The organism is Paraburkholderia sp. BR10936 (assembly GCF_040965735.1).
Classification (GTDB): domain Bacteria; phylum Pseudomonadota; class Gammaproteobacteria; order Burkholderiales; family Burkholderiaceae; genus Paraburkholderia; species Paraburkholderia nodosa_A.
In genome coordinates this window covers 57202-114872 of sequence record NZ_JBFRCM010000019.1, presented here as the reverse complement: position 1 = coordinate 114872, position 57671 = coordinate 57202, and the positions used below count along the sequence as shown (strand labels likewise).

Sequence of the window (57671 nt, the reverse complement as noted above, 5' to 3'; positions counted from 1 at the left end):
TGCGCGCCATCGTAAGACTTCGTGACGCCCCGTATGCTCAATGCCGCCATGCCGTCCCCCGAATTGCCTTCATGCTTATTTCTCCACGTCCACGAGGCCGCGCACGAACCAGCGCTGCATGGCCAGCACCACCACGAGCGGCGGCAGCATGGCGATCATCGTCGCGCACATCACGAGATGCCATTGCGTCGCTGCGTCGCCGCTCGAAATCATGCTCTTGATGCCCACCACGGCGGTCGTCATCGAAGCCGTGCTCGACATGAGAATCGGCCACAAATACTGGTTCCAGCCGTAAATGAACGTAATGACGAACAGCGACGCGATGTTCGTTTTCGAAAGCGGCAGCACGACGTCCCAGAAGAAACGCAGCGGCCCCGCGCCGTCGATACGCGCCGCCTCGATCAGCTCGTTGGGCAGCGTGAGGAAGAACTGGCGGAACAGAAACGTGGCCGTGGCCGAAGCGATGAGCGGCAGCGTGAGGCCCGCGTAAGTGTTCGTGAGACGCAGTGTGGCCGCGACCTGCACCGTGGGGAAAATGCGCACTTCCACGGGCAGCATGAGCGTCACGAAGATCAGCCAGAACGCGAGACGCCGGAACGGAAAGCGGAAAAACACGATCGCATAGGCCGAGATGATCGAAATGGCGATCTTGCCCACCGAAATCACGAGCGCCGTGATGACGCTGTTCATGAGCATCACGCCGAACGGGCTCGCCGCGCTGCCCGTGCCCACGTTCCACACGGTGGCCATGTTCGCGAACAGATGGGTGCCCGGCACGAGCGAGAGCGGCACCGAGAAGACTTCTTTCTCGTTCATCGTGGCGGCGCAAAAAGCCACGTACACGGGAAAGGCCACCACCGCCACACCGAGCAGCAGCATGACGTGGCAGAACAGGTTGAAGTATTTGCGGTTCTCGACCATCAGTACTGCACCCGTCGTTCGATAAAGCGAAACTGGAAGATCGTGAGCGCGGTCACGATCACCATCAGCACGACTGACTGCGCGCCCGAACTGCCGATGTCGAGACCCCGGAAACCTTCGTCGAAGATCTTGTAGACGAGCGTGCGCGTGGCCTGGCCAGGCCCGCCGCCCGTTGCCGCGTCGATCACGGGGAAGGTGTCGAAGAGCGCGTAGACCACGTTCACCACGAGCAGAAAGAAGCTCGTGGGCGAAAGCAGCGGAAACGCAATGCCGAAGAAGCGCCGCACGGGACCCGCGCCGTCGATGGCCGCCGCCTCGAAGAGGGACTGCGGAATCGACTGCAGGCCCGCGTAGAAGAACAGAAAGTTATAGCTGATCTGCTGCCAGACCGATGCGATCACAACGAGCGTCATGGCCTGGCCGGGGTTGAGCGCGTGATTCCACGTCACGCCGAAGTGTGCGAGCGCGAAGGTCACGAGACCGATGCTCGGGTTGAACAGAAAGCCCCACAACACGGCGGCAATGACGGGCGCGACCGCATACGGCCAGATCAGAAACGTTTGATAAAAGCGCTTGCCGCGCGTCACGTGGTGCGCCATGGCTGCCAGCAGCAGCGAAATGGCGAGGCCGCCGAACGTGACGAGCGCCGTGAACACGAGCGTCGTCTGGACCGAGGCCAGATAGAGCGGATCGTGCAGGAGCCGCGTGAAGTTGGCGAAGCCGACGAAGACCGACGACGTGCCGAAGGCGTCCTGGGCCTGGGTGGACTGCAGGAGCGCCACCCCGGCCGGCCACAGGAAAAAGATCACGGTCACCGCCAGTTGCGGCCCGACGAGCAGGTACGGCAGCAGGCTCGCCCCAAAACGGGAGCGTTGTTCCATTGCGTCACTCTCCTCGAGTGGCGGCGTTCAGACGGGCGCGAACACCGGTTGACGCGGCTTGTTGATCGAATTGAGCCGCTTCATGGGCGGCGCCGCGTTCGCATTCTAGCCGAGACTCGTGACAATACGGGCCAAAGCGCGGGCCAAAGCGCGGGCCAAAGCGCGGGTGAAAGCGCGGGGGAAAGCACGGGACTGGAGGCCGCGCTCGGGCGCCGGGAGCGGGATTGACGCGGGGAGGTATGGGGCGAGCGGGCTGCGCGGAGGTTGATCCGGCGCACAGCGTCTCCCGATCGCGAAAATAGCGGGGACGTCGCCGCCCCCTGACTTCATCGTTCGACTCGCCGCTCAGGCGAGCGCCGCCGCTGCGAATTTGCCCATGTCGGTGGCGGGATCGCGCAGCGCGTCGAGATCGAGCTTTACGCCCTTGCCAACGAGCTTCTTGCCGCACAGGAAATCGGGCATCGAATTGACGGCGTCGACCGCGAGCAGCACACGGTCCTTCAGGTAGTACACCGCGAAGCGCCGCGCTGCCGGATCGCCGCGCACGATGGCCTCGTCATAGCCTTCGAGCAGGCCCACCGTCTGCAGCTTGAGGTCGTACTGATCGGACCAGAACCACGGCGCGTCGCAGGCAGGACGCGGCTTGCCGACGATCGCGGCGGCCGCGAGCTTCGCCTGCTCCACCGCGTTGTGCACGCTTTCCAGGCGCCCCGCGCGGCCATAGTGCGCAAGCGGCCGATGCGCGCAATCGCCGATCGCGAAGACCTCCGGGTCGCTCGTGCGCGCGTCGTCGTCCACCTGAATACCGTTGTCGCATGTGATGCCCGCCGCTTTCGCGAGCGCCTCGTTCGGCAGGATGCCGATGCCGACCAGCGCGAGCGTGGCGGGGACGATCTCGCCGTCCGCCAGCTTCACGCCGGTGAGCTTGCCGCCCTCGCCCACGAGCGCCTCGATCTTCGCGTTCAGGCGCAGTTCCACGCCCTGCGCGCGATGCTCGTTCGCGTAGAACGTGGAAACGATCTCGCCCGTCACGCGGCCCAGCACGCGCGGCGCGGCTTCGAGCACCGTGACCTCGTGGCCGAGCTGGCGCGCCGCCGCGGCCGCTTCGAGGCCGATATAACCGGCGCCGATCACCACGAGCTTCTCGCCCGGCTTCACGCGCTCGCGCAGCACGTCGGCGTCGGCGAGCGAGCGCAACGCGATCACGCCCGCGAGATCGTGGCCCGGCACCGTCAACGCGCGCGGTGTCGAGCCGGTGGCGAAAATCAGTTTGTCGTATTGCAGCTGGCTGCCGTCGGCGAGCGTGAGCGTGCGGCTCGCGCGGTCGAGCGACTGCGCGCTCGCGCCGAGCTTCAGTTCGATGCGCTGCTCGTCGTAAAACGCGCGCGGTTTGAGCCACAGGCGCTCGACGTCGGCTTCGCCCTTCAAATAGGCCTTGCTGAGCGGCGGCCGGTGATAAGGCGGCACCGGTTCTTCGCCGACCAGCACCACGCGGCCGCCAAACCCGTATTGCCGCAGCAGCGCAGCGGCGTTGCCGCCCGCGTGCCCTGCCCCAACGATCACCACCGCGCTGCCGTCTTCCTGCATGTCCGCTCCCGCCTTTTTCCGCTTTCTACCCGTTAATTGATTCATTGCGCGCAGCGGCGGCCGCGGCTCACAGGCGCGCTGGAAGCCTCGCGCCTATGGGCCGCCCTCGCCGTCCGCCGCGTCAGGAACGAGATCATCTCATGGTTCGCGCTTGCGCAAGGCAATCAGTCGAAGGCGCGGTCGTTCGGCGCGGCATAGAGCGCGCGCAGTTGTTCGCTCATCGGAAACTCGAAATTCACGCGCTGGGGTGGCACCGGCTTCTCGAACCACTTCGCGTACATCGCATTGATTTCGCCATTCTTCATGAGCCCCGCCATGGTGTCGTTCACGAGTTGCCGGAACTCAGGGTCGCCGTTGCGCATCATGAAGGCATAGGCCTCCGACGATTGCGGCGTGCCCACGATCACCCATTCGGAAGGCTTCGCCGTGAGCGAGCGCGTGCCGGCGAGCAGCACGTCGTCCATCATGTAGGCCACTGCGCGGCCCGACTCGAGCGTGGCGCGCCCCTCGCCATAATCGCGCGCGCTGATGATGCGCATGTTCATCTGCTTGTCGATGTTCATGCGCCGCAAGATACGCTCGGACGTCGTGCCCTGGTTCGTGAGCACCGTCTTGCCCGCGAGATCGGCGAAGTCGTGAATGCGCGAGTCCTTGCGCGTGAGCAGGCGCGTGGTCGCGACGAAGAACGTATCGGAGAAACTCACCTGGGCCTGGCGCGCCTTCAGGTTCGTCGTGACGCCGCATTCGAGGTCCACGGTGCCGTTCTGCACGAGCGGAATGCGGTTTTGCGAAGTGACGGGAATGAAATGCACCTGCAAGTTCGGGCGCTTCGTCCTGAGCTTGACTGCGTCGATGACCTTGTCGCAGATGTCCTGCGAAAAGCCGATCACCTGGTGGTCGCCGACCACGTACGAGAACGGCACCGAGGTCTCGCGATGACCAATGGCGATGATATTCGCCGAGCGGATCTTCTCGAGCGTAGGCTGCGCGACCTGCGCGGCCGCGGGCTGCAGCAGACAGAGGCACGGCACGATGGCCCAGCAAGCCGGCGACAGCCGCTTCAGTCGGTTCATGGGTCGGTCCTCGTCGTTCGCTTCGTCTGCGGGCATCATCTTGCGCGGTCGAAGCATCCATTTGTCGCCACAATCGACTATCGCGCAACATGCGGGAAATACCAGGGGTACGAGCGAAGGCAGCGCTTCGATCAGGAAGATGATCGTAGCGAGAGGCAACAAATGTTGTCAATCGTCTGTAAGCAACAGGAAGATAGACGAAACCTCACCGGCCAGGGACCCGGCGCTAGAATCGTCGAACCGGGGGTCTCGACGACCCCCTTGCACTGGAGGACCGCGCGCCATGAATTCGACCCTGCTGCCCCGCCGCCCGCGCGTGTATCTCGCCGGCTTCGACGTCTTCCGGCGCGACGCGCTCGAGCACGGCGCACGCCTCGTCGCCGCGTGTGCGGAATTCGGCTTCGAAGGCGTCTATCCGCTCGACGCGCAAGCGCCCGCGGACCTCGACGGCCCGCGCCAGGCCGCGTGGATCTATCGCGCGAACGTCGAATCGATCCGCGCCGCCGATATCGTGATGGCAAACGTCAACGACTTTCGTGGCCCCGGCGAGCCCGACTCCGGCACCGCCTTCGAGATCGGCTATGCGGCCGCGCTGGGCAAGGAAATCTGGGCTTACTCATCCGACGAAGGCACGCTCATCGAACGCGTGCCCTCCGTACCCGACGCGCAAGGGCGCGTGTGCGAACGCGGCTATCTGGTGGAAGATTTCGGCCTGGCGAAGAACCTGATGATCGCGTGCGCGGCGCGCCTCGTGCAGGGCGACGCGCGCGCGTGTCTCGAAGCCATGGCGCAGGGGCGCACGCCATAACCGCGTGCAAATGCGTGCGCCGGCGCCGGCAAAAAATTCAATGATGCATGGTGCTCATCGTGCTCATGCGCTGGAGCGCGCGAATGCGCGCCACCGCGGGGCGGTCCGTCACGGCGACTTGATAGAGCTTCGCGACATCGGCCTTGAGCGCCGTGCGTGAGCCGGCGTCGAGATACACCATGTGCCCCGATGGATAGAAACGCGCGCTCAGGTTATCGCGCACCTTCTGGTCGAGCAGCGGCATCTTCTGCAGGTCGATCACGGTCTGGTAGAACGGCGTGACGAAGTCGTAGTAGCCGTTTGCCGAGAGCACGCGCAAATCCGGATTCAGCGCCATCACCGCCGCGAGATCGCCGGCCGTGTAAAGCACGATATTGCCCTGCGCGTCCACGCCCTTTTGCGCACCCGTCGGGTCGATATGGCCGAAGTTCCAGTTCTTGAATGCCTGATCGTTCAGGTCCGTGAACGACGAGTTCGTGCGGAACTTGAGCTGCTCGTTCAGATAGCTGTTCCACATCGCCGTATAGACCCCGCTCACCGCCGTCATGGTGGGATCGTTGCCGCCCGAGTTGGGGTCGATGTTGCCGGCAATGCCCGTGTCGATGGCGGTCACGCGGCCGTCGTACGAGCCGAGCGCCACGCCCTTGTCCTTCAGGAGGGAGATCAGAAAAAGCGAATTGCCATGGCTGTCGTACGAGGCGATGTCGAGATTCCACGACTCCAGCGTTTGCGTGTCGATGCCCGTGTATTGCGACAAGGTCTTGAGCGTGGCCGGAATGCTCTTGTCGTTCGGATCGGGAAACTTCGACAGCGCCTGCAGATAATCGGTGCGCGCGAATTGCGCGACTTGCGCGGCGAACGCCTGCAAGTCCTTCGGCGCGGGCGTCACGCCGAGGCGCTTGTGGTACCACGCGTCGGCGGCCGCCGTGGGCAGCGCGCCCACCGGATTGCCGGCTTGCGTGTAATCGAGAATCGACGACTGCAGCGTGATGCCGTTCAGATCCACGCCGTCCTCGTGCAGCCGGTAGGCCAGCACGCAACTGCGCGCCGTGCCATACGACTCGCCATAGAGAAACTTCGGCGAATTCCAGCGATCGTTCGCCGTGAGGTAGCGCTTGATGAACTGCTTGAGCGAATCCGCATCCTGATCCACGCCCCAGAAGTCGCGGTTGTGATGCGGCGCGATCGCGGCCGAATAGCCCGTGCCCACCGGATTGATGAAGATGAGGTCGCTCTTGTCGAGCAGGCTGTCCGGATTGTCTTCGAGCGTATAGGGCGCGGGCGGTGTGAAGCCCGGCATCGAGGTCTTGATGCGCTTGGGCGCGAACGAGCCGAGCAGCACGAACACGGAAGAGGAGCCCGGCCCGCCGTTGTAAAAGAACGTGACGGGACGGTCCTGTGCCTGCACGCCGTCCTTCGTGAACGCCACGTAGAAGATCTTGGCGTCGGGCTGCGAACTGCTCGGATCGACCGTCACGAGGTGACCCGCCGTGGCCGTATAGGCGATGACTTCCTTGCCGATCTGGATCGCGTGATGCGTGATCGCGGCGTTCTCGGTCATGTCGGTGACGAAGTCGTCGGGACCGTTGCCGTAAGCGGTGGGATCGAAGCAAGGCTGATCGGCCTGGGAGCGATGCTTGCCGTTGCCGCTCGCGGGGCTGGCCCCTTGAGCGCCGCCGTTGCCCTTGGTGGACTGCGCTTCGTCGTTCATGTCGTCTCCACATTCTGTGTGTTCGCGTTCGAGACAGTGAATGCGACTTCGAATGCAACCTCTCATGCAACCCGCATCGCGCCCGCCGCTTGCCTCTCGTGCTCAGCGCGCGTCGCGGCGGCGTGCCGCGCTCATCCTACGCCGAGCCGAGCGCGGTTGCCACCTTGCTGCCCACCGGCGTGCCGAGGCCCGTGCAGGCGTCCCAGCCCGGCGCCGCCGAAAAGTCGCCATTGCTGCCGCTCGTCACGTCGTTGAAGGCGCCGGGCTGCGCATAGAGCTTCGCGTTCGCGAAACCGACGGGCGTGCCGCGCGCCGCGTTGATGCGCGCGATCAGCGCCGCCCACAGCGGCGCGACGGCGCTCGTGCCGCCCACCACCGTATCCGCGCCCGCCACGCGCACTTCGTAACCCGTGGCGGGATCGGCGTCGGCTGAGACGTCGGGCACGCCGCGCCGCACCAGCGCCCCCGCCCCGCCGCTGCCACGCACGACGCGCAGGCCCTTTTGCCAGTCCGGCAACGCGAACGTCGCGCTCACGCCGCCGCCGGTCGCGCCGTTATCACCTTCGCTCCACACGGTTTCCTGCGAGATACGTCCGTTCGACGCCGCGATGTGCGTGCCGCCGCAACCGAGTGCGTAAGGGCTCGACGCGGGGAAGTCCACATGATCGGCGCCGTCGCTCACGCCGTCCGACGAGCCGCTGTCGCCCGAAGCCGTGCACACGGTCACGCCGAGGGCGACGGCCGTTTGCAACGCGTCGTTCAGCGCGCCGAGCGTTTGCTGCGACCACGCCGACTCCGGCGCGCCCCAGCTGATCGAGATGACTGAAGGCTTACGCTGGCTGTCGTGCAGCGCGGCGCTCACCGCATCGACGAAGCCCGCCTCGCTGTTCGGCGCGAAATAGACGGCGATGAGCGCCCCGGGTGCCAGCGCACCGGCGATCTCCACATCGAGCGTGACTTCGGCGTCGGGGCCGTTGGGGTCGCCGGTCGGCGCGTTCGTCGCCTGATCGACGGACACGTCTTCCACGCGCGGCGCGCTCACGCCCAGCTCGCTGAAATAGGCGCTAAGGTCCGCCGTGTCATAGCCGCCGCCCATTTCGATCAGGGCAATGCATTGGCCGCCGCCGTCGCCCGCGGGAAAGCTGTATAGCTCCGCGAGCTGCAACGGCGTGAACGATCTGGTCACCGCTCGCGCGGCGCGGATTGGCGGGCGGATAGAGGCACCCGGTGCGCCCGGCGCGTCTGCCGGCGCGTTGGTCAGACTCGTCGGCATGATGCGAAAGTGCGGCTGCGCCTTCGCACGATTGTCGAGCCCCACCACCGCGGTGACGACCTCGTGCATGTCTTCCGGCAAATGCAGGGGGCCGCTCGGCTGGTGAAAGTGATGCGTGGTTTTGCCGACCTGATGCTCGAAACGCTGCAGGTCGATGCCGAAGGCGGCGTTGTACTGCTGCACCGTGCCCGAGAGCACGACGCGGCGCGCCGAGGCATCGGCCTGATCCACAGTGAGTCCATGCGCGCTCGCGAACTGCTTGACGCGCTCGATGTCGGCAGCGCTCGCGCCAAAGCGCCGCTCGTATTCCTCGCGCGAAACCGGCTGCGCGGCGGGGTCGTTCGCGGCGAGCCGGTCCACCAGCTCGTGAAATTCTGCCGACGCCTGACGCCGCAGGATCAGCACGACCCTGAAGCGCTCCGCCGGGTCGCAAGCGCCGACGCACTGCGCGCCGGCGGGCGCGGGATGTTCACTGCCTGCCACGGGTAGGTGCCTGGTCATGGCCGGTTGCTCCTCCTTGAAGCGCGTGCCTGGGTTCTGGTCTTCGGACACGCGTTGAATGACGGGAGTTCCGCGCGCCAAACCGGCCCGGAATGCCGTACAAAATCGTTGGAATATTCACGCAGCATGGCCGCCGCACGAGCGGCCCACCACGCGGCACGAACGCAAACGACGCGTTGCACGCATTCGGCATGCCCGCCAGAACCGTTATACACCGGTGACGATTGCAAAGTTGTCACGGCGACGCGGGAAGGCCAGGTCGCGGAGGAATGTTGGGGAGGTAATGCGAGATGGGCGAAACGCGCGCGGGTGTCGAGCCCGCGCGCATGAAGTACCCCGTAGCGTGGTTGTGCCGCGGGAGTTTTATGCCGCCGCGGGCAGCGCCGCCGGCAGATGCGCTTGCAGATACGCTTCGAACTCGTCCTTGACTTCCGGATGGCGCAGCGCGAACTCCACCGTCGCCTTCAGGTAGCCGAGCTTGCTGCCACAGTCGAAACGCGTGCCCATATAGCGGTATGCGAGCACCTGTTCTTCGGTGAGCAGCGACTGCAAGCCATCGGTGAGTTGAAGCTCGCCGCCTGCGCCCGGCTTCAGTGCGCGCAGATGTTCGAAGATCGTGGGCATCAGCACGTAGCGGCCCACCACGCCGAGATTCGACGGCGCGACTTCCGGCGCTGGCTTTTCGACGATGCCCGACAGCTTGAACACATCCTCTTCCCACTCGCGGCCGTCGACGATGCCGTACGACGCGCTGTCTTCACGCGCGATCGATTCGACGCCCACCACCGAGCTGTGATAGTGATTGAACGTGTTCACGAGCTGCTTCATGACCGGCGTGTGGCTGTAGAGCAGGTCGTCCGCGAGAATCACGGCGAACGGCGCGCCGCCCACGAGCTTTTCCGCGCACAGCACGGCGTGGCCGAGACCGAGCGCCTCGGCCTGGCGCACGTAGAAGCAGTCCACATTGGCTGGCTTGATGCTGCGAACGACGTCGAGCAGCTTTTGCTTGTTGCGGGCTTCGAGTTCGCATTCGATCTCGTACGACTTGTCGAAATGGTCTTCGATCGCGCGCTTGCTGCGGCCGGTCACGAAGATCATTTCGGTAATCCCCGCAGCGATCGCCTCTTCCACCGCGTACTGAATGAGCGGCTTGTCGACGATCGGCAGCATTTCCTTCGGGCTCGCCTTGGTGGCGGGCAAGAAGCGCGTCCCAAGGCCTGCAACAGGAAATACCGCTTTGGTTACTTTCAGCATGATGTCCATTCCCAGATCGTTCGTTTGAGTCTCGGTCTCGCAGCGAGGCAAGCCGACTTCCCCGAGGTTCTGCCGTGGCAGATTCTTGTATTGAATAAGATTGTTTAGCGCCTTTTAAGGAATAAAAAAAGGCCAATAAATTCGAATTACGCGATTCCAGCATAACACCGGAAATTATTACCATTCATCCTGGATAATTCCAGGCAGATCGGCATGAATTTCCTGCTCGGGTCTTCTGTCAATGACGCGTCTTGTTCGGGGCGCAGGCTACTCCGCTTCGTCAACGGGCGGCAATGCGCCGGAGCGCGTGCGTGCGCGCCGGATGGGCTCGTTGCGCAACGCCTCGCGATACGCGGACACCCCCACGAGTATCAACAGCACGGCCACGCCGGCCAGCAAGTGCAGGTTCATCGGATTCTCCAGCGACCATAGTCGATCACGCTCAAACTAGCATTCCAAATTCGATAAATAAACCGCTTTGTTTTTCAATCCATTTATTTCTCCATTTATCGCTTCCGTATGAATACATTTTGAAAATCTTTTGCTTACTTCCCTCGCGCGCGCGCCCCTAAGATCGGCGGATACTCTCCCCAAGGACCGGCCGACACCGATGAGCGATCCCGTACTCCAAACCGCCATGCCGCCTGCATCCGCCCTGCCCGCCGCTGCTGCTCCTGCAGCGCGGCCGGTGGCTGCGGCCCGCGAGCTTGCCGGCGAGCATCTGATCGAAGCCCTGCGCGGCTTTGCGGCCTTGCTGGTGGCCTATTTCCATTGCCGCCAGGTCACCTGGATCGGCATGGGCGCGTTCCACCAGCTGCACGCCAGCCTCGCGAGCCCCGGGACGCTCGCCGCGTGGCTGACGTTCCCGATTGCGTGGGGATCGGCGGGCGTGCCGATTTTTTTCGTCATCAGCGGCTATTGCATTCACCGCAGCGGCGCCGCGCGGCTCTTCTCGAACCCCGATTTCCGGCTCGACGCGCGGCAGTTCTGGTTGCGCCGCTTCGTGCGCATCTATCCGGTGCTGCTCGCCGCGTTGCTGCTCACGCTGGCTGTGGATTCGGTCAGCCTCTCGCTGCTTCCTGTGAGCCACAAGATCAATGAGATCGGGGTGCGTGATTTCTTCGTGAACCTGTTCTCGCTGCAAGGCGTGGCTGGTAAGACGTATGGCTCGAATGGCGCGCTCTGGACTCTTTCGCTCGAGGTGCAGTTCTATCTGCTGTATCCGCTGCTCTTTGCTGCTCGCCGCCGGTTTGGGTTGAACGTCGTGCTCGCTGCCGTGGCCCTCATCAATGTCGTTTCCGCGTTGACGCTCGAGCGGCATGACATCATCGTTTTCACTTCGTACTGGTTCTCGTGGATGCTTGGCGCCTGGATCGCCGAAGTGCGTTTGCGCGGGTCTTCTGGCTTTCGGTTCGCCTATCCTGCTGCGGCGCTCTTTGCTGTCGCCGGTTGCGTGGCGTTTCACTTCGGGCAGTTTGGGGCGTTTCAGCTTTGGGCCTGCGCTTTCGCCTGCTATCTCGTCAAAGCGCTTGCGCGGCCTGCGCCCGCTTCCCCTGGCTTTCTGCAGTCGCTGTTCTCCAGGATCGGCGATTTCAGCTACTCGCTCTATCTCATTCACTTGCCGCTCTTCGTATTGCTCGGCTCGCTATTGTTCCGCTCGGAGCTGCAGACTTCGATATGGCCTTCGTTCGGCTTCACGCTAGCCGTGATTCCCGTTGCCTGGGTGTTCTATCGGATCTTCGAAAAGCCCGCGCTTCATGCTGCTGCTCGGCTTCGGAAGCGGGTCGTCGCTTGATCCTCTTTGGCCACTTTGGCCGCGTTGGCCTTTCCTTGTGTTCGCGTCGGTGTGCATGCGTTGCCCCTGTGCGGGGCGGCACCTACTTTCTTTGCGGCGGCAAAGAAAGTAGGCAAAGAAAGCCGCTCAAACCGCCAGCGCCTGCCACAGTTCACATCGCGCCGTACATGGTGAATGGCTCCGGAGCGTCTGGCATCTCGCACCTTCAAAGGTAGTGACAAGGCGCTCATCCTTCCGGCGGCGCTGCGCGCGCCGAATGGCATAACCCAACACCAGCGGGGCGCGTGCGTTCTCGCGAACCTTGGCAATCCCCCCTGGTTTCCCATGCAGACCCAACCGCAGCGAGCGTAGCGAGCAGCGGGATGAATGACTGCCTTGTCACTCACTTGGGTGGTGCGAGGTGACAGACGCTCCGGAGCCATTCACCATTTACGTCGAGATGTGAACTGTGGCAGGCACTGGCGGTGTGAGCGGCTTTCTTTGCCTACTTTCTTTGCCGCTGCAAAGAAAGTAGGTGCCGCCCCGCACAGGGGCAACACTTGCATACCGACGCGAACACAAGGAAAGGCCAACGCGGCCAGAAGCCGCGAAAAAAGGCCTAAAAAAAGCAAAAAAACTTACTTGCCCCGAGCAACAACCCCATCGAGCACCCGCTCGACAGCATCGACATACTGCTGCTTCCCAAACCGCTCCCGGGCAGTAGCCAGCCCTTGCACAGCAAGCCGATCCCGCAACGCCGCGTCGTCGTGCAACCTGCCGATGGTGGCAGCCAGTTCCTTGGCATCACCTGGCGTACAAAGCAGCCCGCTTTCACCATGCTCGACGATCTCAGTCACACCACCATCGCGAGAAGCAACCACAGGCCTTTGCGCCAGCATCCCCTCAACGACTACACGCCCAAACGGTTCAGGCGTAATAGACGTATGCGCGATCACATCGACGGCCCGCATGCAAGCCGCAATGTCATGCCGGAAGCCGAGAAAATGCACACGCTCCTGCAGCCCGTTCGCCTCGACGAATGCACGCAGCTCGGCAGCGTAAGCGTCCTCACCGAACAGCGGCGCACCTACGAACACAGCATGCGCACGCGGCTCGTCGAGCAACGCTTCGAGCAGCACATGCTGGCCTTTCCAGCGCGCCAGACGGCTGAAAGCACCAACCAGGAACGCATCCTCGGGCAACCCGATCTGCACCCGCAGTTGAGCCTGCGGCACGCGCGCGAGCGCACGGAACGGCGATTCATCCACGCCGTTGTGCACCACGTCGATGCGCTTCGCGTCAAAGCGCGTGAGCTGCGCAAAAACCTTCGCCGATGCATGCGAGTTCGCGATCACATGCGCGAGCCCCAGCTTCGCGCAGCCCTTGATCACCGCGCGCTGCACGCGGCCGAAATGCTCGTCGCTAACAATGTCGCGCAAATGCCAGACCACCGGCTTGCGCGCGAGCTTGCCCGCAAGCACGCCGATCACCATCGCGCGCTGCGTGTTGGCGTAAAGCACGTCGGCCTCGCGCGCGCGGCGGCGCGTCTCGCGCACGAGCGCAGCAATGCCCGCAAGCACGCCCAGTCGCGGCGCCGTGCCGCCATCGCGGCGCACCTTGTTCAACGCACCCGAATCGATCACCTCCACGCGCGCGCCGGCTTTGTCGAGCGCCTCCCTGAAGGGCCCGTCGTTGAAGAGCAGCACGTCGATGCGCGAGCGCAAGCCCTTCACCACTTCCAGCAGCGATAGCTCGGCGCCGCCCAGCACGCCGCTCTGGTCGATGGCGAGCACGCGCGGCGCGTCCGCTGCGTCCGCTTCGATCTCGTACGGCGCTGCGCCGTGTGCCGAGCCCGCCTGCGCGATCGCCGGCACCGCTTTCGCCACGCGCGCGAAGAATTGCTCGCGGAAATGCCGCGAAGAAAAGCGCTCGGCATTCGCGCGGCAATCCTCGGCGCGGAATCGGCCAGGATCGCTTTCGAACGACTCGACGGCGTCGATGATCGCGTCCGCGTTTTGCTCTTCGAAGAAAATGCCCGTGGGGCGCGAACCGGTGTCGCGCACCGTTTCGAGCGCGCCGCCCTTGCCAAATGCAATCACGGGCGTGCCGCAAGCCTGCGCCTCGACCACCGAAATGCCGAAGTCTTCTTCCGCTGCGAACACGAACGCCTTGGCCCGCCGCATGCGGTCGTGCAGTACGGCGAACGGCTGATAGCCCAGCACTTCCACATTGGGCGTCGCCTTCGCGCGCACCTTGTGCATGTCGGGGCCGTCGCCGATCACCACGAGGCGCCGCTCGGGCATGCGCGCGAATGCCTCGACAATCAGGTCGATCTTCTTGTACGGCACGAGCCGCGAGGCCGTCAAATAGAAGTCGTCTTTAGTGGTTTCCAGCTCGAACGCGTCGATATCCACGGGCGGATAGACCACCTCGGCCTGGCGCTGATACACCTTCTGAATGCGTCGCGCAATGAACTCCGAGTTGGCGACGAACTGGTCCACCGAATTCGCGGTGCGCACGTCCCAGTTGCGGATGTAGTGCAGGATCAGGCGTGCGAGCATCGACTTCGGCCCGCGCGTGAGGCTCGACTCCTGCAGGTACTGATGCTGGAGGTCCCACGCATAGCGGATCGGCGAATGCACGTAGCTGATATGGAACTGGTCCGGTCCCGTGAGCACGCCCTTGGCTACCGCATGGCTGCTCGAAATCACCACGTCGTAGCCCGACACGTCGAGCTGCTCGATGGCGAGCGGCATGAACGGCAGGTACGCGCGATAACGCTTGCGCGCGCCCGGCAGCTTCTGGATGAACGAGGTCGTCGCGCGCTTGCCGCGCAAGAACGTGCGGTCTTTCGCATCGACGAAATCGACGACCGAGAACAGGTCTGCATCCGGAAAGCAGGCAAGGATCTGCTCGAGCACCCGCTCCGCGCCCGCGTAGGTCACGAGCCAGTCGTGCACGATGGCCACGCGCGGCGCACGGCCTGCGGCGAAGGCTGGCCGCAGTGGCCGCAGCGGCATGACGGCGCCCGTTTCGGAGCGTCGCGGTTTGGTGGCGTCGCGCCGTTGAAGGGGCGCGGCAGCGCTTTCGGACGGCGCCGCTTCGTCGATCAGTTCGTGACTCATGCGCTTTTCCGTGAATTCAGTCGAAAGAGAAGGGAACGGGCGTAGCCGCGCAGCATCGGCGTGGTCGCAACCGACCACACCACGTTGGCAAGTGCGAGCACGACACCGGCGCCGATTGCGTACAGCGCGTCCGGCAGCCACCACGCAAGAGCGAGCGCAGCGGCGAGAAAACTCAGGTGAGCGAACATATCGACGATGATCGTGCGGCTATGAATGCGCGAAAGCCACAGCAGTACGACGTAGTCGAACAGTGCGCGAAACAGCACGGCGGCGGCCGCGCCCGGCAAGCCGAAGCGCGAAATGCCGAGCCACAGCAGACCGGCAAAGAGCGGCAGCTCCACGAGCCCCACGCGCGCGGCGGCGGCAGGATTGTTTTGCGACTGGATGAGAATGCGCGTGACGCCCGCCTGCCCGACGAGCCACACGGCGATGATCAGCACGCGCCCAACCGGTGCGCCATGCGCGGCGATCACGGGCCCGACCCACGCATGCAGGAAGGGCTGGAGCACCACGATCGCGCCGATGGCGATCGGCGTGAACACGGCATTGAGAAACTGCAGCGACTGCGCGGCGATTTCATCGGCATGCTCGCGGCCCAGCGCGGACAGGCGCGGAAACAGCGTGCGCACGAGCGCATTGGGCACCATGTTCAGGCGCGTGACGAGGTTCTGCGGCACGGTGTAATACGTGACGAAGCGCGCACCAAGGCCCGCGCCCAGCATCATGCGGTCGAGCGAGTCCGCGACCATCGTCGTGATGCTCGCGACCAGCATCCAGCCGCCGAAATTGAAGAGCGCCTTCGACGTATCGAGGCGCGGCCCGCGCACCTTGCGAATGCCGAGCACGCGCAGCGCCGAGCGGCCGAGCAGGATCGCGGCGGCCAGACGCGCGAATACGGCGGCGGCCAGCACGGTCTGCAGATTCGGCTCGTACGCCCAGGCAGCGGCAAGCGGCAGCAGCTGGAACAGGAACGTGCCGAGCGTCTGGTTCGTGTTGTAGATGCCGAAGCGCTCCGCGCCGTTGATCGCACCCGCGAACACCCACGAGACGTTCGCCACCGGAATCGCCACGGCGAGCCAGGGCAGCGCGAGATAGACTTCGTGCCGCAACTCGGGCGTGACGTGCGTGAAATACGCGGTATAAAGCGCGCCGCCGGAATAGATCAGCAGGCCGCCAATCGCGCCGGTCGTGAAGTTCAGCCAGAACGCGCTCCAGAACACACGCTCGCAGGCGTCGGCGTCTTTCGACGCATACGCCTTCGAGATCTGGTTCTGCGCGGCCATGCTCATGCCGAGGTCGAGCACGCTGAAGTAGCCGATCAGCGTCCAGACGAGCGCGATCACGCCGTAGCGCTCGACACCGAGCAGGCGGATGTAGGAAGGCACCGTGACGAGCGACACGAAGGTCGGCAGCACGAGACCGAACAGATTGATTGCGACGTTGCGCAGTATGCCTTTATCCATTGGGTATCCAGTTGCGGGGCCCGTAGCGGGTCAGGCCGGTTTCCAGCGGTACATGAGCACCTTGCCGCGCGCGTCTTCCTCGACGAACACGAGGTATTCGCCGTTCGCTTCGCGATGCGCGGTGATACCGAACGGCACGTCGACCCAGCCCGAGGTGTTGCCCACTTCGGCGCCCGGGCCGAAGGTGCCGATCTCCTTCGCACTGTCCTTGTCGTACACGTGGACGTTGCCCGCGGGCTCGACCACGAACACGTACTGGCCTTCCACCGTGAGCCCCGCGGGCGTGACGGGCGGTTTCGCTTTCGGGTCCCACGGCAGGCGCAGCATGTAGTGCTGCTCGGGGTGGCCGCTCGACCACTTGTCGTAGCGCACCAGCACGCGCCCCGCTTCCTTCCAGAAGCCCGGATCGTGCGGCGCATCGGCCGTATAGCCCGTCACGTAGAGCGTGTCGGTCTGCGGCTCGTAGATCGCGCGATGCACTTCGGTGAACGGCGCGGGGACCGCGTATTTGTCGAGCTTGTCGTACGAGTAGATCGGATTGCCCTTCGCGTCGAGCCCGCCATAGCGGAAGCGCCAGATGCCCTTGTCGTCGCGCGCGCGCCAGATGTCGCCGCGCGTGTCGATCCACCAGCCCCACCCGCCTGCCAGATGGTCGCGGCCCGGATTGCGCGTAAATTCGTCGGCGTCGAAGGCACCGTTGCCGTTCGCATCGCGCCAGATCCAGTCGCCGCCGGGCGGCGGCGCGTTCGGCACGTTCTGCACCCCGCGGCCGCGGCCCGCAATGAAGCCCGAGGGAATCGCGGTCTCGCCGTCGCGCTGCGCGTCGAAGCGGTAGATCTTCAGGTGGTCCGCGTACATGTCGGTGAGGAACAGGAACGTGTGCCCGCTCAACACGCGCGCGGTAGGCAGACCCGGCCACTGGTCCGTGTGGAAAACGGGATCGTCGGGATAGCGGAATCGATTGGACAGGAATCCGACATATTTCCAGTCCTGCCCCGGCGGCTTCGACAAGTCGAGTTCGAAGCGCTTGTTGCCCGTGTAGACGCTGTCGGGGCGCTGCGGGTCCACCCACGCGCCGTCCACGAACAGCAGGCCTTCCAGGTTCCACAGGCGCTTGCCGGCAGGCGTATAGGCCTCCAGCGTTGCGCCAAGACCCGCGCCGATGTTGTCTTCGTGCTGCGGTCCGACGCCGTTGGTCGAGACGTAGATGTTCCCGCGCGCGTCGGTGCCGACGCCCGTGAGGCCATTGAAGCGGCCCGGCCCCGGCCGCCCCGCGACGCCCGAAAAAATGCCGCCGCTCTCGCCGAGCGTGGCGCTCTGCGTCCACCTCTTGCCGTTGCGCGTGAAAATGAGGATCTGCTGGCGCGGACCGTTATCGGCGATCAGGAGGCGTTGCTGCGGATCGAACGCGAGATCCACCGGCACCGAATCGTCGGGTAGCGCGAGCGTGTCGTCGAGGCGCTTGCCATCCGCCGAGTAGTGCTCGACGCGCGGATGCGCGGCGCCCTTACCCGCTTCGGCGCCCGTGAGCACCCACACCGACCCGTCGGCTGCAAGCGCGATGCGGCCCGGCGCCTGCACGTCCCATTGTCCCTTGCGCTGCATCGAATTCGCGTCGTACACCTCGATGCGGTTCATCGGCGTGTTGCTCACATAGAGCGTCGAATCCGTCGCGGCGAGTCCGCCAATGTCGGCATGCGTGCCCATGGGCACGTCGTTGATCTTCAGGAACGACGCGGAAAGCTGCGCATGCGGATTGAGCGGATCGGGCGAAGCCTGAAATGCGGCGGCGCGCTTGGGCTCGTCGAGCGGCCGGCGCGTGATGCCGTACCACTGGCTGCCCTTCGCAGGCCAGATGCCGCTGCCGACCAGATGACCCTTCTCGTTGCCCACGCCGACCGCTCCATACAGATAGCGATGATTCACGGCCACGGCGTTGCCGCCGGCTCCCCCCCAGCCATGCGTGCCGCCGGCGAAGCCGAGCGGCTTGCCGTCCTGGTACGCGCTGATCTCGGCGCCGCTCTCGTCCCACGGCGCATTGGTGAACACCTTGCCTTCGGGCGTGACGGCGATGGCCGTGACGTTGATTTGCATCCAGGTGCCCTGGCCGTTGCCAAAGCTATTGCCGATCCACGAGGTCGTCACATTGAGTTGCGGCGCGGCGATGGTCTGAACCGACGACGTGCAGATAAACGTGCACATCGCGGCCAGTGCCAACGTCCTGCGCAAGCGGCGATCGGGATTCGATAACGGCAAGGCAATTCCTCCGGTCAAGTGACGGCAATCTGCCAGGATCATGCCGTACAAATCCGCTGAAAAATCGCCTCCAAAAAAGGGAAAATAATTCAAAAAAATTCAGTATTTATGACCCATTTCTGAGTCATCCGGAAATAAACTCCCGAACACCGGATATCACGCCAAAAAGCCGTGCGGCGCGGTGTTCGGCACGCCCGCCACACTTTCCATTCGGCAATGCGTATTTCATATCGCGCAAATTCCGGCATTTAAATTCAAAAATCCAGAATCAATATATTTCGGCTTTTTGAACATTTAATTCTTTCTAGAATGAATCGCGAAGCAATCGCGTATGCATGACCCCACCGGAGAACCGATGACCGTAAGCCGCCCAGTCAGTCAACAAGGCCTCGCCGACCATTCCCACCGCATCGTCCAGCTGGACGGTCTGCGTGCCTTCGCCGTGCTCGCCGTGTTCGCGCAGCACGCGTTGCGCGCGCCGCTGTGGATGGGCGTCGACCTGTTCTTCGTGCTGAGCGGCTTTCTCATCACCGGCATCCTGCTCGAGCGCAAGGCGCGCGGGCAATCATATTTCAGCTACTTCTATGCGCGCCGGGTGCGCCGTATCCTGCCGCCCTACGTGCTGCTGCTCATCGTTTCGTCGCTGCTGTTCGGCTTCGGCTGGGCACACTACTGGCCGTGGTATGCGTTCTTCGCGACCAATATCGGCGACGCACTCGGCCAGAGCGGACACGACAGCCTCAACATTCTCTGGTCGCTCGCCGTCGAAGAGCAGTTCTACATCGTGTGGCCCTTCGTCGTGCTGCTTCTGCCGCAACGGCTCATGGCCGTGGTGGCCGCCGCGCTCATTTTTGTCGTACCCGTGCTGCGCGCCGTCGCGACCCCGTGGTTCGACTCGTACTGGCCCATTTACTACCTCACGCCGTTCCGCATGGATTTGCTGGCCGCCGGCGCGCTGCTCGCCGTGCTCGTGCGCCGCGACCGCAATGCGCTCGAGCCCTTCAAATGGCCCGCCGCCGTGCTCTTTTTCGCGGCGCTCGGCGTGCTGGCCTGGCTGCACCTGCACTACCCGCGCTTTCGAGGCATGAACACGCCGCTCTCCAACGCCATGCTCTATAGCGTTTCGCTCGTGCTCTGCACCTCCATCGTCGTGTTCGCGCTGCAGTCGAAAGGCATCGTGCGGCGCCTGCTGTCCAACCCGGTGCTCGTGTATATCGGCACGATCAGCTACACGATCTACCTCATTCATCTCACGATTCTCTATGCCGTGTGGCCGCTCCATTACGGCCGCATCCAGAGCGCCGCGATTGCGCTCGTCCTCACGCTCGCTTATGCGAGCGCGAGCTGGTTTCTCTTCGAGCGCCGCCTCACGCGCGGTCCGCGCCGCCGCCCAGCGGTTGAGCCGGTCGACCTCACCGCGCGCGTGAGCCAGTCGAGCCCGCAGTCGTAATTCCTGAATCCCGTTCGATACTTCAAAGGCACATCACATGAACGAACGTCGCAAAGCGATCATCACCGGTGTTTCCGGCCAGGACGGCGCCTACCTCACGCGTCTTCTGCTCGACAAGGGCTACAACGTCACGGGCACCTATCGCCGCACCAGTTCCGTCAACTTCTGGCGCATGAACGAGCTGGGGATCCTCGACCATCCGTCGCTCGACCTCGTCGAACACGACCTCACGGACGCGGGCTCGACCCTGCGCCTCGTCGAACGCGCCCAGGCGCAGGAGGTCTACAACCTCGCCGCCCAGAGCTTCGTGGGCGTGTCGTTCGACCAGCCCGCCACGACCGCCGAAGTCACCGGCATCGGCGTGCTGAACATGCTCGAAGCGATTCGCGTCGTAAATCCGAAGGCGCGTTTCTACCAGGCTTCGACCTCCGAAATGTTCGGCAAGGTCCAGGCCATTCCGCAATGCGAGGACACGCCGTTCTATCCGCGCAGCCCCTATGGCGTGGCCAAGCTGTTCGCGCACTGGTCCACGGTCAACTACCGCGAGTCCTACGACATCTTCGCGACGAGCGGCATTCTCTTCAACCACGAGTCGCCGCTGCGCGGGCGCGAGTTCGTCACGCGCAAGATCACCGACAGCGTCGCCAAGATCAAGCTCGGCAAGCTGAACATGCTCGAACTCGGCAACCTCGACGCCAAACGCGACTGGGGCTACGCCTCCGAATACGTCGAGGGCATGTGGCGCATGCTGCAGGCCGACGAGCCCGACACCTACGTGCTCGCCACGGGCCGCACCGAAACCGTGCGCGACTTCGTGAAGATGGCCTTCGCCGCCGCCGGTTTCCAGCTCGAATGGTCGGGCAAGGGCGAGCGCGAAACCGGCATCTGCGTCGCCACGGGCCGCACGCTCGTGCGCGTGAGCCCGCGCTACTACCGCCCCGCCGAAGTCGATCTGCTCATCGGTGACGCGACCAAGGCGCAGGAGAAACTCGGCTGGAAACCGCAGACTTCGCTCGAGCAGCTCTGCCAGATGATGGTCACGGCCGACCTTGCGCGTAACGAACGCCATGACACATTCTGAGCCCGCTAGCCGTCCGCGCGCGCTCATCACGGGCATTGGCGGCTTTACGGGCCGCTATATGGCCGCTCGCCTCGCGGCGGACGGCTACCGCGTGTGGGGCACCGTGCGGACGGGCGAATCGCTGGACGCGGAAGCCTTCCCGTTCGGCGCCACCGCAATCGAGGCGGACTTGCTCGACCGCGCCGCGATCGCCCATGCGCTCGAAACCGTGCAGCCCGACGTGGTCGTGCATCTCGCCGCAGTGGCCCACGTGGCCGACAGCGACGTGGCACGCACCTACGTCGTGAACATCGTCGGCACCCGCAATCTGCTCGAGGCACTCGCGCAGCAGAAGCACGTGCCGCGCGCCGTCTTGCTGGCCAGCAGCGCGAACGTCTACGGCAACGCCACGAACGGCGTGATCGACGAACAGGTCGATCCCCAACCCGCCAACGACTACGCGGTCAGCAAGCTCGCGATGGAATACGTCGCGAGGCGCTTTCAGGCGCAGTTGCCGATCATCATCGCGCGCCCGTTCAACTACACGGGCGTAGGCCAGTCGCCGGACTTCCTGATCCCGAAGATCGTCGAGCACTACGCACGCGGCGAAAAAGAGATCTCGCTCGGCAACCTGCACGTGGCCCGCGACTTCTCCGATGTGCGCGACGTGGTGAACGCCTATGCGCGGCTCGTCGAAGTCGCGCCGCGCGGCACCACCGTCAACGTCTGCTCGGGCAGCGGTCAGACGCTTGGTGCGCTGCTCGACATGCTCGCGCGCATCGCCGGCTACGAGATCGAGGTGCATGTCGATCCGCGGTTCGTGCGCGCCAACGAAGTGCGTCAGCTGATCGGGTCGAATGCGAAGCTGCGTTCCATCGTTGGCGACAGCTCGCGCAAACACCTCGAAGAAACCTTGCGCTGGATGTACGAAGAGGCCCGCGAACGCGTGCTCGAAACGCAATAGCGCTGCTTGCCTGCTCTCGTTCTACAAATCAACCGCCGCTCTCCCGAGCGGCGGTTTTCTTTGGGTCGATCGACCCGCTTCAGTGAGCGGCAATCGCTTCCGCGTACACACCGGCCACGCGCTTCGCGATCACGGCGTTGTCGAAGTGCTCGCGCGCGTACGCCTTGCATGCCTCTTCATCCGGCAGCTTGATGCGGCCCGAAAGCGCGCCGTCGATGCCATCGGCGATCGCGTTCGCGCCCGTGCTCGGCAGCACGAGATCTTGCGACAGACCCGCCACCGCCTCCGGCAGACCGCCCACGGGCGTCACCAGAACCGGCGTACCCGCGGAAAGCGACTCCACCGTGATCAGGCCGAAGCCCTCCAGCGCCACTGTCGGCACCACGCTCAGCGTGGCCGCGCGATAGAGCGAGGGCAGGTGCGCGTCGGGCACGAAACCGAGCAGCTTCACGTTGTCAGCCAACCCTGCTTCGTCGATACGCTGCTGAAGTTCGGACTCCAGACGGCCTCGCCCCGCGATCAGCAGGAGCACGTCCGGGTGGCGTTGCTTCACCATCTTGATCGCGTCGATCAGGTCTTCGAGGCCCATGCGGCGCACGAGGCGGCGCACGGCGAGGATGATCGGGCGGCCTTGCGGCAACTGGAGCTTCAGGCGCGCTTCCGCCGTCGTGCAGGCCGGGTCGAAATGCGCCGTATCCACGCAGCCCGGCACGATGCGCACGCGCTCGGGCGAAATAGCGTAGCGGCGCGTGAGAATGTCGCCAAACGCCTTCGACAGCACGATGAGCCGCGAGGAGCGCTCATACACCGACTGCTCCAGCGAGTGCTTGATGCGCTGGCTCAGCGTGGCCGCACCTTCCACGAAACTTTCGTCGGCCCACGGGCCCTGGAAGTGCGAAACCTGCGGAATGCCGCGCGTGACGTCGAGCCCGGGGAAGGTGTACAGCGCGAAGTGCGAGGAAATCACGTCGGGGCGGTGGCGGCGAATCTCGCTGCGCAGCGCACGTCGCGCGTCCATGAGGCGAAACGGCAGCGAGCGCGAAGCGGAGCCGAAGCCGTGAATCGCGCCGCCGCTGTCCTGGGCCACCTTGGGCGAGCCGGCCACGACGCCGCGCACGCGCACGCCCGCGCCGGGCAGCGCGCCGACGAGCGAGTAGTACATGCGGTCGAGGCCGCCTGCGCGCTCGGGAAACCAGTGCATGCCGATCTGCAGCGATTGAATGGATTGTGTGGTCATCGCGTGTCCTTATTCTGCACGTATGCGGTTATCGGGGGGTCTCTGCGCGCTGGAGCGTTTGACCGCCCGGCAGCGTCGCAGCAGCGAACGCGGGTTCTTCGCGGCGTACGGCCTCGCTCGCGTCGCCGGCCAGTTGCCGGTAGAGCGCGATGTACTGCGCGGCCATGCGCGCCCAGCCGAACTGCGTGGCCAGTTCCGCCGCCGCCTCGCCCATCGCGAGCCGGCGCGGCGTGTCGCTGGCGAGCGTCTTCACGGCGTTGGCGAGCGCCGGCACGTCGTCGGGATCTTCGAGCACGATGCCGCAATCGGGCGTGATGATTTCGGCGCCGCCTGCCGTACGCGCGGTGACGACGGGCAAGCCCGCCGCCATCGCTTCGAGCAGCGAGAGGCTCATTGCTTCGTATCGCGAAGGAAATACGTAGGTATCGACGGAGCGCATGAGCGTGGGCATCTCGCGCACGAGGCCGAGAAAATGCACCCGCGACTCGATGCCCAGCTCGCGTGCGAGGTCGGGATACGGGCTGCCCGGCAGGTAGCCCGCCACGGCCAGATGCACGTTGTCGGGCATCTGCTTCATGGCGTGCAGCACCGTGCCGAGGTTCTTGCGCGGCGTGCGCAGATCGCCCACGAAGAGCAGCAGGAACGCGTCGGCGGGCAGCGAGAACTTCGCGCGGTCCGCGCTCGCGGCCGAGAAGCCGCGCGTATCGACGCCGTTGTAGATCACGTCGAGCCGCTCCACGGGGTTGCCGCCCGACGCGCGAATCTCGTCGGCGACCTTGCGCGAAACGGCCGCGATCACGCGCGAGCGCCGATACGCCCAGCGCTCCAGCACCGCATTGGCGCGCGTGTAGACGAACTGGTAAGCGGACCACACGCCGCGCGTGAGACCGAACGGGTAGTACTTGCTGCGCGCCCAGCCGCCGTGCACGAAGTGCGCGGTGTTGACGTCGGCGTGCGCCCAGGTGATGAAGCCGTTCACATGGAGCACATCGTATGCGCGCCGGTTGCGGCGCAGCCACAGCGCGCTCTTCACCGCGAATACCTGCTGGCGCAGCAGGTTGGTGGGCCACGCGCGCGAAGGTTGCACATTCACCCATTTCACCTTGGGGTGGGCAAGCAGCTCGGGCGCGACATGCGAGGCGACCAGCGTCACCTCGAACCCCTCGTCGAGCGCGGCGCGCGCGATTTCATGATTGACGCGGCCCTGGCCGTCATTGTGGCGCACGACATGCGTGACGATTGCGACTCTCAATCGGAGACCTCCGTGGTAGGGGCCCGGCGTTGCAGCTTCGCCCAATGCCCCGCGCTGAGAATGGAAAACACGCTCGAAAAGAGCAGCAGGCCGCCGGTACCCACGAGCGAGTTGGTGAATACGAGCATGGCGAAGATCGATATCGCGAGGCTCAGGCACGCGCACACGTAGCGGTCCTCGGGAAAACGCATCGACACGCGCACCGCGCGCACGAGCAGCCACAGCACGCCCGACATGTAGAGCAGCGTGCCGGGCCAGCCCAGCACGAACGGAATGTTCATCACGCCGCTGTCGAAGCTGCCGTATTGGCCGAGCTGGCCGTTGTTGCTCGAGAGCTTGGTCGATGCGCCGGTGGCGCCGAGACCCTCGCCCGTCACGTCGGTGAAGGCCTTCTTCGCGAAGTCGGCATAGAACTGGTTACGCGCCTCGTAGCTCTGGTCGTCCTTCAGGTTCACGAGCGTATTCAGACGCTGCTGCATGCGGTCCGCCACGGGACCGAACGTGAGCAGCGGCACGCACACGCCCGCCAGCACGATCGCGCTGACGATGATGCGAATGCGCACCTTGTTGCTCGACTTCATCAGCTGGATCACCATGGCGATTGCCCAGCCGCCCCAGGTGGAGCGCACGAGCGAGAGCGCGAACGAGAAGAAGCCGAACGCCGCCGCGATCCAGCGCACCCGATGCTTCGCGGCCATCACGAACACCATCGCGCCCATCATCGCGAACGCGAACGGGCCCGACGAGTTCATCGTGCTGAACACACGCACGCCGAGCGGCACGGGGTCGCCCTGCGAGTTCATGTCCGAGCCGATCATCCACATCGCATCCCATGGCGGCATGATGAAGAACTGCACGAGACCATACGCGCCCATCACGAGCATGCCGTAGATGAAGGTGTTGATGATGGTCTTGCTGCACTCGGGATACTGGCGCGTGAGCACCATGATGTGAAAGCCGATCAGGAACGGATAGATCCAGTTGGCAAGGTCATAGACCGCCGCGGCCGGGCCGCTGCCCACCACGCCCACCACGAACCCATAGCCGATGCCGAGCAGCGCGAGCAGGAGCGGCAGACCGCGCCGCTGCCCGAGGATCGGGTAGTAGCGCAGCAGCGAAATCCCGCTGATCATCGTGACGGCGAGCGGCGCGACCTGAATGAGGCTGGTGGGCGTGAAGCCGCCCTTGCCGTAGTCGGCGAGGCGCCGCACTTCGGGGCTCAGGAACCACAACCACCACATGAAGCCGATATAGCGCACCGGGTTCACGAAGTAGAGCCAGAATCCCACCGCGATCGACAGCACGGGAAACGCCAGCGTCAGCACGGTGCCCTGGTGCGCGCCGATCAGCAGCACCGTGAATACCCATAAGGCGAGCGGCGGCAGCGTATCGCGGCCGAGCAGGCTGCGCAGGCCGCCGCGGCGGCGGCCCGGCTGGCTCGCCGGCGCGGGTGCGGGGATAGCGGTCGTGACGTCCATGATCACATCCCGCGCGCGGCGACGCCCCGGCCTTGGGGTTCGCTCGCGATCGACTCGCCGTTGCGCGCGTCGCGCTCGTGCAGCATCTCGCGCGTGAGCTGCGCGTGCTGCCGCGCGAAGTGCTCAGTCGTGAGATCGCGCGTGCGCAGCTGCTCGCAGGCCTCGCGCGCCTGGGCGAGCGCCCGCGCCGGGTCGGCCACGAGCGCATTCGCCGCGTCGCGCAGTTGCTCGGCGTTGAACGGCTCGACGTACGAGGCGGCCTTGTCGTCGAAGTAATCTTCGAGCGCACCGACCTTCGTCGCGATCATCGGCTTGCCGAGCGCCGCGGCTTCCAGCATCACCGTGATGCCCGAAGCATGCGTGTTGGGACGCAGCGGCACGACGATGATGTCCGCCCAGTCATACAGCGCGTGCTGTTGCTTGATGCCGGAAACGCGCACGATCTCGACGTTGTCCGCGCGCGCCGATGCTGGCATGCGCCGGCGCGTGGCGATACGTACCTGGTAGCGCGAATCGTTGCCGAGCGCGCTGACGAGCGTGGTCCAGTCGCGGTCGCGGTCGTTGCCGATCGCGGCCACGCGCACGGGCGTATGCGGCGTCCACTGCGCAGGCGGACGCAGCGGAAAATCGCTGGTATTGAGCCCATAGAGCACGTGACGCGCCTCGCGCCCGAAGTACTCGCCGCACAGCGCGGCATTCTCGCTCGCGAGGGTGGTGAGCAGATCGGCACGCTTGAGCAGCCGCTTGTAGATCGCACGGCGCAGCGCGCCGTAGCCGGGCCAACGGTCGAGCAGCCACACGCTTTGTGCGAGCAGCAGCGGGCGCGCGCCGCCCTTCTTCGCGTTCATCAGCAGCACCAGCGCCACAGCCAGATGCTCCTGCTCGGTGTGCGTCCAGATGACGTCGGACTGCAGAATGGCGCGGCGATTGCGCCACGCGTGAATGAAGTCGAAACCGGCCGCGGCCTTCAGCGCACGCCGCATGAAGCGCATGGGCGTGCTTTCGCTCGCGTCCTGCGCGTAATTGAGGGCGAATTCCGCAGATTCCGCGTGGTGGTAGCCATACAGGCTGCCGATGTTCTCGCCTTTGCGATAGCGGCGCGGATCGGCGCCATAGAAAAGGTGGACGTGGACTTGCGTACTGCTCATTCGGGGTCCTCCCTGTAGTCGTTGGCCGCGCCAGTCAAACGAGCGCGCGGCGCGCCTCTCGTGCGCCGCCGCGCACCGCGCGCCAGCGTGCGAACGCCGCGCCCGCGGAATCGCCGCGCACGGCGCTCAGGCCCGTGTGCACGAGGCCCGGATACACGCGCGTGCCGACGAGCGCGTACCACCACCAGGCGGTTTCGCGGCGCAGCGGCGTGAGATGGCCGAGCAGGATCAGATGCAGGTTGTAGGCGGCGTTGCGGATCGAGGCGAGCGTCTGCGCGTTGCGGGGGTCTTCGCCCGGGCGCGGCGCGGGGTAATGGTCGACGGCCACGAGCGGGTCGTAGACGAGCTTCCAGCCCGCGCGCTTCACGCTCAGGCTGAACGCCATGTCGTTGTGCGTTTGCGCGCCGGTGCCGCGCAGGCGCCGGTCGAAGCGCAGGTCGCCGATCGCCGCGCGTCGATAGCTCATGTTCGCACCCTTGAGCAGATCGACTTCGCGCGCACCGCCCGCGCCCAGATGATGGTTGCCGATGATGCGGCCCGAGCGCTGCAGCTTGCCAACCAGCGTGCGCTCGCCGTCGATCACGCGGCCGCCTTCATGCACCCAGTCGCGGCCGCCCAGCGCCCCGAGCTTCGGGTCGGCCTCGAAGGCCACCGCAATGCGCGCGACCCAGTCGGCGCGCGGCGCGGCGTCGTCGTCGGTAATCGCGATCACGTCGCCCGTCGCGGCCTCGATGCCGCGATTGAGCGCCGCCACCTGCCCCGGCTCCTCGACGATGGCCACTTCCACGTTGAGCACGCGGGGCGTGACGTGTTCGGCGAGGCACGCGTGCGTCGCCTCGTCGTCGGCACGCGCCACCACCACGATCTCGTCGGGCGCGCGCTGCTGGCGCAGCAGCGCCGAAAGACAGCGCGACAGATCGTCAGGACGCCGATAGGTCGGCACGAGCACGGTCACTTTCATCGCGAGTTCTCCTTTGCTGTGCTTGATGGGGCCACCTGCGTCATGCGCTGAGATACTCGCGCACGTTCGCGTAGCCATAGCCGTAGTTGCCGCGCGTACGCGCCGGGACGCCGTTGAACACGCCGCCCTGCACGCGCACGCCGGCATTGCGCAGACGCTTGAGCGCGTCGGCGATTTCGCCTTCGGTGTGCATGCCCGAGCGCAGCACGAGGAACGTCGAGCCCGCATGGCCGCCGATGATGGCGGCATCGGTCACGGCGAGCACCGGCGGCGTGTCGATGAGCAGCACGTCGTAGCGGTTCGACAGGCCTTCGAGGTACTGGCCCAGACGCGGCGACATCAGCAGCTCGGAAGGATTGGGCGGACGGCGGCCGCACGACATGAAGTGCAGGTTGTCCACTTCGGTCGCGCGAATCGCCTCGTCCAGCGAAATCTGCCCCGAGAGCAGCTCGGAGAAGCCGTTTTCCTGGGGGCCGCCCAGATGGCGTTCGAGCGCGCCGCGGCGCATGTCGCCGTCGATCATCAGCACGCGCTTGCCCGAATGGGCGAGCAGCACGGCGAGGTTCGCGGTGAGGAAGCTCTTGCCCACGCCCGGCACCGAACCCGTCAGCATGACGACGCGATTGCGCGCGTCCATCACGCTGAACTGCAGCGAGGTGCGCAGGCTACGCAGGCTTTCGACCGTGAGGTCCTTCGGGCGCGAGTTCGCGAGCACTTCACGCAGACGCGTGCCGCCGCGCACCGGGGCCCGCTTTTCGAGCGCCAGCTGCTCCGGCGAAAGCGGCACGAGACCGTACACCGGCAGCTGGAACGAGCGCTCGATCTGGTCCGGATCGACGATGCCCTTGAACATGTTGCGGCGCATGAGCACGAATCCCGTGCCGAGAATGATGCCGAGCAGCGACGCCGCCGAGACGATCAGCAGCTTCTTGGGCTTCGACGGATTGCCGGGGCGCAGGGCCGGATCGACGATATGCACGTTGCCGCCCGTGCCCACGCGCTGCACCGAAAGTTCCTGGATGCGGTTGAGCAGCAGCACGTAGATGTCCTCGGCCACCTTCGCGTCACGCTGCAGCTGCACGGCCTTCACTTCCGTGGCCGGCAAGTCGCGGAACTTCGTGTCGTACTTCGCGCGCTCGCCCTGCAGTTGCGCGAGCTGCTGGCGCGCCGCGATCAGCACCGGGTGCTGGTCGCCGAAGCGCTGCTGGAGCGAGGCGATCTGCAGTTGCAGCGCCGAAATCTGCTGCTCGTACTGCACGCTGCCGTCGAGATAGATCTTCGCTTCGTCGCTCGCGTTGATCGAGCCCGACTTGCTTTGATAAGCCGTGAGCGCCGCTTCGGCGTTCTCGAGGTCCGACTTCAGGCGCGGCTGTTCGCTGCGCAGGAAGTCGAGCATCTTGCTCGCGTCGGCCTGCTTGGTCGCCACGTGCTCGCGCAGGTACGACTGCGCCACCGCGTTGGCGATTGCTGCCGCGTGCTCGGGGTCGTTGTCTTCGAGCGAGATGTCGATCACGCCCGTTTGCTTGCCCTGCTCCTGAACCTGGATCGCGTTCTGGAAACCGCTGATCGCGTCGAGGTCGTTCAGGCGCACGACCTTGAAGCGGGTGCCAGGACGCGCAACGAGCTTGTTGACGAGCAGCTTGACGCCGCCGCCCTGCTCGACCTGGCCGACGGCGCCTTCGAGCAGGCGCGCGCCGTCCGGGGTCGAAACCACGTAGCGGTCGTTGTCGAGCGCGGTGAGCGTGAGCTTCTTGCCTTCGAGCTCGGGCGTAACCTCGATCGAGTCGATGTTGATGACTTCGCCGCCCCACGCGAAATTGCTGAGCCAGTTGCTCAACCCGAACCACGGACGCGCCGGCGTGCCCGGTGTCGCGAGACGCGCGGACAGGCTGCCGATCAGCGGCAGCATGACCGGCGTGACGGTGGTGTTCAGCTTGAACTGCTTCACCACCGGCTCGACGACGCTGCGGCTCTTGATCATCTGGATCTCGGCGTCGGTGGGCAGACTGCCCGTCGACGATCCGGAGCTGATGTTCGCGCCGGTTTGCGTTTGCGTGAGGGCCTGCGACGTGTAGTCGGAAGGCTCCACGCGAACCTGGGTGTCGGCCGTATAGACCGGCTTGGCGATGAAGCAGTAGAACACGGCCATGGCGATCACCGCCGCCGCGATCGCGATGAGCCAGCCGATGTCGTCGATGATGACGCGCAGCAACTGGCCGAGGACGACGTCCTCTTCCTCGGTGCGGGCCGCCGGGGCCGCCTGGCTATTGGCTTGTATGGTCACGATTCAATCCCGTTGTTTAGGTGTTGCTCCTGGGTCCTCTTTCGAAGCTTTTCGATCACGTGCTTACTTCGCGATCTGCTTCAGATAGAAGACGGTCTGGATGGTCGGCAGCACCTGCTGCAACACACGGTTGAAGGTCGTCGAAGCGGCCGTGCCCACGTACACCACATCCAGCGGCTTGAGCTGGAACTGCGACGAAAGCATGATCGCGTCGGGCTTGGTCATGTCGAGACGATAGATCTCTGGCTGCGTTGGGTTGTCCTTCATGCCGCGCATCACGAAGATCTGGCGCGGGTTCGCGTCGGTATCGAGAATGCCGCCCGCCTGGGTGAGCGCGTCGGCGATCGTGAGGTCGCCGCGAATCAGGTTCGTCTGCAGCGGCGTCTTCACTTCGCCCATCACGAAAATTCTGCTGTCCGAACGATCCGGAATATTGATGACGTCGCCGTCCTGCAGCAGCACGTTCTGAGTCGAATCGCCGCCGTCGAGCATGCGGTTCGCATCGAGGATGTACAGCTTGCCGTTGCGCGTGAGGCGCACGCGGTTGATGTCGGCGTTGTCGGTCGTGCCACCCGAGCGCGTGATGGCGTCCACCAGCGTGAGCGGCACGTCGCTCATCGAGAGCGGGCCCGGCGTCTTCACGTCGCCCGTGATCTGCACCTTCTGGCTGCGGTACGCGAGCACGCGCACGTCCACCTGCGGGTTCTTCACATAGGGGCCGAGGCCGGACGCGAGCTGGTCGCGGATCTGGCCGGGCGTCTTGCCCGCGGCCATGATGCGGCCCACGAACGGGAAGAAGATCGTGCCGTCCTTGGCCACGGTCTGTCCGTACGGGTCGGCCTGGCCCGGCAGCGCGTTGGTATACGGCTGCGTGAGCGCCTGACCCACCGTCTGCGTCGTGTTGCCGCCCGTGGAGAACGTCGAGCCCTGCGGCGTCGACAGCTCGGGGTGATCGAACACGGTCACGCCAAGAATGTCCTGCGGCGCGATGTGATACGTGTAGTCGGCAGCGCTCGAGAACTTCGAGGGCGGCAGCGGCGCCTTCGGCTGGGCTGCGGCCGCTTGCGCCTGCTGCAGCACGACTTGCTGCGTGATGAGCGTCACGTTGAATTGCTGCTGCGGCTGGTTGTTCGGCTGTTCCTTCAGGCTCGACGTGTCGAGATAATTGCCGGGCGCCGTCGCGCACGCGGAAACGAAGACGCTCAACGCGACCACCGCCGTCAGTTTCAGTTTTGTCATTGGCATATTCGGCTCAACCATCCCTTAACCATACGATCCATCAATTCAAGACTCTGGCGATACGCGGACTCATGGAGTCCATGCGGATCGCTGACATCAGAGTTTTCCCAATTACCGAGCGCGTACACCTTGCCGCGCGCGGTGGGTTCAATGCGCTCGACCGCGGCGACCTGGCGGCGCTCGGTCACGAGCACGAGGTCTGCGGAGCGCACGAGGCGGCTGGTGAGGCGGCGCGACTGGTGCCCGCCGACCTTCACGCCGCGCTCGGCAAGGAGCCACTGCATCACGGGGTCCATGTCGTCGCCATCGCGCGCACGCAGGCCCGCCGATTGAAACGAATCCGGCCGTGAGCCTGTCTGTTCGCTCAGACGCTCGCGAAAGAGCTGTTCCGCCGCCGGCGAGCGGCAGACGTTGGCGTGGCAGACGATGAGCACGTTCTTGATCATGATCGCGTGACTCCCTTCCTTTACATGGCGCTAAGCACGAAGCCCGGCACCGCTCAGGCCACTGCCTGCGTTGCGGCGGTTTCGGCGCGCGCGCGGCTTGCCTGCGTCGCGCTCGCACGGCCCACGGCGTGGTACTCGATGCCGAGTTCCTGCAGCGCGGACGGCTCGTAGAGATTGCGGCCGTCGAACACGATCGGCATCTTCAGCTGCGACTTCAGCGTTTCGAAATCGGGCGCCTTGAACACCTTCCATTCGGTGGCGACCACCACGGCATCCGCTTCGCTCGCGGCTTCCATCGCGTCGTTCACGAACGACAGCCGCGCCTGATGTTCCGGCGCGTGCGCGAGATCAAGCGCGAGTACACGCTGCGCCTCGGCGGTCGCAACCGGGTCGTAAGCCTTGACCGTGGCGCCGCGCGCGAGCAGTTCGGCGATGAGCGTGCGGCTCGGCGCCTCGCGCATGTCGTCGGTGTTCGGCTTGAACGCGAGCCCCCAGACGCCGAACGTGCGGCCGGTGAGGTCGGAGCCGAAGCGCGTAACGATCTTCTGGGCGAGCACCTGCTTCTGCGCTTCATTGACGGACTCCACGGCACGCAGGATCTGCAGCGGCTCGCCGAAATCCTCGGCAGTGCGCATGAGCGCCTTCACATCTTTCGGGAAGCACGAGCCGCCATAACCGCAGCCCGCATAGAGAAAGTCGTAGCCGATGCGCGGGTCCGAGCCCACGCCGCGGCGTACGGCCTCGATATCGGCGCCGACGCGGTCGGCGAGATTCGCGAGTTCGTTCATGAACGAAATGCGCGTGGCGAGCATGGCGTTGGCCGCGTACTTGGTGAATTCGGCCGAATGCACGTCCATGTACAGCGTGCGCTCGTGATTGCGGTTGAACGGCGCATACAGGCGCTTCATGACCTCTTTCGCGCGCTCGCCCGGCACGTCGTCGTTGCAGCCGAGCACGATGCGGTCGGGCCGCGCGAAGTCCTCGACTGCCGCGCCTTCCTTGAGGAACTCCGGGTTCGAGACCACCGAGAACATGTGGCTCTCGCCGCGCTTGCGCAGTTCGGAGGCGATCGCGTCGTGCACGAGCGCAGCCGTGCCCACCGGCACCGTGGACTTGTCCACTACCACCTTGAAACCGGTCATGTGGCGGCCGATGTTGCGCGCGGCCGCCAGCACGTATTGCAGGTCGGCGGAGCCGTCTTCGTCGGGCGGCGTGCCGACGGCGATGAACTGCACGTCGCCGTGCGCGACCGCCGCTTCCACGTCGGTCGAGAACTTCAGCCGGCGCGCGCGCACATTGCGCTCGATGATTTCCTTCAGGCCCGGCTCGTGGATCGGCACGATGCCCTGATTGAGCAGGTCGATCTTGCGTTCGTCGACGTCGAGGCAAAACACGTCGTTGCCAATGTCGGCAAGACAGGCGCCCGTCACGAGACCCACATAACCGCTGCCAATGATCGTCAGATTCATGCCCACCTCAAAAGTGATTGATTCTTCATGTCACACGAAACGTTGCGCACATTTGCATCGCGCGCACTCGCTTCGCCTCAATATGCGTTCTGGCCTGCGAAGCCCTTCCACATGGTCATCGCCACGATGCGCAGGTCGAGCGCGAAGCTCCAGTGCTGCATGTAGTGCAGATCGAAGCGCACGCGGTCGCGCATCTTTTCCACGCGATCGGTTTCGCCGCGAAAGCCGTTGACCTGCGCCCAGCCCGTGATGCCCGGCTTGATGCGATAGCGCGCCATGTAGCCGCGCACGAGGTCCTTGTAGATGTCGTCGTGGGCCAGTGCGTGCGGACGCGGACCCACCACCGACATCTCGCCCTTGAGCACGTTGATGAACTGCGGCAGCTCGTCGAGGCTCGTGCGGCGCAGGAACGCGCCCACGCGCGTCACACGTGGATCGTTGCGGCGCGCCTGGGTGATCTGCCCCGCGACTTCCGCATGGACCTTCATCGAGCGGAACTTGTAGATTTCGAACTCGTTGCCATCCAGCCCCTTGCGGCGCTGCTTGAAGAACACCGGGCCCTTCGACGTGAGCTTCACGGCAAGCGCAATCACGGCCAGCAGCGGCGCGAGCGCGACCAGCACGCCGCCCGCGAACACGATGTCGAACACGCGCTTGGGCAGCACGCGCAGATCCGTGACCGGCGAGGCCGCGAGATTGATGGCCGGCACGCCGAGCAGATCGACCACGGGCTGGCTGAAGAAAGACAGGCTGCGCACGTCCGGAATGAAGCGAATGTTCACGAAGTCGTTGCGCAAGGCCGTGACGATGCGATGGATCGTGCGCTCCTTGGTGATCGGCAAGGCGAGCCACAGCTCGCGCACCTCGTTCTTGCGCACGAATTCGAGCATCGCCTGCAGGTTGCGCTCCACGGGCACGCCGTCGATTGCGGCGGCGCCATCGGCGTCGCTGTCCTCGTCGAACACGAGCGCCGGGTGAAAGCCCGCTTCCGGGTGAAAGCGCATGTGTTCGATCAGGAAGCGGCCGTAGCGCGGACCGCCCACCACCGCCACGGCCTTCTGGTTGTAGCCCTCGCGGCGAATGCCACGCAGCACCATGTGCACGAGCGCCTTCGAGAGGATCAGGAGCGCTACCGAGGCGACGACCCAGTACGCGAGCCACAGGCGCGAGAGCGAATCGGCGCGGTGCAGGCTGAAGCTCAGCAGGATGCCCGTGCCCTCCACGGCGAGCCAGGCGGCGCACACGCGGGCAAAGAGGGCGTAGAGCGACTTGCCGCGCCACGACTTGTAGATGCCGAATGCCGGGAACATCCAGATCGCGAGCACGCAGTTGAACGCGAGCGCCACGCTCTCCGCGTCGGTGAGCGGCACGAGCTGGCCACGGTGCAAGGCGGCCGCGAGCAGCGCTCCAGCGGCGATGGCGGCAACGTCGAAAATTCTGGCTAGAACGCTGAGCATGTCCGGCACCTCGGGTTTAAAAAATGAATCGCGGCCACGCACTGCAAATCATGGCCGGTCGCTTCAAAAGTTTCTGGGACTGCGTCGCCACAAAAAAACGTCTGGCGTCGCGAATTCTGATCCGAATAAACCCTAATAAGGCGCGATAAAAATTCTGGCCGCAAGCCTTAAAAGTATCTCCAATTGTTTCGGCCCTTGCGGGCCATTTTTTCGCGGCTTTTGTCGGCAAAGATTACCGGAACACACGCCTGCATTGGTTCACAACCCGGTCATTCCGGCAGATTTTTCCTGCCATGACGCCTGAATTTGGGTTCCGACAAGAAATTGCGGCGACCTGCAACGGAATTTTTATTGAATTTTTTATCTGAATTCCGTTGTGACGGAAGCATGATTTAAATTTAATTCGAATATTTTCCGTTTTCTTCTTTACGACTCGATTTATGACGATTTTAAGCATGCTACAAATCGCATCACCGATACCTTTTACAGGAGAGCGAGATGACGGATACGGGTTCCGCTACGGCATCGGCAAAAGCGTCCCAGACGCGTGCCGAAACGCGCAGTGCATTGCAGGTGTGCCCTGTAGTGCTAGCGGGCGGCGCGGGCTCGCGGTTGTGGCCATTGTCGCGCGAGCAATATCCGAAGCAGATGATCAACCTCGTTGGCGAGCAGTCGCTGCTGGCCAACACCGCGGGCCGCCTCGATGCGCTCGCCGAGCGCGTGACGCTCGCAGAGGAATTGCTGATCGTCTGCAATGAAGAACATCGATTCACCACCGCCGACCAGGTTCGCGCGGCGGGCAAGCAGGCGCGTCTGATTCTCGAGCCCGTGGGCCGCGATACGGCGCCCGCGCTCACGATCGCCGCGATGTCGGTGGCGGCAAAGCACGAAGACGGCATTCTCGTGGTGATGCCGGCCGACCATGCGCTTGCCGACCTCGAAGCGTTCCAGAACGCCGTGGCCGAAGGCGTGCGTCATGCCGCGAATGGCCAGATCGTGACGATGGGCATCGTGCCCACGCATCCCGAAGTGGGCTATGGCTACATTCACGTGGGCGAGCCGCTCGCGAATGGCGAACCCAACGGTGCGCGGCGTCTGAACGGTTTCGTCGAAAAGCCCTATTTCGAACTGGCGCAGCAGTACGTCGCTTCGCAGCGCTACTGGTGGAACAGCGGCATTTTCATCGTGCGCGCATCGACCTGGCTCAAGGCGATTCGCCATTTCCATCCGGCCATCTACGCCGCATGCGCGGAATCGATCGAGAACGGCAAGGCCGACGGCGACTTCTTCCGCGTGGATAGCGAAGCGTTCGCACGTTCGCCTTCGAACTCGATCGACTACGCCGTGATGGAACCGCTCTCCGGCGACCCGACGGTCGCGAGCGGCGTAGTCGTGCCGCTGACGGCAGGCTGGACCGACCTCGGTTCATGGGACACCGTCTGGCAGGTTTCGCCGAAGGACGACGAAGGCAACGTCGCGCACGGCCGCGTGATGTTCGAAGGCGCCAGCGATACCTTCGCGCATTCTGACGGCCGGCTGGTGGCCTGCCTCGGCACGAAGGACCTCGTGGTCGTGGAGACCCCGGACGCCCTGCTCGTCGCCGACCGCTCGCGCGCCCAGGACGTCAAGAAGATCGTGCAGCGCCTGAAGCAGGAACGCCGCACCGAAGCCGTGGCGCACCGCCTCGTGCATCGCCCATGGGGTCACTACGACAGCGTGGACAGCGGCGAGCGCTTCCAGGTCAAGCGGATCGTGGTCGAACCGGGCGCACGTCTCTCGCTGCAGATGCATCACCATCGCGCCGAGCATTGGGTCGTCGTCCGCGGCACGGCGCTCGTCACGCGTGGGGAAGAACGCTTCATCGTTTCGGAGAACGAGTCAGCGTACATCCCCCTTGGCGTGTCGCATCGACTGGAAAATCCGGGCAAGATGCCGCTCGAGATCATCGAGGTGCAGTCGGGCTCGTATCTCGGCGAAGACGATATCGTGCGTCTCGACGACCAGTACGGCAGGCAGTGAAGAAAGCAGTAGCGGCCATGCAGGAAGGCCGCGCGCATCACGCGCGCGGCCTTGCAAGATCAACGCGAGAGCGTGCGGTAGCGCGTTCCGGTCGTGCCATCGGTGCGTCGCTCGGCGGTGCCGGACGACGTCGTATTGGCTTCGCTGCCCGTGAGCAGTGCGCCCGTGGCGGTGTAACGCTGTACCGGCGCTTGCAGCGGCGCGAGCCGCACACTGCCCGGCACCGCCGGAGGCAACGCGCGCGCGGCGGCGGCATTGGACGGATCGCCGCGCGTCACGCCTGGCGCCTGGATGGGCGCGTGCGGTGCGACGTCGGGCAGCGCCGTTTGCGAAGCGCTCGGTGCAGCGCTCTTCGACGCGGCATGTTTGGCCGGATGCGAACCCGGCCACGAAACGCCGGACGCGGACTCAGCGATGCCTTCGCGATCGAGCCATTCACGCGCCCAGTCGAAGGCGAAATTCCTGGCGGATTCGCGATCCTGGAACGGCGGCCCGATCAGGCCCGAGCGCTCGATGCGCTTGCCATCCTTGAGAATTTCCACGGCCCCGCGGAACATGCGGTTGCGCACGGGCTGCACGGTAAGGCTCATCGTATAGCCGCGCCATTCCGCGACCTGCACCACGCCGCCCGCCGGATGCGCGCTGCGATGCGACGCGTCGCGCGGCATCGCGCGAGTCGCAACCGGCTTGCTCACGCGGGAAGGCGAGAACGGTGCGAACGGCGCATCGTTCTGCGAACGCGTCGCACTCGCAACAGTCGTTGCACTCGTTGCGGCCGACACGACAGGCGCGTCGATCGAAACGGGCAATGCCGCTTCGCCGCCCGCGAGCTGACGCATCATGCTTTCCATGGGATCGGCAAGCGGCGCGTCGGCGAGCGCAGCGGGCGCCTGCCAGGCTTCGGGGCTCTTCCAGAACACGGCCGGCTGGCCATCGTCCTCGGCGACTTCCTCGACTGCGACTGCAACGGGTTGCGCATCGGCCTGCGCCGGCTGCGGCACATAAACGAACTTGCGGCCGCGCTGCGAGAGCAGCTCGACCAGCTCGATCAGGGTGCCGCTACTGTGCCATTCCTCAAAACGACGACGGCAGGTAGGCCCGGACGGATAACGCGCGGGCAGACGCGACCACGACTCACCGGTGGTGAGAATCCACAGGACGGCATTGGCCACCACGCGCGGCTCGGCACGAGGGCGGCCGCGCCGGTTGAGCCTGATTGGAGGTTCATCTGACACGAGCGAAGACACCTGCATCCACTCGTCGTCGCTCAGTTCTTCGAAATTCATGCTGTTCTCCACGCAGCCGGACCGGGGCTGCAGTGACGGAGCACTGGCCTGCGGATCTTGTTGCCCGCGTTGGCTAGCTCGGTTGCACCATATGCTTGTATGACGTGTTCATTTGCGTCGCGATGCGCACTCTGGCAGTGCGTTCTTTCACTGTATTGACGCAATACACGTGGTCTCACTCGTGCAAGGGAGAATTGTGCAGGAAGCATACCACCTGAAACCAGCCGATGAGGAGGGCCGTAATAAGTGTTACGGTTCGAAACAATCTCACCCTTGAATAGCCGGAAAGATCGCCGAAAAAGGCCTGAAACGCAGTGTTTTACAGCGCAGATACACTTGTAACAGGTTCAATCGTTGCGTAGCTGGCACACGATCCCCGCCCTACGCAATTCCGAACGCATGCATACCACTTAAGACACATCCGCCTCGACGAACGCCAGATTTGCTCCTGCAGCGCTATCGTTGTGCCCGCAACAAATGACATGGCGATGAAAACATCAGATGCATCATGAAACGTTCACGGCGAGTCCCGGCGGTCGCACCTCGCAGCGGTTGCACCGCCGCCAACCGAACGCTCGTGCGGCGTCACGTAGCGAAGCCAGCTAAACGAATCCGTCTATAGTAAGGGCGCACTGAACCACCACGGAGATTCGTGTATGCAAACGTCTGTTCCGGGCGTCGCCACGCCGCGCATCGCCTCGGCGTTGATGGCCACCATAACCCTGGCGCTGCTCGCCCCCTGGGGCGCCGCACAGGCGCAGCTCGGCAACCTGCTCAACCAGGGCGGCAGCAACAGCGGTTCGGCACAGGGCGCGCTCGGCAATCTGGGCGGCCTCGGCAACTCGCTTTCGGCACCCTCGCTCACCTCGAACAGTCTCGGCAATGTCACCGGCGTGCTGCAGTACTGCATCAAGAACAATTACCTGAACGCCGACGCCGCGAGCAACGTGAAGGATTCGCTGCTCGGCAAGCTGCCCGGCGGCGCGAACACGACGGATAGCGGCTATACGCAGGGCACGAGCGGCATCCTCACGGCCGGCAACGGACAGAAGCTCGACCTCACGGGCGGCGGCCTCAAGGAGGAGGCCACGAAGCAGGTCTGCGACAAGATCCTGAGCCAGGCGAAGTCAATGCTCTAGCCGCCCCCATCCAGCATGAAGATGTGCGCGGGCGCACGGCCCGCGCAATTTATGTGCCGTAAGCTTTGAACACGAACGAAGTCCGGCTGTCGAATGGAGTCATCCGGTCTTCTCTCGGCATTGCTGCTCGTAGCTATGACCAAGCACTACACTCCCGTGATATTCGCGCTCCCGGCCGCCACGCTGCGGAGTGCGCTGAGCGGCCTTGCCGCTTTTGCCGCCCTGCTGGTCCCGGTGGCCGCGCATGCGCAAGCCACGCAATCCGCCACACACGACCAGCAGTTCGACTGCAAGTCCGATCCTCACACATTCATTTCGTCGCTGATTGACGAAAAATCCATCGAGCCCGAGCCGAGCCGCGTCGAAGCGAATTCGGTCAACGCGTTCAGCCCGGTGCGCGGCAGCCGCCTGAGCGCGTTCGGCTTCCCCATTTACGTGGTGCTCGGCTACGACCGCGACGACACGCTCTTCAAGCGCGGCGCCGGCAAGGAGATCACCTCGCCGCTCTACGGTGTGGTGGTGTCCGCGCCTGCGGAGAAGGTGCGCTCACGCGTGCGCGAGACCAACAGCGACGCCACCGTGCAATCGGTCGTGCCGCTGCTGCTCACGGCGATCGTGTGCGGCGGGTGAGCGCTCAGCCGCCGAAGAACGCCAACGCGCCCAGCCCCACCCCGACGATCGCGACGCCCACCGACGTATTGAGCAGCCAGCGCCGCCGCGTAAGCAGCGTAATCGCCGTAAGCGCGATCGAGATCTGGATGAGCGTCGTGGCCTGTGCCCAGCGATGATGGCCATGCAGCACGTGCTCGCTGAGCGCATCGTCCTGCTCGACGATTTTTTCGAGCGCCTCCGCCTTGGCGCGGATCGGCTCCTTCTGCTGGCGATAACGGTCGGCGTCGGCGGCAAAGCGCTTCTGCGCAGCGTCCGAATTCGGCGCTAGCGCGGAGAGTTGCGCGCCCAGTTCCGCGAGGTTCTGCTTCTCGCCCTTCGCCTGATAGTAAGCCCATTGATTCGCGGCTTCGGTCTTGCGGATCGCCGCTTCGTTCTTGTAGTAGAGCGCCTGGTTCTCGCTGTTGCCGCTCTGGTAGGCAAAGATCGCTCCAATCGAAGCGAGGATGGCCGTCATCACCGCCATGCGGCCCGGGAACGGATCGCCCTCGCCGTGGCCGCCATGGCCCGCCGCGGCGTGTTCGACCGCGTGGTCGTGCGGTCCATGCACTTCGTACTCTTCAGACATCCAAAGACTCTCCGCTTTCTCTGACTTTCACTGACGCGCACCGCCTTTTCCCCGTGCGGCGCGCCTGTTTGGACGCTCAATTATCGTGAGCGCGGCGCGCTTGTCCAGTACCCGCAATGCATCGGATGTAACGAAACCCGAAATCTCTTCTGACGAAAGCGAATCGTAGGTTTGATCGTCTATTCATTCAGAATAGGTACCCCGGGATGTTGCAGTGCATCCCCTCCCGCCCGCAGTTTGCAAACGTGGATTCAAGCCCTGAGCGCCCCCTTGCGTCGTTGCAGTGCCACATGGCCCTGTATGCAGCCTCGTGCGGCCTGCCCTGAGGCCTTCTGCCGTCGATAATTTCCAGCCTGGAGACCATCATGGGGCCCATCACGGCCGCACACGCCGCGGCTATCGATACTGTGGCACACAGCGCGCGCGCGCGGTACGGCGAGCCCGATGATACCGGCGGCCTGATCGACGCGATCTACGATGCCGGCTTTGACGCGCAACGCTGGCCGGATGTGTGTGCGCGCATCGCGCAACGCATCGGCGCGCAACACGTCAATCTCACCATGCTGCCGCCCGAAAGCACGTTCTCGCTCGCCGAGTGGGACGGCATCGACGCTTCGTTTGCCCAATCGTACGCGCAGCACTACGGCGGCTTCGATCCGCTCGTGCCGCAGGTGCGCCGCTGGGCCGCCGGCACGCTCGTCACCGACACGATGATCCACTCGCAGGGGAGTCTGCAACGCAGCGCCTTCGTGCAGGAGTGGGTGCGCCCGCAGCGCTTCTACACGGTGGCCTTCGCCAACGTGCTGCGTGAAGGCGATATGGCCGCCGTGCTCGGCGCGCTGCGCCATGAAACACGCTTCTATAGCGAAGACGAACTGGACGCGCTGCGCACGCTGCTGCCACATCTGCGCAATGCCTTGCGCGTGCAGCGGCACACGGCGCGCACCCTCGCCTCGCGCGATCAAAGCGCGAATGCCCCCGCGGACGCACTCGACGCGCTCGCGCATGGCGTGCTGATCGTCGACGCCGATGCGCACATCGTGTTCGCGAATCGCGCCGCCACGGCGCAGCTCGCGCGCGCAAACGGGCTGCGCACCGAACACGCCGTGCTCAGCGCCGCCACGGCAGCCGCCACCCAGCAGTTGCGCTCGCTGATTGCGCGAGCCGCGGGGCGCGACGTGCGCGGGCGCAGCGGCGGCGCGATGCTGATCGCCCGCCAGCCGCCCGACGAACCGCTGCAGGCGCTCATTTCGCCGCTAGGCGAGCACCGTCACGCCGACTATTTCGCCCACGGCTCGCGCGCCGGCACGGCCATGCTCATCGTGATCGATCCGCAATCGTCGCGGCGCGGCGTGGAAACGCGTCTTATCGCGCTGTTTGGACTCACGCCCGCGGAAGCGCGCGTGGCCTGCGAGGTCGGCAAGGGCCTCAACCCTAAGGACGTGGCCGAAGTGCTGCAGGTGCTGCCCTCGACGGTGCGCACGCATCTGCATCACGTGTTCGCGAAAACCACCACGCGCCGCCAGGCCGAGCTGATGCGTTTGATCGCGCAGCTTGCGATTGCACGCGGCGATTGATTCGACATTTCGTCGACGCAAAAGAAGCGGCCCGCGCATCCCGCGTTCGACGAACGCGGATGGCGCGGGCCGCAGTGCGGTCCTGTCCGCGACGATCAACCGCCCAGGTAGGCCCGCTTGATGTTGTCGTTGGCGAGCAGATTGTCGGCGCTATCGGCGAGCACGACGCGTCCGGTTTCCAGCACATAGCCGCGATCGGCCACGTGCAGCGCCTTGTTCGCATTCTGCTCGACGAGGAACACCGTCACGCCCTCTTCGCGAATCGTGCGGATGATGTCGAAGATCTGCGCGATCACGAGCGGCGCGAGGCCGAGCGTGGGCTCGTCGAGCAGCAGCAAACGCGGCTTGCTCATGAGCGCGCGGCCAATGGCGAGCATCTGCTGCTCGCCGCCCGACATCGTGCCCGCGCGCTGCTTCGCACGCTGGTTCAGGCGCGGGAACAGCTTGAACACGTGCTCGATGCCCGCATCGATCTCGTGCTGCGAGGCGAAGAAGCCGCCCATCTGCAGATTGTCGAGCACCGTGAGGCTCGGGAAGACGCGGCGGCCTTCCGGCGAAATCGCCATGCCCTTGCGCATGATCTCGTGCGTGGGCATGCGCGTGATGTCCTCGCCTTCGAACGTCACTTTCCCCGCGGATGCGCGCGGCGTGCCGCACACGGTCATCATGAGCGTGGTCTTGCCGGCGCCGTTGCTGCCGATCAGCGTGACGATCTCGCCCTTGTTCACTTCGATCGACACGCCCGCCAGCGCTTGCACCGCGCCGTAGTGGGTATGGACCTTTTCCAGCTTCAGCATCAGTCCTCTCCGAGATAGGCCTTGATCACGCGCGGGTCGTTGCGCACTTCGTCGGGTTTGCCGATCATGATCGGCTTGCCGTGCTCCATCACCAGGATGCGGTCCGACACGCCCATCACGAGGCTCATGTCGTGCTCGATCAGGAGTACGGAGATTCCGAACTCGTTGCGCAGGCCGTCCACCATCTGCTGCAGCTCGACCTTTTCCTGCGGGTTCAAGCCTGCCGCGGGTTCGTCGAGCATCAGAAGACGCGGATCGGTGATCATGCAGCGCGCGATTTCGAGCCGGCGCTGATGGCCGTACGACAGCGTGCCCGCTTCGCGATTCGCGACCTGCTTCAGGCCCACACGCTCGAGCCAGTACGCAGCACGCTCGAGCGCGGCGCGTTCGGCGCGGCGATAGGCGGGCGTCGCGAACAGGCCGCTCAGCATGTTGCGGTTGACCTTCAGGTGCTGGGCGACCATGAGGTTTTCCAGCACCGTCAACTGTTTGAAGAGGCGAATGTTCTGGAACGTGCGCACGAGGCCGCGGCGCGCGACCTGGTGGCTTGGCTGGCCAGTGATGGCGTGGCCTTCGAGCACGATGGCGCCCGCGGTGGGCTTGTAGAAGCCGCCCACGCAGTTGAACACCGTGGTCTTGCCCGCGCCGTTCGGCCCGATGATCGCAAAGACTTCGTCCGGACGCACGTCGAAGTCGATGCCGTCCACGGCCAGCAGACCGCCGAAGCGCATCTGCAAGCCGGCTACTTTCAACAACGCTTGTGCGCTCATTGCGGCAACTCCACGTGCGGACGGCTCGCGGGCAACAGGCCCTGCGGACGCCACATCATCATCAGCACCATCACCAGACCGAAGATCAGCATGCGGTATTCGGCAAAGCCGCGCGCCACTTCGGGCAGCACCGTGAGCAGGATCGCGGCGAGCACCACGCCCAGCTGCGAGCCCATGCCGCCCAGCACCACCACGGCGAGAATCAGCGCCGACTCGATGAAGGTGAACGACTCGGGCGTGACGAGCCCCTGGCGCGCAGCGAAGAACGCACCGGCGAGACCCGCGAACGACGCGCCCAGCGTGAACGCCGAGAGCTTGATGCGCGTGGGGTTCAGGCCCAGCGAGCGGCACGCGATCTCGTCTTCGCGCAGCGCTTCCCAGGCGCGGCCCATGGGCATGCGCAGCAGGCGGCTCGTGACGAACAGCGTGAACGCCACCAGCACGAGCGCGAGCAGGTACAGGAAGATCACCATGTGCTCGCCGCTGTACTCGAAGCCGATCAACTCGTTGAACGTCTTCGCGCCTTCCACGCTCGCGTGGCGGGCCATTTCGAAGCCGAACACGGTGGGCTTGGGAATGCTGGAGATGCCGTCCGGGCCGCCCGTGATGCTCGTGAGATTGTTGAGCAAGAGGCGGATGATCTCGCCGAAGCCGAGCGTGACGATGGCGAGATAGTCGCCGCGCAGGCGCAGCACCGGGAAGCCGAGCACGAAGCCGAAGGTGGCCGCGGCAAGCGCGGCGAGCGGCAGGCATTCCCAGAACGTGAAGCCGAAGTACTGGTTGAGCAGCGCATACGTGTAGCCGCCCACTGCGTAGAAGCCCACGTAGCCGAGGTCGAGCAGACCCGCGAAGCCCACCACGATATTGAGGCCGAGGCCGAGAATCACGTAGATGAGCGCGAGCGTCGCCACGTCGATCGCGCCGCGCGAACCGAGGAACGGGAACACCGCGCCGAACGCGAGCAGCACCCAGATCGCCACGCGCTGCTGACGCGCGCCGAGCGCGGGGGCCCGGGGCAAGCGCACGTGACTCGTGGCGCGCACGAACATCGGCTTGACGAGCTGGAACACGAACACCACGGCGGCCGCTATCCACACCGGGCGCCAGTGCTGCTGCAGCACGACCTGATAGCCATCCAGCGTGAGTTGCAGGCCGAGAATGGGGGCCGTGAGGATGATGGTCGCCACGGCGGCGGCGAGCGCGCCTTTCACCGTTTGCGACGAGGACGGGCCAACTGCTGCCACGCGAACCGAAACAGTCTGACTCATTTCGACCTCACACCTTTTCGACGTCCGGCTTGCCGAGCAGGCCGGTGGGACGGAAGAGCAGCACGAGCACGAGCAGGCCGAAGGCCACGACGTCCTTGTACTCCGCAGGCATGTAGCCCGACGCGAAGGTTTCGGCGAGACCGAGCAGCACGCCGCCGAGCATCGCGCCCGGAATGCTGCCGATGCCGCCCAGCACCGCGGCCGTGAACGCCTTGATGCCCGCGATGAAGCCGATATACGGATTGAGCTTGCCGATCGTTAGACCGATCAGCACGCCGCCCACCGCCGCGAGCATGGCGCCGAGCACGAAGGTGAACGAGATCACGCGGTTCGTGTCGATGCCGAGCAGGTTCGCCATCTTCATGTCTTCCGCGCAGGCGCGGCACGCGCGGCCCATGCGCGAGCGCGAGATGAAGAGCGTGAGCGCGATCATCAGCACGAGCGTCACGCCGACGATCAGCATGCGCGAGTACGGAACCGTCACTTCGAAGTTGCCGCCCATGTTGAAGTCGAGCGCGCCGGAAATGAGCATCGGCACGGACACGTCGCGCGCGCCCTGCCCGATCTGCACGTAGTTCTGCAGGAAGATCGACATGCCGATGGCGGAGATGAGCGGCACGAGGCGCGGCCCGCCGCGCAGCGGCCGGTACGCCACGCGCTCGACCGCGAATCCGTAGAGCCCGGTGACCACCACCGAGACGATGAGCGCCGTGCCCAGCACGAGCGGCAGCGGATAACCCGCCGAGGTGCCGATGGCCGTGAGCGTGACGAGGCCCACATAGGCGCCGATCATGTAAATCTCGCCGTGAGCGAAGTTGATCATGCCGATGATGCCGTAGACCATCGTGTAGCCGATCGCGATCAGCGCATAGATCGCACCCAGCGTGAGCCCGTTGACGAGCTGCTGGGTGAACTGAGGAAGAAAATCATTCATGCGTAAGCCCCGCGGCCGTGAAGCCGATGAGAGACCTGTGGAGAGACCTTTGGAACCGTACCAACCCTTTTTTAGTTGCGCGCACAACCGCTATGAAAACGCCCCGTCCACGAGAAGGCGGGGCGTTGGCAGCGTGCAGCGCCGGGATCAGTTCGCAGCGGTCTTGGTGGCGTCCTTGTGCCACGTGTAGACGACGAAGCGGAACGACTTCAGGTCGCCCTGTGCGTCGTATTCGACCTTGCCGATCGGCGTGTTGAACGCGTTCTTGTGCAGGTAGGCCGCGACCTTGGTCGGGTCCGTGCTCTTCGCGCCGGCGATGCCGTCGGCGATCACTTCGACTGCCGCGTACGACGGCATCTGGAACGGGCCGTTGGCGTCGCGCCTGGCGTCGGCGAAGGCCTTCACGAGCTTGGCGTTGGCAGGGTCCGAAGCGAAGTCGGCCGGCAGCGTGACGAGCATGCCTTCCGAAGCCGGGCCGGCGATGGCCGTCACGTCCTTGTTGCCCACGCCTTCCGGACCCATGAATGTGGCCTTCACGCCCTGTTCACGCGACTGGCGCATGAGCAGGCCCATTTCCGGGTGATAGCCGCCGAAGTAGACGAAGTCCACGCCCTGCGACTTGAGCTTCGTGACGACTGCCGAGTAGTCCGAATCGCCGGCGTTGATGCCTTCGAACACGACGACGGGGATGTGCGCCTTGTCGAGCGCGGCCTTGACCGAGGTGGCGATGCCCTGGCCGTACGACTGCTTGTCGTGCAGGATCGCGACCTTCTTCGGCTTGACCTTGTTGATGATGTAGGCGGCGGCAGCCGGACCTTGCTGGTCGTCGCGGCCGATGGTGCGGAAGATGAACTGGCGCTTCTTGCCTTCGGTCAGCTGCGGCGCGGTGGCCGACGGCGTGACCATCACGACGCCTTCGTTCTCGTAGATGTCCGAAGCGGGAATCGTCGAGCCCGAGCAGACGTGGCCGACCACGTACTGGATGTGCTGCGAAACGATCTTGTTGGCGACGGCGACAGCCTGCTTCGGCTCGCACGAGTCATCCATCAGGACGGCTTCGAGCTTGTTGCCGTTCACACCGCCGGCGGCGTTGATCTGCTCGATCGCAGTCAGCGCGCCCGCCTTGACCATGTCGCCGTACTGGGCGACCGGGCCGCTGAACGGGCCGGCAATGGCGATCTTCACGGTGTCGGCGTTTGCGCTTGCACCAAAGGCGAGCAGCGCGGCGGCCACGGAAACGGAGGTAAGGCGGGACAACGACATCATCAGGAGCTCCTCGATTGTTTTCGGGTCAACCGGTCAGACGGAATGACCTGCGCAAACGAACAGCGCCCCAATGATCTTCAATGGGGAACAACCACGACGAGCACCAGAGAAAAAAGACGTGACGGGGCCCGGCGTGTATCAGCGCCCTGGTAGGCGACTGAGTTCGGAGAGACTGCTGAGTTACAGACTCTGTTGCGCAAGCATTCCGCCTGCCCCGTTCGCTGCAATTCGTACCGGAAAGGTGGACCGGCCTGAATCAGCGACCGGCGGATGCTATCAATAATCCCATTTCACCGCAACCAGGGGTTTTTTCGGATATCGAGTTGAGTTTTGAAATCGGTCAATAGAGGGGCATGTCGGAAAGCGCTTGAAAACGCTCGTGAAAATAGTCTTTCGGGCGAGCGACGGGCTAGTCACCGGGCTGCGATGACCGACTGGCGCGGATGTATGGAATTCCTGCATTTCTTGATTTTTACGCGCTGTCGATCGTTATTTTAATTCCAATGAAATCTGATCGACGAATGGCATCTTGCAATAACTTTAAAAGTTAATCTTTTATCGCGATAAAAGCGTCGATCCCATAATCGATCAATCGGGATTACCCTAAATGCAAAATGCGCCAAATCATTGATTTCAAAGAACAAATATTACGAAATCCTTAAAATTGAAGTTCTATATTCGCTGAACTGGCACCATAAATCTCACACCGCCCTACTTTTCCGCCTTCCACTATGGAACCGCGAAAGCTTTCGTTAAAGCACGAATTTTTCTCATAATCGAATCGAGTGAGTTCGAATTAATCCGCGCGACACCGTGGCGCGCCCGCCTCACTGGCTCGGCAACGCGTTCCAGCCCCGCAAGAGACGGTGGTATCCTCGCTCCCTCGCCGCGCCCGCATGCACCACTACGGCGCATGCCGCGTGCTCTCGCGCCACGCGTGAAGCCGGCGACGCCACACCGTGCAGATCCGAAAAAACCGCAAGAACCCAGCACTGGGGGAGATCAAACAGAATGAAGACCTTCAAGCAGGCAGCCGCTGCCGCCACCCTTTCCCTGCTCGCCGGCGCCGCCGCACTCGCGCTGACTTCGGCCGCCGCACGCGCCGCCGAAACCGCGACCGTGGAAGTGCTGTCGATCGTCGAGCATCCCGCGCTCGACGCGATCCGCGACGGCGTGCGCGACGAACTCAAGGCCGCGGGCTACGACGCCGGCAAGAACCTCAAGTGGGAATACCAGAGCGCGCAGGGCAACACGGGCACCGCCGCACAGATCGCGCGCAAGTTCGTCGGCGACAACCCGAGCGCGATCGTGGCCATCGCGACGCCGTCGGCGCAAGCCGTTGTGGCCGCAACGAAGTCCGTACCCGTGGTGTACTCGGGCGTGACCGATCCGGTGGCCGCACAGCTCGTCAAGACGTGGACGCCCAGCGGCACGAACGTGACCGGCGTTTCCGACAAGCTGCCGCTCGACAAGCAGGTCGCGCTCATCAAGCGCGTCGTGCCCAATGCGAAGACCGTCGGCATGGTCTATAACCCCGGCGAAGCGAATTCGGTCGTCGTCGTGAATGCGCTCAAGGCACTCCTCGCGCAGCAGGGCATGACGCTCAAGGAAGCCGCCGCGCCGCGCACCGTGGACATCGGCCCCGCAGCGAAGAGCCTGATCGGCAAGGTCGACGTGATCTACACGAACACCGACAACAACGTCGTTTCGGCCTACGAAGCGCTCGTGAAGGTCGCCAACGACGCGAAGATCCCGCTCGTCGCCTCCGATACGGACAGCGTGAAGCGCGGCGCCATCGCGGCGCTCGGCATCGACTACAGCGACCTCGGCCACCAGACGGGCAAGGTCGTCGTGCGTATTCTCAAGGGCGAGAAGCCCGGCACGATCGCCTCGGAAACCAGCAGCCAGCTGCAACTGTTCGTGAACCCCGCCGCCGCGCAAAAGCAGGGCGTGACGCTCTCGGCCGATCTGCTCAAGGACGCGACCACTGTCGTGAAGTAAGGCGCAGGCATGGCGCATCACACGCAGCCGCACTGCCTGGCCCGATAACGGCCACTTACGCGCGCAACGGCGCGCCGCCCCATCCGGGCGGTGCGCCGCGCGTCGATTCCGGCGCACCGCCGCCGCAACAGGATTCTTCCTCATGTCCCTCTACTCGCTTCTGGGCGCGCTCGAGATCGGCCTGATCTTCAGTCTCGTGGCCCTCGGGGTGGTGATCTCGTTTCGCATCCTCAACTTCCCCGACCTCACCGTCGACGGCAGCTTCCCGCTGGGCGGCGCAGTCGCCGCCACGCTGATCGCGGCCGGTCACGATCCGTTTCTCGCCACCGCCTGTGCGGTCGTCGCTGGCGCCATCGCCGGCTTCATCACCGGCTGGCTCAACGTGCGCCTAAAGATCATGGATCTGCTCGCGAGCATCCTGATGATGATCGCGCTCTATTCGATCAACCTGCGCGTGATGGGCGCGCCGAACGTGCCGCTCATCTCCGAGTCGACGGTATTCACGCTCATCCAGCCCGCCTGGCTGCCCGACTACGTGCTGCGTCCGCTCGCGCTCCTCGTCGTCGTACTGGCTGCGAAGTTCGGCGTGGACTGGTTCTTCTCGTCGCAATACGGCCTCGCGCTGCGCGCGACGGGCGCGAACCCGCGCATGGCGCGCGCACAGGGCATCGCCACGGGCCGCGCGACGCTCGCCGGCATGGCGCTCTCCAACGCGCTCGTCGCGTTGGCCGGCGCGCTCTTCGCGCAAACCCAGGGCGGCTCGGACATTTCGATGGGCATCGGCACCATCGTGATCGGGCTTGCGGCCGTGATCATCGGCGAGAGCATCCTGCCCGCGCGCCGGCTCATGCTGACCACGCTCGCCGCCGTGCTCGGCGCGATTCTTTATCGCTTCTTCATTGCGCTCGCGCTCAACAGCGACTTCATCGGCCTCAAGGCGCAGGACCTGAATCTCGTTACTGCAGTGCTCGTGACGATCGCGCTCGTGCTGCCCGCCACGCGCAAGAAGCTGTTTGGCCGCAAGAACGGGAGGGCATGAGATGCTCAGCGCCAAAGACCTCAAACTGACTTTCAACCCCGGCACGCCGATCGAAACGCGCGCGCTGCGCGGCCTCACGCTCGACATCCCGAGCGGCCAGTTCGTGGCCGTGATCGGCTCGAACGGCGCGGGCAAGTCCACCTTCCTCAACGCGATCAGCGGCGACCAGAGGGTGGATGGCGGCACGATTACCATCGACGGCCAGGACGTCACGAAGAAACAGGCATGGGACCGCGCGCATCTCGTCGCGCGCGTGTTCCAGGACCCGATGGCCGGCACCTGCGAGGCGCTCACCATCGAAGAGAACATGGCGCTCGCGATGGCGCGCGGCAAGCGCCGCGGCTTCGGCTCCGCGCTGAAAAAGCATGATCGCGAGCTGTTCCGCGCGAAGCTGCGCCTCCTGAATCTGGGCCTCGAAAATCGCCTGTCCGATCGCATCGGCCCGCTTTCGGGCGGCCAACGCCAGGCGGTGAGTCTGCTGATGGCGTCGCTGCAGCCTTCGCGCATCCTGCTGCTCGACGAGCACACGGCGGCGCTCGATCCGAAAACGGCTGCATTCGTGCTGGAGCTGACCGCACGGATCGTGGAAGAGGCCAAGCTCACGACCATGATGGTCACGCATAGCATGCGCCAGGCGCTCGACTACGGACAACGCACGGTGATGCTGCACCAGGGGCAGGTTGTGCTCGACGTCTCGGGCGATGCGCGCCGCGGCCTCGACGTGCCGGACCTCCTGCGCATGTTCGAGCAGACCCGCCACGAGAAGCTCGACGACGACGCGCTGCTGCTGGGGTAAGTGTCCACGCCCAGCGTTAAAAAGCCCGCCCTTCAATCGAAGCGGCGGGCTTTTGCTTTTCAGCGAAATTATTTCGGATGCCGATTCAAATGGGCGGCGTTTCGGTCATGCCTTCTTCGGATACGAATACTTGAAGGTCCCCTGCGCACTCGCGATCAGCAAACGATCGTCCACCCACGCCTCGGCGCGCGCAAAGAAGATCGAACGGCCGCCGCGCTCCAGAAACCCCTTCGCGCGCACGAACTGACCAAGCCCCTTGTCGAGGTAGTTGGTCGTGAGCGAGAGGGTGAAGCCATGACGCGGCGGGTCGCCGACCGGCGCGAAGAGTCCCGCGTAGCCGGCGGCAGCGTCGAGCAGCGTGGCAATCGCGCCGCCTTGCAGCACGCCCTGGCGATTGAGCTTCGAGGCGTCGATGGGCATCACGAGCTCCGCGTAGCCCTCGCGCCACTGCGCGACGCTCACGCCGAGCGTTTCAAGAAACGGGTTGTCCACGGCGAATTGCGACATACGCTGTCTTCCTTGCATTATCGGGCGATGCGATTGATTATAGGGTGGCTGCCGCAATGCCGCAGCGGGCCGCTGCGCCGCCCGTACGACTGTTCAGCGAAATTCCGCGCAACTGTACATGGTCAGCGCTGCCGCGCCACACAACACTGCCTGATGGCGCGCCAATCGCGCGCGTCTCACGCAACTCCCTTCAAGGTAAAACCAGGTACTCAAGATGAACGACAACGCGCTCCACCCCGACCCGCTGGCCACTTCGCGCACAGCGGCGGCGGCAGCGGCCGAGGCCGCGTCCGTGCCTTGCCCCAGCGTCGAAACGCTCGACCGCATCCTGCCCGAGGAGCCGCTCCTCATGATGGGTGCGGGCCCCGTGCCGATTCCCGACGCCGTGGCCAAGGCCAATACCGTCGTCATCAATCACCTCGGCGACACCATGGCGCGCGTCATTCACCAGGTGAAGACGATGGCGCGCTACGTGTTCCAGACGCGTTCGAACTGGGTGCTCGGTGTGGCCGGCCCCGGCTCGGCGGCCATGGAAATGGCGATCTCGAACCTCGCGTGGCCGGGCACGCGCGTGCTCTCCATCGTCAACGGCTTCTTCAGCCAGCGCATGGCCGAAATGGCGGGCCGCGTGGGCGCCGAGGTCACCACGCTCGACGTCGCCGACCGCCAAATCGCCTCGCTCGAAGCCGTGGCGCAAGCCATCGAGCGCACGCGCCCGGCCGTCGTTACGATCGTGCACGGCGAAACCTCCAATACGGTATGGAACCGCGAGCTCAAGGAAATCGTGCAGCTTGCCAAAGCCGCCGGCGCGCTCGTGGTGGTGGACGCCGTCTGCACGCTGAGCACCATGCCGCTCGAAATGGACGCCTGGGGCATCGACGTCGTCATCACGGGCGGCCAGAAGGGCCTCTCTTCGATCCCTGGCGTTTCGCTCATTGCCTTCTCGGACGCCGCCTGGGAGCGCGTGCGTACGCGCACCGCACCGAACACGCACTGGTGCCTCGACGCCATACTCGCCGAAAACTTCTGGCACAACGCCGGCTATCACTACACAGCGCCCGTCTCGGGCGTGCTGGCGCTGCACGAAGCATTGCGCCTCGTGTGCACGGAAACGCTCGAAAAGCGTTTTGCGCGCCACCTGCGCTGCTCGCTCGCGCTGCAAAGCGGCGTGAGCGCGCTGGGTCTCGCGCTCTATACGCCGCAAACGTGCCGCCTGAATTCCGTGGTCGGCATCGGGCTGCCCGAGGGCGTCACCGCACGCGAGGTGTGCAATCACATCTCGCAGCAATACCAGGTGGAGATTGCCGGATCGTTCGGTCTCCCGATCGTTCGCATCGGGCAGATGGGCGAACAGTGCCGCGAGCACAACCTCTTTCGCACCGTCCATGCGCTTGGTCGCACGATGAGCGATCTCGGCGTGAAGGTCGATCTGCCCGCCGGAGTTGCCGCGCTCGAAGAATCGCTTTCGGCCGGCTCGCGCGAAGCGCGGCGCTAAGCGCTTGCGGCGCCATGGCGCCGCTCGACCAGTCAAACGCGCCGTGCGCGCACGCAGATGAACGCCGGGGCCTGTGCCAGTTCCGCGTGCAGCGCCGGCGACACCGCCTTCATTTCCGGTTGTGGCATGGGTTCGAGCACGCAGTCGATGGCCCAGCCCGCTTCCATGAGCGCGTTGAAGATATCGGCAAGCGGGCGCCTGAACGCTTCCACCCACGGCTTCGGCTCGCCGAAGCCGCCCCAATGCAGGCCGAATCGCGTCGTCTCGAAGTAGGTGCGCGAACCGCGCGTGCGCGTGTCGATCCAGTCGCGCATGGGATGCGACATCGAAAACACCAGCAGTGCGCCGGGGCGCGCCACGCGGTGAAACTCCTGAAATGTCGGCGCGAGGTGCTCGACGTAGTCGAGGGCCAGCGAGCACACGATGCGGTCGACCGAGCCACTCGCGAGCCAGTCGAGCGGCCGACCGAGATCGCCCTGCGCGATATCGACCGCGAGGCCTGCGCAGCGCGCCTTCGCCAGTTGGACCATCGCGGGCGTGACGTCGAAGGCCTGCACCCGTGCGCCCTCGCCCGCCAGCTCCGCGCTCAAGATGCCGGGCCCGCAGCCCGCGTCGAGCACGTCGAGCCCCGCTACCGCGCCTAGCAGCGAGCGTGTGGCGGGCCGTTCGTAGAGCGCGTTGTGCGGCTTGACCGGGGCCTGCTCGGCGTAGCGGTCGGCGAATTGTGTGTAGCTGGCGCGGCCGGGGAGTTCGTTGGGGGTCTTTTCGTCGGTGGACATCAGAGCGGTGGGGTAGCGATTGGGTACGCTATTGTCCATCGTTTCGCACGGGCCGACCAACGCCGCACCCTGCACGGCTTGCCCGAGAGAAAGCCACGCAAACGCGACCCCGGTTATCATCGCGCTCTTGCGTGCGCGATCCCGATGCGCGCCGCATGACGCAACCGCAGGCAACCGAAAGCAACCGCAGGCAAACGATGTCCCCCATCCCCTTCGACGCCATCCTCTTCGACTGCGACGGCGTGCTCGTCGACTCAGAACGCATTACGCACGTGGTGCTCACGCAGATGCTGGGCGAACTCGGCTGGACACTCACGGTGGACGAAGCCATGCGCATCTTCGTCGGTAAGGCCGTGAAAGACGAGGCCGCGCGCATCGAAGCGCATACGGGGTTCGCGATTACCGACGCCTGGCTCGAAGGTTTTCGCGCGCGCCGCAACGACGCGCTAGAGCGCGATCTCGTCGAGATTCCGGGCGCGCCCGCCGCCGTGCGCGCGGTGCACGCGGCAATGAACGGGCGCATCGCCGTCGCCTCGGGTGCGGACCGGCGCAAGGTCGAGCTGCAGCTGCGCAAGGTGAACCTGCTCGACTGCTTCGCCGGCCACATCTATAGCGGCCACGAAACGCCGCGCAGCAAGCCGCATCCCGATGTCTATCTCGCGGCGGCGGCCGGCCTCGGCGTGCAGGCCGCCCGCTGCGCCGTCATCGAGGACACGGTCACGGGCGCGCGCGCGGGCCTCGCCGCGGGCGCCACGGTGTTCGGCTTCAGCCCGCCCGAGCCCGGCCACAGCAGCGCTCAGGCGCTGCTCGAGGCGGGCGTCGCACACGTATTCACCGACATGGTGCAGCTTCCCGCCCTGCTTTCCCGCTGGTCAAATAGTTAAGCGCGTACGAAACAACGCCAAAAAAGCCGTGCGCCTCGCGCACTGTTGGCCGTACGCATCACCCCGCATCAGATAGAAAGCAGGCCGCCGACGAGTCGCATACCATCCGATTCGTGGCGCTGCGAAAGAAAAAGATAGTTTGCTATCGAATCGCTTTGGGCTATGATCCGCCGATGTCGAATCTTCATACTTTACGCCTTGCGGTCAGCAGCACGCTCGTCGTGGCGGCACGCAAATGGCGGCGCACCACGCACGGCGCCCTCACCGCATACAACGTCTCCGAGGCGTGCGCCGCGCCGCTGCTCACCGCCGGGCGCCTTGGCGAAGCCGTGCGCCAGGTGACGCTTGCGGAGCACGTGGGCATCGAAGGCCCGTCGCTCGTGCGCCTGCTCGACCAGCTGTGCGCCGCGGGCCTCGTGCGCCGCGACGAAGACCCCGACGACCGCCGCGCAAAAACGATCTCGCTCACGAGCGAAGGCCGCGCCGTGACCGAGCGCATGGAGGACGAGCTGCGCTCGCTGCGCGCCCGCGTGCTCAAGGGCGTGAGCCGCGCCGACCTCGAAGCGACGCTGCGCGTGCTCAACGCGTTCAACGCCGCTCCCCCCGCAGACCAGGCTGACCGGCCCTTACACGACTGAAAGCAGAAAGCGGACTCATGACCTACCCCTCCATCCGCGACTGGCTCTTTTCGGTCAAGACCTTCGCCGCGTCGATGCTGGCGCTCTATATCGCGCTCAAGTTTCAGCTGCCGCGCCCCTATTGGGCGATGGCCAGTGTGTACATCGTCTCGAACCCGTTCGTGGGCGCCACGCGCTCGAAGGCGCTGTACCGCGCGCTGGGCACCGCGCTCGGCGCGGCCGCCGCCGTCGCGCTCGTGCCGCCCTTCGTCGAAACGCCGCTGCTCTTCAGCGCGATCGTCGCGACCTGGACGGGAACGCTGCTCTATCTGGCGATCTCCGACCGCACCGCGCGCAGTTACGTGTTCATGCTCGCGGGCTACACGATGCCGCTCATCGCGCTGCCCACCGTGAGCGATCCCACCACGGTGTTCGACGTGGCGATCGCGCGTACGCAGGAAATTACGGTCGGCATCATTTGCGCGAGCGTGGTGGGCAGCAACATCCTGCCTAGCCGTCTCGCGCCCACGCTCATCGAGCGCGCCGACGCGTGGTTCCGCGACGCCGCCTGGTACGGCCGCGAAACGCTCTCGGGCCATATTGCGGGCAAGGCGCTTTCGGCGTGCCGTCAACGTCTCGCCGCGACGGTCAACCAGCTCGAATTCCTGCTGAGCCAGTTGAGCTACGACCATACGCACCCCGAGATCCTCGAGCGCGCCGAGTCGCTGCGCGGGCGCATGCAGCTCTTTCTGCCGATGATCTCCGCGCTCGCCGACCCGCTCGTCGCGCTGCGCCGCGATCTGCACGTGTGGCCGGAGGGCCTCGACAGCCTGCTCGCCGACGCGGCGCGTTGGTTCGACGAACCGCTGCCCACGCGCGCCGCCGAAATGCACGACGATGCGGGCGACCCGACCGCAGAGAATCTGCGCAAGCGCATCGCGACGCTGCAGCCCGCGCGCGACGCGCTCTCGAGCTGGGAAGGCGCGCTGCTCTCGAACGCGCTCTGGCGGCTCGGCCAGGTGATCGACGTGTGGCAGGACTGCCGCGCACTGCGCGCGCTCATCGCGCACGAAGCGAAAATCGGCTCGTGGCGGCCGCGCTATCGCCATTGGCGCCTTGGCGGCACCGAACGCTTCTACGATCGCGGCCTCATGGTGTTTTCGTGCCTCGTGCCGGTGAGCGCGATTCTCGTGGCCTGCTGGCTGTGGGTCAGCTCGGGCTGGCACGACGGCGCGGGCGCGGTAACGCTCGCGGCCGTGGCCTGCTGCTTCTTTGCGGCATCCGACGAGCCCGCGCCGCTGGTGTTCCGCTTCTTCCTCGCTACCGCGGCGAGCGTGGTGTTCGCGGGCCTCTATCTGTTCGTCGCGCTGCCCAAGGTGCACGACTTCGCGATGCTCGTGCTGCTGTTCGCGGGCCCGTTCATCCTGATCGGCACGCTCATTCCGCGCCCGGCCTTCAACATGGTGACGATGCTCGTGGCCGTGAACACGGCCACCTTCATCAGCGTGCAGAGTGCTTACGAGTCGGACTTCTTCGTCTTCCTGAACAGCAATATTGCCGGTGTGGCGGGCCTGCTGTTCGCCTACCTGTGGACGCGCGTCACGCGCCCGTTCGGCGCCGAGCTCGCGGCGCGGCGCCTCCTGCGCTCGAGCTGGAGCGACGTCGCGCTCTCGGCATCGCCCACGCCTATCGCGGACCAGCGCAACCTCACGTCACGCATGGTCGATCGTCTCATGCAGCTCATTCCGCGTCTCGCGGCTTCCGACGAGCACCGCCATCCGTCGATCGAGAGCTTCCGCGACCTGCGTATCGCGCTCAATTCGCTCGATTTGCGCCGCTCGCGCCACAAGCTCGACGGCGACGTGCCCGACGCGATCGACCGCGTGCTCGCGGGCGTGAGCGACCACTATGCGCGCTGCGCGCGAGCGAGCGAGCGCCAGGACGCCCCGTCGGCGCTGCTCTCCAGCATCGACGACGCCATGCGCCGCGTGGCGGCCCGCGCGCGCGCGCAACTGCCGCCGGCCACCCTTGCCGACGCCGATGCCCAGCCCGCGCCGCGCGCGCTCGTCTCGCAGCGCTGGCTGCGCGACACGCTGCACGCGCTGGTGGGCCTGCGCATCGCGCTCTATCCGGCCCTTGCGGCACAGTCGCCTTCCAACCCGGAGGCCGCGGCATGAGCGCGCGTCCC

General features: G+C 65.0%; 47 protein-coding genes (1 of these 47 running past the window's edge). 16 read left to right on the top strand and 31 right to left on the bottom strand.

Annotated elements, in window-relative coordinates:
• The 5 genes from AB4Y36_RS32000 to AB4Y36_RS31980 form a co-directional block, all read right to left on the bottom strand.
• Positions 1-50: the start of a sn-glycerol-3-phosphate import ATP-binding protein UgpC gene (locus tag AB4Y36_RS32000; RefSeq protein ID WP_069266031.1), read on the bottom strand. 1027 nt of this gene lie to the left of the window's left edge; only the first 50 of its 1077 coding nucleotides appear in the window; the start codon lies at positions 48-50; the stop codon falls past the left edge of the window.
• 25 nt (positions 51-75) lie between these two features.
• Positions 76-921: a sn-glycerol-3-phosphate ABC transporter permease UgpE gene (ugpE, locus tag AB4Y36_RS31995; RefSeq protein ID WP_368685124.1), complete on the bottom strand. Its 846-nt coding sequence runs from the start codon at positions 919-921 to the stop codon at positions 76-78.
• Entirely contained in the window at positions 921-1802 is an 882-nt protein-coding gene (gene ugpA / locus AB4Y36_RS31990; RefSeq protein ID WP_069266174.1) for a sn-glycerol-3-phosphate ABC transporter permease UgpA, read from the bottom strand. The genes ugpE and ugpA overlap by 1 nt, the downstream gene beginning before the upstream one ends.
• 345 nt (positions 1803-2147) lie before the next feature.
• Entirely contained in the window at positions 2148-3389 is a 1242-nt protein-coding gene (locus AB4Y36_RS31985; protein WP_368685123.1) for an NAD(P)/FAD-dependent oxidoreductase, read from the bottom strand.
• Positions 3390-3553: 164 nt separating this feature from the next.
• Complete coding sequence (locus AB4Y36_RS31980) at positions 3554-4462, bottom strand: glutamate/aspartate ABC transporter substrate-binding protein (protein ID WP_368604746.1); 909 nt, start codon at positions 4460-4462, stop codon at positions 3554-3556.
• A gap of 283 nt (positions 4463-4745) precedes the next feature.
• Between AB4Y36_RS31980 and AB4Y36_RS31975 the strand changes: the two genes are divergently transcribed.
• The gene (locus tag AB4Y36_RS31975; RefSeq protein WP_069266034.1) at positions 4746-5270 is read left to right on the top strand and encodes a nucleoside 2-deoxyribosyltransferase; all 525 of its coding nucleotides are present in this window, start codon (positions 4746-4748) and stop codon (positions 5268-5270) included.
• Between the two features lie 37 nt (positions 5271-5307).
• Here AB4Y36_RS31975 and AB4Y36_RS31970 read toward each other — a convergent pair whose 3' ends face one another.
• The 4 genes from AB4Y36_RS31970 to AB4Y36_RS31955 form a co-directional block, all read right to left on the bottom strand.
• Entirely contained in the window at positions 5308-6981 is a 1674-nt protein-coding gene (locus tag AB4Y36_RS31970; RefSeq protein WP_069266035.1) for a S10 family peptidase, read from the bottom strand.
• A 136-nt stretch (positions 6982-7117) separates the two neighbouring features.
• A complete protein-coding gene (locus AB4Y36_RS31965; RefSeq protein WP_368685122.1) occupies positions 7118-8755 on the bottom strand; it encodes a protease pro-enzyme activation domain-containing protein in 1638 nt (545 codons plus the stop codon).
• A 363-nt stretch (positions 8756-9118) separates the two neighbouring features.
• The gene (gene galU, locus AB4Y36_RS31960; protein WP_069266176.1) at positions 9119-10009 is read right to left on the bottom strand and encodes a UTP--glucose-1-phosphate uridylyltransferase GalU; all 891 of its coding nucleotides are present in this window, start codon (positions 10007-10009) and stop codon (positions 9119-9121) included.
• Between the two features lie 267 nt (positions 10010-10276).
• Positions 10277-10420: a hypothetical protein gene (locus AB4Y36_RS31955; protein WP_165979327.1), complete on the bottom strand. Its 144-nt coding sequence runs from the start codon at positions 10418-10420 to the stop codon at positions 10277-10279.
• Positions 10421-10619: 199 nt separating this feature from the next.
• On the opposite strand from AB4Y36_RS31955, the gene AB4Y36_RS31950 reads away from it, so the two are divergent.
• Positions 10620-11804 carry an acyltransferase gene (locus tag AB4Y36_RS31950; protein WP_069266037.1) on the top strand — a complete coding sequence of 395 codons (1185 nt, stop codon included), beginning with the start codon at positions 10620-10622 and terminating at the stop codon, positions 11802-11804.
• A 617-nt stretch (positions 11805-12421) separates the two neighbouring features.
• On the opposite strand, the gene AB4Y36_RS31945 is transcribed toward AB4Y36_RS31950, so the two are convergent.
• From AB4Y36_RS31945 to AB4Y36_RS31935, 3 genes are read right to left on the bottom strand one after another with little or no spacing between them, the layout of a single operon-like run.
• Positions 12422-14908 carry a glycosyltransferase family 4 protein gene (locus AB4Y36_RS31945; protein ID WP_368685121.1) on the bottom strand — a complete coding sequence of 829 codons (2487 nt, stop codon included), beginning with the start codon at positions 14906-14908 and terminating at the stop codon, positions 12422-12424.
• Positions 14905-16371: a flippase gene (locus tag AB4Y36_RS31940; protein ID WP_069266039.1), complete on the bottom strand. Its 1467-nt coding sequence runs from the start codon at positions 16369-16371 to the stop codon at positions 14905-14907. Before AB4Y36_RS31940 ends, AB4Y36_RS31945 begins: the two co-directional genes overlap by 4 nt.
• Before the next feature lie 30 nt (positions 16372-16401).
• Complete coding sequence (locus tag AB4Y36_RS31935; RefSeq protein ID WP_368685156.1) at positions 16402-18573, bottom strand: hypothetical protein; 2172 nt, start codon at positions 18571-18573, stop codon at positions 16402-16404.
• Between the two features lie 409 nt (positions 18574-18982).
• Here AB4Y36_RS31935 and AB4Y36_RS31930 point away from each other — a divergent pair, with 409 nt between their 5' ends.
• The 3 genes from AB4Y36_RS31930 to AB4Y36_RS31920 are packed head-to-tail and all read left to right on the top strand — an operon-like array spanning position 18983 to position 22101.
• The gene (locus tag AB4Y36_RS31930) at positions 18983-20077 is read left to right on the top strand and encodes an acyltransferase (RefSeq protein WP_069266040.1); all 1095 of its coding nucleotides are present in this window, start codon (positions 18983-18985) and stop codon (positions 20075-20077) included.
• Positions 20078-20114: 37 nt separating this feature from the next.
• Positions 20115-21158 carry a GDP-mannose 4,6-dehydratase gene (gmd, locus tag AB4Y36_RS31925; protein WP_069266041.1) on the top strand — a complete coding sequence of 348 codons (1044 nt, stop codon included), beginning with the start codon at positions 20115-20117 and terminating at the stop codon, positions 21156-21158.
• Complete coding sequence (locus AB4Y36_RS31920) at positions 21145-22101, top strand: GDP-mannose 4,6-dehydratase (protein WP_069266042.1); 957 nt, start codon at positions 21145-21147, stop codon at positions 22099-22101. The genes gmd and AB4Y36_RS31920 overlap by 14 nt, the downstream gene beginning before the upstream one ends.
• Positions 22102-22180: 79 nt before the next feature.
• On the opposite strand, the gene AB4Y36_RS31915 is transcribed toward AB4Y36_RS31920, so the two are convergent.
• The 10 genes from AB4Y36_RS31915 to AB4Y36_RS31870 form a co-directional block, all read right to left on the bottom strand.
• Complete coding sequence (locus tag AB4Y36_RS31915) at positions 22181-23338, bottom strand: glycosyltransferase family 4 protein (protein ID WP_069266043.1); 1158 nt, start codon at positions 23336-23338, stop codon at positions 22181-22183.
• Positions 23339-23366: 28 nt separating this feature from the next.
• Entirely contained in the window at positions 23367-24590 is a 1224-nt protein-coding gene (locus AB4Y36_RS31910; protein WP_368685120.1) for a glycosyltransferase family 4 protein, read from the bottom strand.
• On the bottom strand, positions 24587-26068 hold the full coding sequence (locus AB4Y36_RS31905; RefSeq protein ID WP_368685119.1) for a glucose-6-phosphate isomerase: 1482 nt from the start codon (positions 26066-26068) through the stop codon (positions 24587-24589). Before AB4Y36_RS31905 ends, AB4Y36_RS31910 begins: the two co-directional genes overlap by 4 nt.
• A 2-nt stretch (positions 26069-26070) precedes the next feature.
• Positions 26071-27216, bottom strand: a complete 1146-nt coding sequence (locus AB4Y36_RS31900) for a glycosyltransferase (RefSeq protein ID WP_342947153.1) — start codon at positions 27214-27216, stop codon at positions 26071-26073.
• Between the two features lie 34 nt (positions 27217-27250).
• The gene (locus AB4Y36_RS31895; RefSeq protein WP_368685118.1) at positions 27251-28177 is read right to left on the bottom strand and encodes a glycosyltransferase family 2 protein; all 927 of its coding nucleotides are present in this window, start codon (positions 28175-28177) and stop codon (positions 27251-27253) included.
• Between the two features lie 40 nt (positions 28178-28217).
• On the bottom strand, positions 28218-30464 hold the full coding sequence (locus AB4Y36_RS31890; RefSeq protein WP_342947192.1) for a polysaccharide biosynthesis tyrosine autokinase: 2247 nt from the start codon (positions 30462-30464) through the stop codon (positions 28218-28220).
• Positions 30465-30524: 60 nt separating this feature from the next.
• Entirely contained in the window at positions 30525-31700 is a 1176-nt protein-coding gene (locus tag AB4Y36_RS31885; protein ID WP_133180213.1) for a polysaccharide biosynthesis/export family protein, read from the bottom strand.
• A complete protein-coding gene (locus AB4Y36_RS31880) occupies positions 31697-32146 on the bottom strand; it encodes an exopolysaccharide biosynthesis protein (protein ID WP_069266049.1) in 450 nt (149 codons plus the stop codon). Before AB4Y36_RS31880 ends, AB4Y36_RS31885 begins: the two co-directional genes overlap by 4 nt.
• A gap of 53 nt (positions 32147-32199) precedes the next feature.
• Positions 32200-33615 (bottom strand): UDP-glucose/GDP-mannose dehydrogenase family protein, encoded by a 1416-nt coding sequence (locus AB4Y36_RS31875; RefSeq protein ID WP_069266050.1) that lies wholly within the window; start codon positions 33613-33615, stop codon positions 32200-32202.
• A gap of 77 nt (positions 33616-33692) precedes the next feature.
• Entirely contained in the window at positions 33693-35072 is a 1380-nt protein-coding gene (locus tag AB4Y36_RS31870) for an undecaprenyl-phosphate glucose phosphotransferase (protein WP_069266051.1), read from the bottom strand.
• 498 nt (positions 35073-35570) lie between these two features.
• Between AB4Y36_RS31870 and AB4Y36_RS31865 the strand changes: the two genes are divergently transcribed.
• Positions 35571-37091 (top strand): mannose-1-phosphate guanylyltransferase/mannose-6-phosphate isomerase, encoded by a 1521-nt coding sequence (locus tag AB4Y36_RS31865; protein WP_342947150.1) that lies wholly within the window; start codon positions 35571-35573, stop codon positions 37089-37091.
• A gap of 59 nt (positions 37092-37150) precedes the next feature.
• On the opposite strand, the gene AB4Y36_RS31860 is transcribed toward AB4Y36_RS31865, so the two are convergent.
• The gene (locus AB4Y36_RS31860; protein ID WP_069266053.1) at positions 37151-38377 is read right to left on the bottom strand and encodes a transposase; all 1227 of its coding nucleotides are present in this window, start codon (positions 38375-38377) and stop codon (positions 37151-37153) included.
• 707 nt (positions 38378-39084) lie between these two features.
• Here AB4Y36_RS31860 and AB4Y36_RS31855 point away from each other — a divergent pair.
• Complete coding sequence (locus AB4Y36_RS31855; protein ID WP_368606636.1) at positions 39085-39516, top strand: DUF2501 domain-containing protein; 432 nt, start codon at positions 39085-39087, stop codon at positions 39514-39516.
• Positions 39517-39609: 93 nt separating this feature from the next.
• The gene (locus tag AB4Y36_RS31850; protein ID WP_256094817.1) at positions 39610-40146 is read left to right on the top strand and encodes a hypothetical protein; all 537 of its coding nucleotides are present in this window, start codon (positions 39610-39612) and stop codon (positions 40144-40146) included.
• Between the two features lie 4 nt (positions 40147-40150).
• Here AB4Y36_RS31850 and AB4Y36_RS31845 read toward each other — a convergent pair whose 3' ends face one another.
• On the bottom strand, positions 40151-40753 hold the full coding sequence (locus AB4Y36_RS31845) for a DUF4337 domain-containing protein (RefSeq protein ID WP_069266055.1): 603 nt from the start codon (positions 40751-40753) through the stop codon (positions 40151-40153).
• 365 nt (positions 40754-41118) lie between these two features.
• Between AB4Y36_RS31845 and AB4Y36_RS31840 the strand changes: the two genes are divergently transcribed.
• The gene (locus AB4Y36_RS31840) at positions 41119-42330 is read left to right on the top strand and encodes a helix-turn-helix transcriptional regulator (RefSeq protein WP_342947148.1); all 1212 of its coding nucleotides are present in this window, start codon (positions 41119-41121) and stop codon (positions 42328-42330) included.
• 95 nt (positions 42331-42425) lie between these two features.
• Here the strand turns inward: AB4Y36_RS31840 and AB4Y36_RS31835 are convergent, their stop codons facing one another.
• The 5 genes from AB4Y36_RS31835 to AB4Y36_RS31815 form a co-directional block, all read right to left on the bottom strand.
• Positions 42426-43127, bottom strand: coding sequence for an ABC transporter ATP-binding protein (locus AB4Y36_RS31835; RefSeq protein WP_069266058.1), 702 nt, complete (start codon positions 43125-43127; stop codon positions 42426-42428).
• Positions 43127-43897 carry a high-affinity branched-chain amino acid ABC transporter ATP-binding protein LivG gene (livG, locus tag AB4Y36_RS31830; RefSeq protein WP_342947147.1) on the bottom strand — a complete coding sequence of 257 codons (771 nt, stop codon included), beginning with the start codon at positions 43895-43897 and terminating at the stop codon, positions 43127-43129. Before livG ends, AB4Y36_RS31835 begins: the two co-directional genes overlap by 1 nt.
• Positions 43894-45165: a high-affinity branched-chain amino acid ABC transporter permease LivM gene (locus AB4Y36_RS31825; protein ID WP_368685117.1), complete on the bottom strand. Its 1272-nt coding sequence runs from the start codon at positions 45163-45165 to the stop codon at positions 43894-43896. The genes livG and AB4Y36_RS31825 overlap by 4 nt, the downstream gene beginning before the upstream one ends.
• Before the next feature lie 7 nt (positions 45166-45172).
• Positions 45173-46099 (bottom strand): high-affinity branched-chain amino acid ABC transporter permease LivH, encoded by a 927-nt coding sequence (livH, locus tag AB4Y36_RS31820; protein WP_368685116.1) that lies wholly within the window; start codon positions 46097-46099, stop codon positions 45173-45175.
• A 147-nt stretch (positions 46100-46246) separates the two neighbouring features.
• Entirely contained in the window at positions 46247-47362 is a 1116-nt protein-coding gene (locus AB4Y36_RS31815) for a branched-chain amino acid ABC transporter substrate-binding protein (RefSeq protein ID WP_069266179.1), read from the bottom strand.
• 1014 nt (positions 47363-48376) lie between these two features.
• Between AB4Y36_RS31815 and AB4Y36_RS31810 the strand changes: the two genes are divergently transcribed.
• From AB4Y36_RS31810 to AB4Y36_RS31800, 3 genes are all read left to right on the top strand, one after another.
• On the top strand, positions 48377-49366 hold the full coding sequence (locus tag AB4Y36_RS31810; RefSeq protein WP_368685115.1) for an ABC transporter substrate-binding protein: 990 nt from the start codon (positions 48377-48379) through the stop codon (positions 49364-49366).
• Between the two features lie 142 nt (positions 49367-49508).
• Entirely contained in the window at positions 49509-50405 is an 897-nt protein-coding gene (locus AB4Y36_RS31805) for an ABC transporter permease (protein WP_368685114.1), read from the top strand.
• A gap of 1 nt (position 50406) precedes the next feature.
• Positions 50407-51201, top strand: a complete 795-nt coding sequence (locus tag AB4Y36_RS31800) for an ABC transporter ATP-binding protein (RefSeq protein ID WP_368685113.1) — start codon at positions 50407-50409, stop codon at positions 51199-51201.
• Positions 51202-51306: 105 nt separating this feature from the next.
• Here the strand turns inward: AB4Y36_RS31800 and AB4Y36_RS31795 are convergent, their stop codons facing one another.
• Positions 51307-51708 carry a PaaI family thioesterase gene (locus AB4Y36_RS31795; protein WP_069266065.1) on the bottom strand — a complete coding sequence of 134 codons (402 nt, stop codon included), beginning with the start codon at positions 51706-51708 and terminating at the stop codon, positions 51307-51309.
• Positions 51709-52057: 349 nt separating this feature from the next.
• Here AB4Y36_RS31795 and AB4Y36_RS31790 point away from each other — a divergent pair, with 349 nt between their 5' ends.
• Complete coding sequence (locus AB4Y36_RS31790) at positions 52058-53203, top strand: alanine--glyoxylate aminotransferase family protein (RefSeq protein WP_342947191.1); 1146 nt, start codon at positions 52058-52060, stop codon at positions 53201-53203.
• Between the two features lie 32 nt (positions 53204-53235).
• On the opposite strand, the gene AB4Y36_RS31785 is transcribed toward AB4Y36_RS31790, so the two are convergent.
• Positions 53236-53982 (bottom strand): class I SAM-dependent methyltransferase, encoded by a 747-nt coding sequence (locus AB4Y36_RS31785; protein WP_368685155.1) that lies wholly within the window; start codon positions 53980-53982, stop codon positions 53236-53238.
• Positions 53983-54179: 197 nt separating this feature from the next.
• Here AB4Y36_RS31785 and AB4Y36_RS31780 point away from each other — a divergent pair, with 197 nt between their 5' ends.
• The 3 genes from AB4Y36_RS31780 to AB4Y36_RS31770 all read left to right on the top strand — a co-directional run bounded on the left by AB4Y36_RS31780 (position 54180) and on the right by AB4Y36_RS31770 (position 57660).
• Positions 54180-54866 (top strand): HAD family phosphatase, encoded by a 687-nt coding sequence (locus tag AB4Y36_RS31780; protein ID WP_069266181.1) that lies wholly within the window; start codon positions 54180-54182, stop codon positions 54864-54866.
• A gap of 173 nt (positions 54867-55039) precedes the next feature.
• Positions 55040-55504, top strand: coding sequence for a MarR family winged helix-turn-helix transcriptional regulator (locus tag AB4Y36_RS31775; RefSeq protein WP_368685112.1), 465 nt, complete (start codon positions 55040-55042; stop codon positions 55502-55504).
• A gap of 17 nt (positions 55505-55521) precedes the next feature.
• Positions 55522-57660, top strand: a complete 2139-nt coding sequence (locus AB4Y36_RS31770) for an FUSC family protein (protein WP_069266067.1) — start codon at positions 55522-55524, stop codon at positions 57658-57660.
• Positions 57661-57671: the final 11 nt, after the last annotated feature.

Coding starts and splice junctions, on each gene's coding strand:
- AB4Y36_RS31895 (WP_368685118.1), bottom strand. CDS start 28,177: ATGAAAGTGACCGTGCTCGTGCCGACCTATCGGCGTCCTGACGATCTG.
- AB4Y36_RS31950 (WP_069266037.1), top strand. CDS start 10,620: ATGAGCGATCCCGTACTCCAAACCGCCATGCCGCCTGCATCCGCCCTG.
- AB4Y36_RS31775 (WP_368685112.1), top strand. CDS start 55,040: ATGTCGAATCTTCATACTTTACGCCTTGCGGTCAGCAGCACGCTCGTC.
- livG (WP_342947147.1), bottom strand. CDS start 43,897: ATGAGCGCACAAGCGTTGTTGAAAGTAGCCGGCTTGCAGATGCGCTTC.
- AB4Y36_RS31790 (WP_342947191.1), top strand. CDS start 52,058: ATGATGGGTGCGGGCCCCGTGCCGATTCCCGACGCCGTGGCCAAGGCC.
- AB4Y36_RS31965 (WP_368685122.1), bottom strand. CDS start 8,755: ATGACCAGGCACCTACCCGTGGCAGGCAGTGAACATCCCGCGCCCGCC.
- AB4Y36_RS31795 (WP_069266065.1), bottom strand. CDS start 51,708: ATGTCGCAATTCGCCGTGGACAACCCGTTTCTTGAAACGCTCGGCGTG.
- AB4Y36_RS31905 (WP_368685119.1), bottom strand. CDS start 26,068: ATGGACGTCACGACCGCTATCCCCGCACCCGCGCCGGCGAGCCAGCCG.
- AB4Y36_RS31980 (WP_368604746.1), bottom strand. CDS start 4,462: ATGAACCGACTGAAGCGGCTGTCGCCGGCTTGCTGGGCCATCGTGCCG.
- AB4Y36_RS31845 (WP_069266055.1), bottom strand. CDS start 40,753: ATGTCTGAAGAGTACGAAGTGCATGGACCGCACGACCACGCGGTCGAA.
- AB4Y36_RS31810 (WP_368685115.1), top strand. CDS start 48,377: ATGAAGACCTTCAAGCAGGCAGCCGCTGCCGCCACCCTTTCCCTGCTC.
- AB4Y36_RS31885 (WP_133180213.1), bottom strand. CDS start 31,700: ATGACAAAACTGAAACTGACGGCGGTGGTCGCGTTGAGCGTCTTCGTT.
- AB4Y36_RS31860 (WP_069266053.1), bottom strand. CDS start 38,377: ATGAATTTCGAAGAACTGAGCGACGACGAGTGGATGCAGGTGTCTTCG.
- livH (WP_368685116.1), bottom strand. CDS start 46,099: ATGAATGATTTTCTTCCTCAGTTCACCCAGCAGCTCGTCAACGGGCTC.
- ugpE (WP_368685124.1), bottom strand. CDS start 921: ATGGTCGAGAACCGCAAATACTTCAACCTGTTCTGCCACGTCATGCTG.
- galU (WP_069266176.1), bottom strand. CDS start 10,009: ATGCTGAAAGTAACCAAAGCGGTATTTCCTGTTGCAGGCCTTGGGACG.
- AB4Y36_RS31870 (WP_069266051.1), bottom strand. CDS start 35,072: ATGCTCAGCGTTCTAGCCAGAATTTTCGACGTTGCCGCCATCGCCGCT.
- gmd (WP_069266041.1), top strand. CDS start 20,115: ATGAACGAACGTCGCAAAGCGATCATCACCGGTGTTTCCGGCCAGGAC.
- ugpA (WP_069266174.1), bottom strand. CDS start 1,802: ATGGAACAACGCTCCCGTTTTGGGGCGAGCCTGCTGCCGTACCTGCTC.
- AB4Y36_RS31865 (WP_342947150.1), top strand. CDS start 35,571: ATGACGGATACGGGTTCCGCTACGGCATCGGCAAAAGCGTCCCAGACG.
- AB4Y36_RS31915 (WP_069266043.1), bottom strand. CDS start 23,338: ATGACCACACAATCCATTCAATCGCTGCAGATCGGCATGCACTGGTTT.
- AB4Y36_RS31975 (WP_069266034.1), top strand. CDS start 4,746: ATGAATTCGACCCTGCTGCCCCGCCGCCCGCGCGTGTATCTCGCCGGC.
- AB4Y36_RS31940 (WP_069266039.1), bottom strand. CDS start 16,371: ATGGATAAAGGCATACTGCGCAACGTCGCAATCAATCTGTTCGGTCTC.
- AB4Y36_RS31780 (WP_069266181.1), top strand. CDS start 54,180: ATGTCCCCCATCCCCTTCGACGCCATCCTCTTCGACTGCGACGGCGTG.
- AB4Y36_RS31935 (WP_368685156.1), bottom strand. CDS start 18,573: ATGTGCACGTTTATCTGCACGTCGTCGGTTCAGACCATCGCCGCGCCG.
- AB4Y36_RS31920 (WP_069266042.1), top strand. CDS start 21,145: ATGACACATTCTGAGCCCGCTAGCCGTCCGCGCGCGCTCATCACGGGC.
- AB4Y36_RS31945 (WP_368685121.1), bottom strand. CDS start 14,908: ATGAGTCACGAACTGATCGACGAAGCGGCGCCGTCCGAAAGCGCTGCC.
- AB4Y36_RS31855 (WP_368606636.1), top strand. CDS start 39,085: ATGGCCACCATAACCCTGGCGCTGCTCGCCCCCTGGGGCGCCGCACAG.
- AB4Y36_RS31785 (WP_368685155.1), bottom strand. CDS start 53,982: ATGTCCACCGACGAAAAGACCCCCAACGAACTCCCCGGCCGCGCCAGC.
- AB4Y36_RS31825 (WP_368685117.1), bottom strand. CDS start 45,165: ATGAGTCAGACTGTTTCGGTTCGCGTGGCAGCAGTTGGCCCGTCCTCG.
- AB4Y36_RS31970 (WP_069266035.1), bottom strand. CDS start 6,981: ATGAACGACGAAGCGCAGTCCACCAAGGGCAACGGCGGCGCTCAAGGG.
- AB4Y36_RS31955 (WP_165979327.1), bottom strand. CDS start 10,420: ATGAACCTGCACTTGCTGGCCGGCGTGGCCGTGCTGTTGATACTCGTG.
- AB4Y36_RS31840 (WP_342947148.1), top strand. CDS start 41,119: ATGGGGCCCATCACGGCCGCACACGCCGCGGCTATCGATACTGTGGCA.
- AB4Y36_RS31835 (WP_069266058.1), bottom strand. CDS start 43,127: ATGCTGAAGCTGGAAAAGGTCCATACCCACTACGGCGCGGTGCAAGCG.
- AB4Y36_RS31815 (WP_069266179.1), bottom strand. CDS start 47,362: ATGTCGTTGTCCCGCCTTACCTCCGTTTCCGTGGCCGCCGCGCTGCTC.
- AB4Y36_RS31850 (WP_256094817.1), top strand. CDS start 39,610: ATGGAGTCATCCGGTCTTCTCTCGGCATTGCTGCTCGTAGCTATGACC.
- AB4Y36_RS31880 (WP_069266049.1), bottom strand. CDS start 32,146: ATGATCAAGAACGTGCTCATCGTCTGCCACGCCAACGTCTGCCGCTCG.
- AB4Y36_RS31800 (WP_368685113.1), top strand. CDS start 50,407: ATGCTCAGCGCCAAAGACCTCAAACTGACTTTCAACCCCGGCACGCCG.
- AB4Y36_RS31875 (WP_069266050.1), bottom strand. CDS start 33,615: ATGAATCTGACGATCATTGGCAGCGGTTATGTGGGTCTCGTGACGGGC.
- AB4Y36_RS31770 (WP_069266067.1), top strand. CDS start 55,522: ATGACCTACCCCTCCATCCGCGACTGGCTCTTTTCGGTCAAGACCTTC.
- AB4Y36_RS31900 (WP_342947153.1), bottom strand. CDS start 27,216: ATGAGCAGTACGCAAGTCCACGTCCACCTTTTCTATGGCGCCGATCCG.
- AB4Y36_RS31930 (WP_069266040.1), top strand. CDS start 18,983: ATGACCGTAAGCCGCCCAGTCAGTCAACAAGGCCTCGCCGACCATTCC.
- AB4Y36_RS31805 (WP_368685114.1), top strand. CDS start 49,509: ATGTCCCTCTACTCGCTTCTGGGCGCGCTCGAGATCGGCCTGATCTTC.
- AB4Y36_RS31985 (WP_368685123.1), bottom strand. CDS start 3,389: ATGCAGGAAGACGGCAGCGCGGTGGTGATCGTTGGGGCAGGGCACGCG.